The organism is Veillonella sp. LMAG:90 (assembly GCF_008679445.1).
In the GTDB taxonomy this organism is placed as follows: Bacteria; Bacillota; Negativicutes; order Veillonellales; family Veillonellaceae; genus Veillonella_A.
The window spans coordinates 1,736,543-1,794,213 of the sequence record NZ_NAND01000001.1; the positions used below are offsets into that span (position 1 = coordinate 1,736,543).

Sequence of the window (57,671 nt, forward strand, 5' to 3'; positions counted from 1 at the left end):
CTAACACTTCACGAATAAGGCCAAACTGAGGACGCAAATCATCCGGTGCATTTGGGCGATTGCCTTTGTAGTCCGCATAAAGCTCCGTACGGAATGTTTCTTTCCCCTTATCAAAAGCTACCGCCACATAATCAGGATGTAAATCATTATATAGTTTAACAAGCATGGTTAAAAAACCGTACACCGCATTGGTCGGCACGCCCAGCGCATTACTGAGCGGCGGTAGCGCAAAAAAAGCACGGTACAACAAACTGCTGCCATCTATAATCATTAATTTTTTCATAAAGCACCTCTTTACCATCAATATCGACTTTATAGGTTATATATTACATACCTTATAGGTCATACGTATTCAAAGGCCATACCTTCTTTGGCTATAGCTTTTCAAAGGTTATACCTTCCTATTCTATACGTTTTCAAAATTTAGCTGTATAATATATAGTCTAAACTAATGTTCAACATATCTGAAACTATTATATCATAAATATAAGGCAAAACTAATCTTTATAAGGTATTGCACAACAATACGCACTGTGCTATAATTATTCAGGTATATTATTGTAATCATAAGGAGGTGACTCAATTGCCAAATATCAAATCCAGTATTAGAAGCGTAAAAACGGACGCTGAACGTCGTGCGAAAAACTCCGCTGTGAAATCTCAAATTCGTACAGCTACACGCAAAACGGTTGAAGCTGTAGAAGCAGGCGCAGTAGAAGATGCTAAAAAAGCACTTGTTCAAGCTACTAGCGTAATTGATAAAGCAGCCTCCAAAGGCGTTCTTCATAAAAACACAGCAGCTCGCAAGAAATCTAACTTAACGGCTAAAGTGAATGCTTTATAATTAAAGCACAAAAGCGTTGTAACCTAGTTACGGCGCTTTTTTTATTGTACGCCGAATAGGCATGACAAAACCCCCAGTTAAACTGGGGGTCGGTAAAAAATTCTTATAGAAAAGGAAAGAACCTCCTAATGATACAATGAAGTTGGTCTGGCAACCACAACATTTCAACTTAGGAGGTTCAATGTCAATGAATGACGTAAAAAGCTTATCACATAGTAAATGGAGATGTAAATACCATATTGTCTTTGCACCTAAGTATAGACGACAAGTTATATATGGGCGAATAAAAGTTGATATAGGGAAAATATTAAGAGATTTATGTACAAGAAAGAATGTGGAGATTATAGAGGCGGAGTGCTGCCCCGATCATATACATATGCTCGTTACTATACCTCCACATTTAAGTGTATCAAGTTTTATGGGGTATTTAAAGAGTAAAAGTAGCCTCATGATATTCGATAAACATGCTAATTTAAAATATAAGTATGGGAATCGACATTTTTGGTGTAGAGGATATTATGTGGATACGGTAGGCAGATACGAAGGAGCGATAAAGGAGTATATTCGCAATCAATTACAAGAAGATATAGCTCAAGATACGTTAAATTTTAAAGAATATATGGACCCGTTCACGGGTGAGCAGGTAAAGTAGGCAAAAATAAAAGCCCCCGAGTAGGGGGCAGCCAGTGGTAATAGAGTGGTTGTCAGATTACTCAAAGCCCTCTTTAGAGGGCAACCACTAGAGAAAGACCCTTATAGGGTCAGAGCAAACCACCCGTTCTACGGGTGGTTATGATTTGTCAAAACCCCTCTCCCCCCTAAAGTCGCACTATCATGCAGGGCGTCTTTGAAGGAAAACTATTTCTACCTAAATATGCACACCGTTCTTGCGTATATTATAAAAAACATCCCCTCTTCGTAGAGCCTTTTTGCGAATGCAAAACCAGCCTGCGGAGAGGGGATGTTTTTTATTTTTTACCTAGAAGATATGTTTTTCTATTTAAGATCGCCGTGCATGATAGTGCGGAACAAATTCAATGCCACGGCCACCGGCTTTCCTTCATCCAAAGCAGTCGTAGCCTGACCGATAGCGCGACGGAAGGTTTCATACGTTTCTTCCGTACCGGATTTTTCTACCGCATCGATATCCATGTCCATGATGTATTTAAATAAGTCATGGATTTCATCGTTGCTCATCCCCTGCTCCTGCGCTACGGCAGTCTGTCTTTTAGCCCAATAATAACGGGCTTTTTCAGCCGGATCCGTTGGAACCGGATGTTTTGCATGTGTACAACTCATAGTATTTCCTCAATTCTTTTTAAAATTAATACCATCACAATATCTGAATTTAAATCTTATACTTTAGATTTATTATTTTGCATCTTTAATTACACTTAAGAAACTTGTGCCTACATCGCCTTTAAGACCGAAATTATCGAGTATGGTCTGCCCCACATCGGCAAAGGTATCGCGGTCGCCCAAAGCTATCGGTTTATTTAAACCTTGCCAATAGCCTAATAAAGGTACCAATTCGCGAGTATGGTCGGTCCCGTGCCAAGTAGGATCATTGCCGTGGTCGGCGGTGATTAGTAACAAATCATCTTCAGTGAGAAGATCCAAGAGTCCTCCCAGCTGGTAGTCAAAGTCTTCCAAGGCTCTTTTGTAACCCGGTACATTGCGGCGATGACCGTACATGCTGTCAAATTCCACAAGATTAATCATCATGAGGCCTTCTTTAAAGGTGCCGCCTAAGAGACGAGCCGCTTCGTTCATACCGTGACTGTTCGATTTAGTCGGATAGGATTCACTGATACCGACACGGGCATAAATATCGCCGATTTTGCCCACACCAATAGTCTGTAAATTATGCTGTTGTAGGATTTCCCAGTATAAAGTTTTTTCAGGCATACGACTGTAATCATGACGATTGGCAGTCCGCTTGAAATGGCCTAATTCACCCACAAAAGGTCTTGCAATGATACGCCCCACATAATAATCGCCGACACAGACTTTTTCACGGGTAATCTTGCAAATACGATACAGCTCTTCAAGAGGAATTACATCTTCATGAGCGGCAATCTGAAAAACGGAATCGGCCGACGTATAGACAATCGGTTTGCCCGTTTTCATATGTTCTTCGCCGAGGCGTTCAATAATTTCCGTGCCGGATGCTACTTCATTACCTAAATAGCCATAGCCCGTTTCACGGGTAAAGGCGTCCATAACTTCTTTCGGAAAGCCTTCATAAAAAGTCGGAAACGGCACATCCACAGGATGACCTAAAAGTTCCCAATGGCCGCTCGTCGTGTCCTTACCGCGACTGATTTCATGGAGTCGGCCGAAAAGACCGGTTACCGGTTCGTCATCGGCTTTAATATTCGCAATATTGGCCAATCCTAAGCGTTTTAAATTAGGACAACGTAAGGTTCCGCCGACCGATTCAATATGGCCCACAGTATTAGCCCCTTCGTCGCCAAAGGCACCAGCATCAGTCGCATGACCGATACCCACGCTATCCATAACCAATAATATAACTCGTTTAAACATAATACGCCTCTATTCTTTTCTTAAGTTAACTTAAGATACTGTTTATTTTATGTATGGCATAGCCAAAGCTAATGCCGCTAATGTTTTAGCGTCTTTAATTTCTTCCTTACGAATCGCTTCCATCAACTCGTCGAACGTGTAATATTCGAGTTCCACATATTCATCATCATCCCAATTAGTTTCACCCTTGCTAAGGCCTTTAGCCACATAGAGATGAATCACTTCATTACAAAAACCGGGACTTGTGGCAATAGCGCCTAAGGAAATCCATTCGGAAGCTTTATAACCCGTTTCTTCTTCCAATTCACGTTTGGCACAATGTAACGGGTCTTCCGCGCCGTCCAGTTTGCCCGCCGGGATTTCCAGTAAACCGCGATCCAAGGCATAACGGAATTGGCGTTCCATAACGATACGGCCTTGATCGTCAATCACAACGATGGCACTGGCACCTGGATGATGAACCACTTCACGCCAAGCTTCCTTGCCGTTTACATCGGCTACGTCAAAAGTAACTTTAATCAAACGACCGTCAAATTTCATTTCCGATGATATCTGTTTTTCTCTGTGCAAGCTCATAGGTATCTCCTCTTTGCTGATTTCACTAATTCTAAAATACGATTACCGGCGACTCTAACGCCCAACGCGCTCTGCCGGCTAAACAGTTTATATTGAAATATATTCTCTATTTATTGTATCACACAAAATCCAAAGGTAAAGCGATGAAAAGTTTATGCCCGCCTATTAACTAATTTCTATGGTTCTATAATTTATTTTGGGGCGCTAAAGAGAAACGCTAGTTGCGTGTCCTCTTGGCGCCTACTTTTTTTGCATAAAAAAGACATATTGAATAAAATCCGATACAATAAAGGTGCTAACAATTAACGAAAGGATGTTTATTCAATATGTCTAGTCTTAATTATATAGGAAAAATGCTCGGAATAAAAGATTCACATATCCAAAATATGAGAGAAACTACAGAAGAATATGTATTACATGTGATGGTGCCGGTAAAACCTCATGTTTGTCCTAATTGCCATAAGGAAACAACTCGTATAAAAGGCTACACACATCGTACAATCCGCCACACTACAACCAATGAAAAGCCGATTCGCCTTATCTATCGTCAACGTCGGTATAGCCGCACTTGCGGACGCACGTTTAATGAAAAAACAGAATTCTCTACGCGCTATCTTAGGACTACACCCCGACTACGAGAAGTGGTCATTACTGAATTGTCAGAGGTAAAATCTCTAACAGCAGTTGCTAAACATTGTCATATTAGCGTAACTCAAGTTATTCGCATTTTTAAGGAAATTAACTATAGCCGACCCAAGACATTACCTGCGGTAATATCTATTGACGAATTTAAAGGCAATGCAGCCGGCCAAAAATACCAGGTCATCCTTACCGATCCTAATGACCATAAAATACTGGATATTCTGCCTAAACGAGATACGGTCAAGCTAATACAGTACTTTTTGCAATTCCCAAGACACGTACGAAACAACGTAAAATACATCACAATGGACATGTCCCTCCAATTCCGCTCCGTCATGAAGCAATGCTTCCCTAAAGCTCGTATTATTGCCGACAGATTCCACTTAATCCGGCTGGTGACCTTTACCCTTGAGCGAGTGCGTAAAGCTGAGCAAAACACCTTAACTAATGCAAGCCGAACCTTCAAAACGAATAAGCGAATATTGACTAAACATTTTAAGGATTTAACTGACAATGAATATGCAAAACTGATGGATATGTTTCACTATTCATCGAGATTACACCGTGCCTATATGCTAAAATATGCCTTCCATACAGTGTTGAAATTTAAACGGAGGCGCGATATTCTAAGGTCCATAAATGAATGGCTTTCATTAGTTTTTGACTCTGAACTACCTGAATTTCAATCCCTCTTAAAAACGTTCTCCTCTTGGAGCGACGAAATTATTAATGCCTTAACCTTACCATATTCAAACGGCTTTACCGAGGGTTGCAATAACAAAATTAAAGTTTTAAAACCTTGCTCTTTTGGGATACGGAACTTCCACTACTTCCGTAACCGGATTTTATTCATCAATGCAAGAAAAGGACACGCAACAGTTATGTCGCATGTCCTTCCTCAAAGTGCATAGACTCTTTAGCGCCCCAAAATTTGACAAAGAGCCATTTCTATGGCTGAACTCAAAATATAACAAAAAACTCCACGGCAACCACACTCAGCAAGCTGAGCGTAGTGTCATGGAGTTTTATTACCTAATTATTACCGGTACTGCCGATACCGCCTTTACGGATACCGGTGGCATCGTCATCGGTAGCGATTAAATATTTGGAGAAAATGCCCTGGGCCACGCGTTCGCCTTTTTCAAGCTGAACTTCTTCTTTCCCCATATTAATAAGGGCAATCAGAATATGACCTTCGTTTTCTTCATTATTATAATAATCACTGTCAATGATGCCGGTACTATTCACGAGCATAAGGTGCCGTTTAATAGCCATGCTGGAACGAATATGAATCGCCAAATATTCATCGTAATTCATAAACGCTTTGAGGCCTGTAGCCACCAACTTCATTTCGCCGGGCGCAATTGTTACGGCTTCCGCACATTCAATATCGTAGCCCGCGCTTTCCGTTGTTTTCCGTCTTGGTAAAGCTATATCTTTATCTTCAAACTGTGATACAACTTCAAATCCACGTATATCCATCTAAGGACTCCTCTTTCAAGTGATAGTTATTTTAAGCAATCTTTGCGGGACAAGTTAATACGACCCTGTTTATCAATTTCGATAACTTTAACCATAATTTCGTCGCCCACATTGACAACATCTTCCACATTTTCAACACGTTCTTTAGCTAATTTGGAAATATGTACCAAACCTTCTTTGCCCGGTAATACTTCAACAAAGGCACCAAAGTTCATAAGACGGGTTACTTTACCGAGGTAAACTTCACCCACTTCAACTTCTTTCGTCAAGTTGGTAATAATTTCAATCGCTTTATTAGCCGCCGCTTCTTCAACAGCAGCAATGAAGATAGTGCCATCATCTTCAATATCGATTTTAGCACCGGTTTCTTCGATGATACCGCGAATTACTTTGCCGCCTTGACCGATTACGTCACGAATCTTGTCAGGGTCGATGTTCATGGTAATAATGCGCGGAGCCCATGGGGACATATTATCACGCGGTGCATCGATAACAGCAAGCATTTTGCCCATAATGTGCATACGGCCTTTATGAGCCTGTTCCAATGCTTCTTTTAAGATTTCACGGGATAAACCGGAAATTTTAATATCCATCTGAATAGCGGTAACGCCTTTCGCCGTACCGGCTACTTTGAAGTCCATATCGCCCAAAGCATCTTCCATGCCTTGAATATCCGTTAAAATCGTGTAATGTTCACCCTGAGTTACAAGACCCATAGCAATACCGGCTACCGGTGCTTTAATAGGCACACCGGCGTCCATTAAGGACAAGGTGCTACCGCACACGCTGGCCATGGAGCTGGAGCCGTTGGATTCCAATACTTCGGATACCAAACGCATAGCGTATGGGAATTCTTCTTCTGTTGGCAAAACGGCCAATAAAGCACGTTCAGCCAAGGCACCGTGACCGATTTCACGACGTCCAGGACCGCGGGAGGAACGAGCTTCCCCTACGGAATAGGATGGGAAATTGTAGTGGTGAATATAACGTTTTTCCGTTTCAATACCGATACCGTCGATAGTCTGTTTTTCAGACAATGGAGCTAAAGTACAGATATTAAGAACCTGAGTTTGACCACGAGTGAATAAGCCGGAACCGTGAGTGCGAGGCAATACACCTACACGTACGCTGATTGGACGAACTTCATCCAACTGACGGCCGTCCGGACGGATTTTTTCAACCGTAATCATATGACGAACGATTTCTTTCGTCATTTTTTCAAGCGCCATATTTACATCATCCATATTTTCAGGATAGATTTCTTCAAAATGAGCGCGTGTATCAGCATATACTTCATCCTGCTGCGCATCGCGTTGTTGTTTATCGGCACAACGTACGGCTTTATCGAGGGCATCATGAGCGTATTCTTTAATGGCTGCCAAAATATCTTCGTCTAAAGCATGCGTTGGCAATACGCGTTTTTCTTTGCCTGCCACGGCTACCATTTCTTCCTGGAAAGAAACGATGCGTTTAATTTCTTCATGAGCCGCCATGATAGCGTCTAAGAGTACGTCTTCCGCTACTTCCTGCGCACCGCCTTCTACCATCAAGATAGCATCTTTTGTGCCCGCTACGACTACATTTAAGTCAGTAGCTTCAAGTTGTGCTACGGTTGGGTTAATTACAAAAGAACCGTTTACACGGCCGATGCGTACACCGGCGATTGGACCTGCCCAAGGAATGTCGGACAAAGCCAAAGCTGCGGACGCACCAATCATACCGCAAATTTCAGGTGCATTATCCTGGTCTACGGACAATACGGTAGCACATACATGCACTTCATTACGGCAACCTTTGTCGAATAATGGGCGAATCGGACGGTCAATCAAACGGCTGTGCAAAATAGCTGTTTCCGGCGGACGACCTTCACGTTTAACGAAGCCCCCCGGAATGCGGCCTACCGCATACATTTTTTCTTCATAATCTACAGTCAATGGGAAGAAGTCAATGTCTTTGGCTTCTTTGGATGCCGTAGCCGTTACCAATACGACCGTATCACCATAACGTACTAAGGCTGCACCGCCTGCTTGTTTTGCCAATTCCCCTGTTTCAATAGTTAGGGTACGACCGGCAAGATCCATTTGGAATTGTTCCATTCCGATTCCTCCTCTGAGTTACTCTTCTACAATTTTTACATTCTCTATTATTGTAAATGATTATCTCATAAAATAAAAGTGTTTTATTAGTTATTATATAAAAAAAGCGGCCAAGGCCGCTTTTTAAGTTACGCAAACTAACGCGTGAAACGCAATTATTTACGTAAGTTTAATTTTTCAAGAATTGCACGGTAACGTTCAATGTCTTTACGACGAAGGTAGTCAAGCATGTTACGGCGTTGACCAACCAATTTCAAAAGACCACGACGGGAGTGATGATCCTTTTTGTGTTCTTTCAAATGTTCAGTAAGGTATACAATGCGGTTAGTCAAAATCGCGATTTGTACTTCCGGAGATCCGGTGTCGCCTTCATGAACAGCAAATTCTTTGATGATAGCTTGTTTAGCTTCTGTAGTTAACATTATTATGTCCTCCTGTACTACGAATAAAATCTCGACAAGCCAAAGTAAACGTTGGAGATTCGAATACTTCGCTTGCGTTAACAGTGCGTATAGCACCTTAATGAGTATACTATATGCCCCTATAATTGTAAAGAGGGATTTTACAAAAATCCCTCTTTACATACGTCGTTATAAGTACAACGATATTCATTTTATGTAAATACCATATAATGGCATCCACTGTTCATTACGATTGAATTTTAGGTTCCCAACATCATACGGTCACTAATAGTATCGCCGGCCACTTCAAAGCGTTCCAATAAGTCTTGAACCGTTAATTTCTTCTTCTCTTCGCCGCGCACGTCAAAGATAATGCGTCCGTTATTCATCATAATCAGACGATTGCCGAAACGCAAGGCATCACGCATGTTATGCGTAATCATAAGGGTTGTCAGATTATGCTCTTTAACGAGTTTATCCGTCAACGTTAACACGTTTTCAGCCGTCTTAGGATCAAGGGCTGCCGTATGTTCATCGAGCAATAGCAGCTCAGGACGAAGCATGGTGGCCATTAACAAGGTAATGGACTGGCGCTGACCGCCGCTCAATAAGCCCATACGAGCCGTCAAACGGTCTTCGAGACCAAGGCCTAAGAGGGATAAACGTTCACGGAACAATTCCCGTTCTTTCGGTACGAACGCCCATTTAAGGCCCATCCGTTTACCACGGCGCAAAGCGAGAAGAAGATTTTCTTCAATTTGCATGTTCCCCGCCGTACCAAGCATAGGGTCCTGGAATACACGGCCGATAAACGCCGCTCGTTTGTATTCCGGCATTTTCGTAATATCCGTATCATTAATATGAATGGATCCGGAATCAATGGGAAATACACCGGCAATGGAATTCAACAAGGTACTCTTACCGGCCCCGTTACCGCCGATAACGGTAGCAAAATCACCGGACTCCAAGCGTAAATCAACGCCATGAAGAGCCACTTTTTCATTGACCGTACCTTTAAAGAATGTTTTGACAATCTGTTTAACTTCTAACATAGGTAGCCCTCCTTAGCGACTCTGCCATTTCGCCTTCAATGTCGGTAAGGACAAGGCGATGGCAACCAATACGGCCGTAAATAATTTCAAATCATTTGGCGGCATACCTAAGTATAATACAATGGCAATAACGATACGGTACACAACGGAACCGAGCACTACGGCCGTTAAACTTTTCACAAAAGAACGGGTGCCGAAGAGAACTTCCCCGATGATAACCGAAGCCAAACCGATAACGATGGTGCCTACGCCCATGCCTACGTCGGCATAACCGTTTCCTTGTGCTACGAGGGCACCGGCTACAGCTACAAACGCATTAGATAAAAGCAAGCCCAATACAATCATCGTATCCGTATTCACGCCCTGGGCACGAATCATTTGCGGATTCACGCCGGTGGCACGAATGGCGGCCCCGATTTCCGTCCCGAAGAACCAGAATAAAAATAGACCGGATAAAAAAGCTACCAATAAGCCTACGATGGCCAAAGCCCAGGTAGCGGAAATATTCATGGCTTCCAAATAGGTATATACTGTGTCCATGCGCAATAAGGACACATTCGCTTTCCCCATGACATGAAGATTCACCGAGTATAATGCAATCATGGTTAGAATCCCGGCTAAGAGGGCCGGAATTTTAAGCTTAGTATGAACCAAGCCCGTAACCACACCGGCGAGCATACCGCCCACGGCGGCTGCTAAAATCGATACAACCGGATTCACGCCGGCCACAACGAGTGTAACGGAAATAGCTGCGCCTAATGGGAAGCTCCCTTCAACGGTTAAATCGGCAATATCCAATACACGGAACGTAATAAATACGCCGATAGCCAACAGTGACCATAACAGGCCTTGGCCTAATGTAGAAATAATCAGGTTTTCCATGTTTCCTCCATCTATAAAAAGAAAAAGGCCGAAGCCCTTTTCTTTTATGTATTAGGTTAATTATTTACCCTTTAGTTTAAAATCGGGCTATTCCCTTTTTTAATCAGGATATTTATTTACCGGCTTCTTGCAAAACGTCGGCCGGAATAGTAATGCCTAAACGATTAGCCACATCTTGGTTAATAACCAATTTGAATTCTTTTTGACTTTCAACCGGCATATCTTCGATTTTAGCTTCACCGGATAGGATTTTAGCCCCCATTACACCGGTTTGGAAGCCCAATTGGTAGTAATCAACGGAGTAAGTCGCTAAACCGCCCATTTTTACCACATTGTCTTCACCCGGGAATACCGGAATTTTAGCGGCATCGGTAATTTTAACCAAGTTAGGCATAGCCGATACAACTACATTATCGGTAGGTACATAAATAGCTTCAACACCCTGTGTTACCAAGTTTTGTGCGACCTGCTGAATATCGTTCACATTTTGAACCGTCATTTCCACAACTTCAAGGCCTTTTTCCTGAGCATGTTTCTTCATGCGTTCTGCCTGTAATTGGGAATTCACTTCGCTGGCACTGTAGATAATGCCGACTTTCTTAGCATTCGGTAAAATACGAGTAATTAAGTCCACCTGTTTTTCTACCGGATTCATATCAGTCGTACCACTCACATTAGTGCCCGGTTTTTCATCACTTTTTACTAATTTAGCTTGGACATAATCGGTAATGGCTGTACCCAAGATTGGAATATCTTTGGTTGCATTTGCCATAGCTTGAGCAGCCGGCGTTGCAATAGCCAACACCAAATCATCTCTATCTGCCACAAAACGCTGGGCAATACTGTTCAAATTCGACTGGTCCGCCTGAGCGTTCTGCTGATCGATTTTTACATTATCTTTAAACCCTTTAGACGCCAAGCCGTCAACAAATCCCTTGTTGGCCGCATCAAGCGCCGGATGTTCAACGAGTTGAACGACCCCTACTTTGTACGTTTTGTTCGCACCGCTATCATTGCTACTGTCACTACCACAGCCGGCGAGTAAACCTACAGCCATCAAAGCTGCCGCCGCTGCCACTACTACACGTTTCTTCCACATAATAAAATGCTCCCTTCTACCATACTACACATATCCATCTACACGGGATATTGCAACCATTATAGCCTGTTTCTTTGCCTATTTCAATAGGAAAATGAAAGAAAATTCATCAAAGAGGCCTATAAATGACGCCCACAGGATTGTCAACTACTTCAAATAGCCATTCCGTTTAAGTGCCGCTTCCCATTCTGCTTCTTTAAAACCTACCAGCACTTCATCATCAAGGATTAATAACGGACGTTTTACGAGCATGCCATTCGTAGCAAGTAAAGCCAATTTTTCTTCATCACTCATAGTGGGCAATTTATCTTTAATATTTTCACTGCGATAAACCTGACCGGACGTATTGAAAAAAGCCTTAACGTCTTTACCGCTCTTCGGTTGCCAAAGACCAAGTTCTTCAGCTGTCGGATTTTCTTCCTTAATATTGCGGTCATCAAAACTGATATTATGACTTTCCAAATATTTTTTTGCTTTTTTACAAGTTGTGCAAGTCGGATATTGTACCAATAACATTAGTTTTCGTCCTCCTTAGCCAGCTGTTCGAGCATTTCATGAGTCAAACTGTTGGCCGCCAAAATATACTCTTCCAATTTACCGCGGCCGATGGCTACTTTCATAACCGGAATTTCAAACGGATCAAGCAAAACTTGCATGAGGATTTCACCCGTTTTATAATAGCCTACTACGCCTTGGCCTTCCGTCGGATCAAGGGTTTCACGCTTAACAGTCTGACAATACTTCGCCATTACCGCTTCCGCGGCAGTAGCGCATTCTTCACGGTCCTTCAAATATTGTTGCGCCTTGTCTTCTTCAATGTCAAAAATATCAATGCGCACCGTCGGTTTACTGGTCTTACCTTGACTGATATTACCCATTATAGATTTCCTTCCACGCCGTCGGCTTTTAAAAAGGCTACATAACATTTCTTAGCTTCATATACGTCCGCTTTGCTCGTTACTTCCCAAGGTGCATGCATGCTGAGCACAGCCACGCCGCAGTCGATAACGTTCATGCCGTAAAGCGCCATGATGTACGCAATGGTACCGCCGCCACCAAGGTCTACTTTACCGAGTTCAGCCGTTTGGAAATTAACATTATTATCATCTATAATACGGCGAATAAAGCCCATGTATTCCGCATTGGCGTCATTGGAACCGGATTTACCGCGAGCACCGGTGAATTTGTTAAATACAACACCTTTGCCAAGGAATGCGGCGTTTTTAGCTTCAAAGGCGGATGCATACAATGGATCGAAACCGGCACTTACGTCGGAAGACAACATGCGGCTCCGTTCCAAGCTGCGACGCACGGCCAATGGCGACTTATTACCGGCCATGGCCAATAATTCAGCTACCACATTTTCAAACCAACGGGATTGCATGCCCGTAGCACCGACAGAACCGATTTCTTCTTTATCTACCAATAAAGTACAGGTAGTGCGTTTTACTTTATCTACTTCCAGCATAGCCGCTAAGGAAGTGTAAGCACAAACGCGGTCGTCCTGGCCGTAAGCCAAAATCATGCTGCGGTCAAAGCCCATTTCACGAGCACGACCGGCCGGTACGATTTCAAGTTCGGCGGACAATAAATCTTCTTCGGTGAAGCCGTATTCTTTTTCAAAAATATCATTCAAGAACTTGGTTACGCCGTCTTTAAGTTCACCTTTAACAGGTTGGCTGCCGATGAGTAAATCAAGGTTTTCCCCTTCAATCACTTTGGCCGCTTTTTTCTCCATCTGTTCCTGGCCCAAATGAGGCAATAAGTCGGTTACGCAGAATACCGGATCCGTATCTTTCTCACCGATGGAAAGAGTTACTTTCGTGCCGTCTTTTTTCACAACGACGCCATGTAAAGCAAGGGGCATAGCCACCCACTGGTACTTTTTGATACCGCCGTAATAGTGCGTATCAAAGAAGGCCAAGTTCTTATCTTCATAGAACGGATTCTGTTTAACATCAAGGCGCGGCGAATCGATATGAGCACCTAAGATATTGAAACCTTGTTCCAAAGAGTCGGTACCGATATTGAATAAAGCAATGATTTTATTCATGTGTACGGCGTATACTTTATCGCCCGCTTTAATCGGTTGACCATCGTTCTGGAAATCCTTTAAATTTTTATAACCAACGGCTTCCGCTTTCGCAATTGTTTGTTCAATGCATTCCCGTTCCGTTTTGCCGTTATCCAAAAAGTCACGATACTCTTTGCATAAAGCTTCCATAGCCTGAGTGTCGGCTTCGGTATATTCATGCCAAGCATATTTTCGTTCCATAGTATCATCCTTCCTAAGTGAAATTACGAATCGGCCTGTAGCGGCCGATTCAGCTGTATATATTATACATCAATTGAAAAATTTCTACATCTCAACTGTAAATTATTTTCATTTAAATTTTATCCGGCTATTAATAAACTATTATTTTTTATCCGTAGTATTAATAAACTGCTGCTTTGCGTCTTCTTCTGCCTGTTTAGCCGCCATGCGGGCCAAATAAGCTTCCTCTTTTTGACGATTTAACTCAGCCCGTTCTTCATATAAATTTTGAAGTTCAGGTGGTGCCGCCGTTAATGTCTTAGTTACATAATAGCTAAGCTCACGATTGCGTTTCATATATTTACCGATGCGCCAATGGACACCGAATAACCCGTGGTAAGGACATCGGCCGATACTCAAAAATTTATCGCCGCTTAAGCGTTGAATTTTATTGGTTGTCAACAAGGACTGACATTCCGGACAATGAGCGCGACGCACTTTATTATCGTGCAACACTTTGCGTTTATCACCGAAGTTTTCATAAATAAAAAAACTGATAGGTTCCGGAAAGTAGGCCTGCGAATAGGTATTTTTGGAAATTTGTTCGTACTGAGCAATCCCCTGGTCTAGCGCAATCGCTTTACAAATATAGCCTGTGAAAATGGAGTCATTCAAGGCATCATGAGCATTCAACTCATCCTGTTTGATATCAAGCTCTTCCATGGCTTTGCTTAGTGCCACTTGCTGGGTATTGCCATGTTGCAAATACGCAAAAATAAGCTGCGCATCATACCAGGTATGTTTAATCGTACCGGGCAGACCGAATAACTTGAGGTTTTCACGAAGCATCACAATATCATCGGAGCCCCAGGTCAAAAGCACGGCATCGTCACCGCACCAGTGTTCAAAATCCTTGTAAGCCTGCACGAAAGAAACACCCATGGCCAAATCAGCGGCCGATATATGGGTCAACTTCTCCACATGTTTATGCATGCGCGTTAAATACTGCGGTTTCACAAACGTATTGAAGGTATCAACCAACTCCAAGTTTTCATCAAGCTTTATCGCTCCGATTTGAATAATTTCTCCCGATACGGGTAAACCGGTACGCTTCATAAAGCTAATATCATTGGCAAAGGGCTGATTCCATTCCAAATCAAATATTATATAGGTCATCAGGATTGCTCGCTTCCCGGTTCGACAAGAAGCGATTGAGCCGCCGCAATAACGGCTTCGGTAGATATAACAGATACGCCTTTGTAATTGCCTTCCTTGATGATCTGTTTCATGCTTTTGCCTACTTCATACTCTTCCATTGATTCCAAGACTACGCAGTTCTGCGTGTAGGGGCCGTAAAATTTAGGATTAGACGGGCCATACAAGGCTACGAGCGGCACATGTTGGCTGACGGCCACGTGCATCGGTCCGGAATCATTGGTTATAAATAAACTGCAACGATGAATGGCCGCCGCCAATTCACCCAAACTGAATTTACCGGTTGCCACGATTGGCGTATGTTTCATTTGTGTCACTACATCGGCCACCATGTCTTCATCCATGGGGCCGCCGAAAAATACAATCTTATAGCCGTGGTCGGCAAAATAATCAGCCACCGCCGCAAATCGTTCTTTCGGCCAACGTTTCTCCGGAACAGCACTGCCTACATTAAAACCGATAACCGTATCCACATCACAGACGCCATGGGATTCATAAAACTCAGTTACCTTCTTATCCCATTCGGGACTAGTATATATTTCAAGGCCTTTATTGGACGTATCCTTTACGCCCAACTGTTCCAACACATTAATGTACATATCCGCTGCATGCCGTGTTTTACGATCAAGGCGCGTATACTTCGTCATAAACGGACGGAACAGAAAATGGCTCATGCCCACCGTGATTTTGCCATGTAAAGCCCATGCAAAAAAACTGGTTCGTTCGTTGGGGTGAATATTGATTACCACATCCGGACGGCCTTCTTTATCACGTAATTCATGAGCTATCCGCCTTAGCGCACTAATGCTGTTGTCGCGGCCTTTTTTATCAATCGTTACTATACTGTCTATATTCGGATTATATTGCATAACCTCTTTTAATTTTTCATCCATTACAAATGTAATATGGCTTTGAGGTGCCGCCTGTCGCAACACATGTAAAAAAGGCGTTGTTAAGATAACGTCCCCTAAATGCATCAAAAAGGTGACTACAATTCGTTTATGATTGAGGTTCATAAAATACTAACTCCTTTTTTAAAGCAGTGTTTGCACCGTTTCCCATACGGTATCCACCGTAATTTGCGCCATACATTCCGGATCATCCACGAGCGGTGCCTCCGGCGTGGCCTTCGATGTTGGCGAAACAATAATATGCACATAATCGCCGCCATAAGGACCGGTTCGTTCCGGCGATGTGGTGCCATATAAACCGATTAACGGGCGTTTTAGCGCGTTGGCAATGTGTAACGGGCCCGTATCGGCACTGACATACAGTTTACAGCGACGTATTAATTCAATTAATTCTTCCAATGAAGTTTGCCCCGTCATATTTATGACATACGGACTATCTACGCCGTTTTGAATTTCATCCGCCTTTTCCTTATCCGAAGGGGCCCCTACGAGTACCACATATTGCTTTTGGGCGGCTAAGCGCTTACAAAGGTCGGTAAAGTGCGGGATTGGCCATTCTTTAACAATCCACCGGGCACCCGGCACTACAACTACATAATCGGCACCTTGCGGCATGCCCTGAGCCCGTAATTTAGCCTCACAGGAATTAGCCGCTTCTTCCGATTCATTCATGGGAAATTCAATAGTATCCACAGTGCCGCCTAAAGCCCGTACCGTATCTAAATAACGCTCAATGACATGGCCGTATTTATTGGGCCCTACCAAGGCTTTATTAACAAGATTACTGCCTTCACGCAGCTCCCAATAGCCGTACTTCTCTTTGGCACCGGATAAAAACGAAACGATGGCGCTTTTTGCCAAACACTGCAAATCCAGGCACATATCAAAATTTCGTTCGTGTAAGATACGGCGCAAAGTCCATAAATATGAAATTGATTTCAATTTCTTTTTATCGATAAACAAAACTTCATCAAGCCATGGTTTGCCCGGCAAAGGGCCGCTGAACTGTTCATGCACTGCCCAGGTAATATGCGCATTCGGCCAATTCTTACGAATCGCATATAAGGTGGGCAACGCATGAATCACATCGCCAAGCGAGCTCATTTTGACAATCAGTATCCGTTTATACTCCTTCATGGGTCTGTCCTTTCTGCTTGGCTTCTAAAATAGGGGCTAAAAATTCATACAAATCGGTGCCTTCAAAAAGGTACCCTTCTATACCGGCCGCTTCAGCCGCCGTCACATCGGACGGTTTATCGCCCACTAAAAAACTGTTTTCCTTATCAATATCATAGTCCTTCATGGCTTGCAATAACATGCCCGGTTTTGGTTTACGACAATCACAGTCTTTAGTGAATGCCGCTACCGTTCCCTTTACATGATGAGGACAATAATAAAATGCAAGGATGGGCGCCTTTACCTTGGTCAACTCTTCGTTGATATAGGCATGTAGGCGCTCCATATCTTCTACTGTGTAGTAACCCCTGGCAATACCGCTTTGATTGGTGACGACGATTAAATCATAACCGGCCTGCACGGCCGCAGCTAACGCTTTTGGTGCGCCCGGTACAAAGGCAAAATCATCAATGCGATATAAATAGTTCACATCTACATTGATAACGCCGTCCCTGTCTAAAAACAATACTTTGCGCATGGGCTTCTCCTTAACAAACACAATTAACGGATATAATTAACGAACATAACCTTCGTTATGATCTAACAATTCACAATATTCGGCAACGGCATCTTCCAATTTAGTAAAGCCTTTATCGTAACCGGCCGCCATCAATTTAGTGGTGTCCGCTTCCGTAAAGCTCTGATATTTACCTTTTAACACTTCAGGGAACGGAATATAGCGTAAGTTGCCGGAGCCGTTATAATCGATAACAGCCTGCATGAAGCGATTGAAGCTTTTCGCTTCGCCCGTACCGCAGTTAAAAATACCGCTGATTTCCGGATGTTCCCAGAAGAAGAAGTTTACATTCACTACATCTTTGACATAGATAAAGTCGCGTAACTGCCCGCCGTTTTCATAACCGTCAGTACCTTCGAACAAAGTAATTTCACCGGTTTCACGAAGTTTGTAGAACATCTGCCGTACTAAAGACGCCATATTGCCCTTGTGGTTTTCATTCGGACCGAATACGTTGAAATAACGAAGACCTACTACTTGGGACTGTAAGTCTTTTTCAAAACGACGTACATAACGGTCGAAGAATAATTTAGAATAGGCATATGGATTCAATGCTTCTTCGCATTCCGGTTTTTCTGTAAAACCTTTTTTACCATGACCATAGGTAGACGCGGACGATGCATAAATGAACGGCACACGACGTTCCTGGCAATAGTGGAACAAGTTTTTGGTGCCTTCAAAGTTATTGTGCATCATGTAACGTCCGTCATAATTCATCGTGTCCGCACAAGCCCCTTCATGGAACACCACTTCAATCGGTCCCACATCAAAGGTATTCGTAGCTACCGCATCATCAAAGTCGATGCAATCTACATAATCATAATAATCGAGCATCTGCAAATTACGGATTTTGCTGCCGTCTGTTAAATCGTCAACGATTAAAATATCGTTGCGACCGCGTTCGTTAAGTTGTTTAACGATATTACTGCCGATAAAACCGGCACCGCCTGTAACTATAATCATAATAATCCCTCCTGCACTAAGGACTTAATCTTTTCTATAATCCCTGTCGTGGAATAACCATTTTTAAACGGTAAAATCATCACTTTATCCACGTATTCACGACCGATAACATCTTCCGGCTTATAATCGCCGCCTTTAACCAAAATATTGGGACGCAACGCACTTAATAATTCAGCGGGCGTGTCTTCTTCAAAGACAACGACGCCATCCACAAACCCCAAGGCCCCCATAAGTTCGGCGCGGGAACTTTCAGAGTTAATGGGACGCGCCACCCCTTTAAGGCGTTTCACCGATGCATCGGAATTAAGGCCCACAATCAAATGGTCCCCCAAGCGAGCCGCATCGCGCAAATAGGATAAATGACCGCTGTGAAGAATGTCAAAACAACCATTCGTAAATACAACGGTATGACCTTCATTCTGCCACTGACGAATTTTAGCCGCCATTTCCTCACGACTGTAACCGATAATCGGATCCGCCTGGCGTTGGCGTTGACGAATGGTAGCCCACAAATCCAAGAGTTCCTGCCGATGAATCGGATAGGTTCCGACTTTGGACACAACGACCCCGGCTGCCGCATTGGCAACATGTAAAGTGCCGCGTACCGTAAGGCCCGCCGCCATAGCCGTAATAATCATGGCCACTACCGTATCACCGGCACCGCTCACATCAAATACATCTTGCTGCGTCGCCGGATTATGCCAAATCTGACCCTGACGACTCACAATCGTAATCCCTTTAGCGGAACGTGTAGCCACCACATAATCAAAATCAACGGCATCCAGTGTTTCTTTCGCCGCTTCAACGATGGCTTCATCCGTATTCGGCAAGTTTCGCCCGATATATTCACTAAGCTCTTTTACATTCGGTGTAATAAACGTGGCACCACTATATTTAGACCAATCATTGCCCTTTGGATCAACGATGGTTTTTATACCTTTGGCTTTGGCGATTTTTAAAACTTCCCCCAGAACGGCCGTCGTACATACGCCCTTGCCGTAGTCAGAAATAACAATGCCGTCAAGACCATGTTCAGCCAACTCTTTAATCCAAGCCAACAAGAATTCTGTTTCTTTCGCATTCACCGGTTCCGGTTCTTCGAAATCGAGGCGCATCATTTGCTGACGACCGCCGAGGATTCGCATTTTAGTCGTGGTCTGACGGGATGGCTCACGCATAATACCGGAATGATTGATATTTTCTACTTCCAATAAATCGGTCAATAACTTACCATGCGTATCTTCACCGGCTACACCGCCCAAGAACACCTGACAATCAAGATTTGCCAAATTAGATGCCACATTGGCAGCCCCGCCCAAGACTTCACGCACATCGGTGACGCGGTTAACCGGCACCGGTGCTTCCGGCGAAATACGGCTCACATCGCCGAATACATAGCGATCTACCATTATATCGCCGATAACGGCAATGCGTAACTTAGGCAATTTATTATTCAAAAACTCGGTAATTGTTTTACTTATCATATTCTTCTTCCACCAGCTCACAAATAATATGGCCTACCATAATATGCATTTCCTGGATACGTGCCGTTACTTTTGAAGGTACGGCAAAGGTAATGTCGCAAATATCTTTAAGTTTGCCACCGCCTTCACCGGTAAACGCAATCGTGTGCATACCCGTATCACGTGCTTTTAACGCCGCTTTTACCACATTGGCACTGTTACCTGAAGTAGAGATACCTATTAAAACATCACCGGAACGACCAAGCCCCTCAACCTGACGGGCAAATACTTCGTCATAGCCGTAATCATTGGCTACGGCCGTCAAAATCGATGTATCGGTTGTTAAGGCGATACTCGCCAACGAACGACGTTCTTTTTGAAAACGACCGATTAATTCAGCCGCCAAATGCTGAGCATCCGCAGCGGAACCGCCATTGCCGCAAAATAAAACTTTATTGCCCGCTTTTAACGCCTCTTTGCAGCGCTCTGCCATTAACTGAATTACATCCATTTGTTCCATCGTCTTGCCGAACACATCCAAATGGTCTGTAAAACGCTCCGCAATAATAGGATTCAACTCTCCTTGAAATTCCATATAGCCTCCTAAAAACTATGTTAATAATGCGCTGTCCATTTTTAAAATGCATACTGCATTTATATTAAACGGCTTCATAGAGCCATATAAATTACAATATAGTCTGTAATAAACGTTCCGCATTGTCGTTAAATATTTTATGCGTATCGCGCTCACTGAGGCCCGCTTTACGGAAAGCATCATATAAGCGCATCATGTCACCGGCATCTTCAATTTCCGTATCCGGTCTGATGCCGTCAAAATCCGTACCTAACGCTACTACATCACTGCCCCCTACATTACGAATATAAAGGCTGTGGCGCACAATATCTTCGATTAAGCTGATGCGGGATGTGCCTAAAAAGGACTGTGCAAAGTTAAGACCGATTACCCCGCCCTTATTGGCAATGAGACGAATTTGATCATCCGTTAAATTACGTCGATGATTAGTCAAAGCCCTGGCATTGGAATGAGATGCAATAAATGGTTTCGTTAAGATTTCACCAAGCTGATACGTACCCGTATCGTTTAAATGGGAACAATCCACAATCATCCCTAATTCTTCCATATATTGTACAAACTCAATCCCCTTCGGAGTCAAACCTTTACCTTCATACTTTTCGCCGTTAGGATAGGATAAACCGTTCGGGAAATTCCAGCTAATCGTAATGAGGCGCACACCGTCATCATAGGCTTTTTTCAAACGCTGTAAGTCGCCTTCAAAAACGCCCCCTTCTTCAACGGATAATAAGGCGCTGATTTTTCCGGCTGCTCGCGCCGCCTTGAACTCTTCATAGGACCGTACATGAACAATATCGTTCTTATACTTTTCCATTTCCGCCATAAACAATTGGCGCATAGCTTCATAGCGGGCATAGGGATCTTTTTCCTGATCGAGCTCTACAAAGAGAGCAAAATCTTGTAAATGATAACCGCCCTTTTTTAATTTTGCTATATCTATTTTCCATGGATTCTGCCCCAAGTCGCCCTTATCGGGTTCATCGATGAGCATCATTATGGTATCACAATGTAAATCTATCATTTAGTATCCTCATGTTCGCGCAAATCCTTCAATACGGCCACAAAGGCTTGTACGTCTTCAAAATTACGATATACGGAGGCGAAGCGAACATAGGCTACTTCGTCGATATTTTTCAATTCTGCCAACACCAAATCACCGATTTCAGAAGATTTAATTTCCTGCTGCGAGCGATTGCGAATCGTGTCTTCTACATTTTTTACAACATTTTCCAATATTTCGCGTGGAATATTACGCTTGTTACAGGAGCGCAAAATACCATTCAACAATTTGCTGCGGTCAAACATTTCATAACTGCCGCTCGATTTGATGACCATAATCGGCACATCTTCAATAACTTCATACGTCGTAAAACGGCGTCCGCAAGCCAAACATTCACGGCGCCGACGGATGCTGTTATCATCATCGGTAGCGCGCGAATCGGTTACTTTATTTTCAGTATGTTTACAGTAAGGACATCTCATGAGTTCACCTCATTCCCAATTAATGTATTAAATATTATAGTTATTATTGCTTCAAATACTGCTTACTGTTTTCAGCAATTTCTTCAATAAATTGATCCAGCATTTCATAACGTTTGCGATACATGTTGCGTTTATGCGTCTTGGCCGTTTCGTAAGTCTTACGTTCTTCCTCTAAAGGAATACGATAGAACTTTTTATCTTCAGCACAAGGTGTACCGCCCAATTCATTCCAGAACGGATCAAACTGCACTTTTTTAGAGCGATTGATACGAATCAAATGACTGTTGGTATAAAAACCTTCGTCGGAAATAGCGTATAAGGAGTTAATCCCCATTTGTGTTGCCAATTGACGCATTAAGAAGAACATAAAATTCTTAGGTCGATAACTGAACATTTTCTTCGTAATCTGTTTTGCCTTATCAAGACCGTTTTTGTGACCCTGAATGGTACCGATCCAAATACATGGTTCACCGTTAAAACCATGACCCAAGCGGAAGTTAATATGGTAAATACTTTCCCCTTCATACATGAGGAATAAACTTAAAAAGCCTTCCTTACGCTGGCCCGTATGGAACCAAAGCTGTGCTTTTAAATCGAGCTCTTCGTTCTGCCAAATCACTATCGCATGGCTTTCATCGGGATTATACATCTCCGTAATGGCTTCTTGTGTGAAATACTTAGGGAGCATATCAAAATGATCTTTAATCGCTGCCAAACGCTCTTTAGCCGATGAATTTTTAAATAAAAACACGCGATTAATTACTTCGTAAATGCCTTCGTGTTTGTCGAGCAAATTAGGTAACGGCTGATAGTTGTCAAAATACTCGATGAGTTCTTTCAACTGCTTGCGATTCTTATAAGAGCGACCTACAAACAAAGTAATGCGCCGCTTCTCGCGCCAAGATCTATAACCGTAAATAGAGCGTCCCAACGCCCATTGTTTCTTCCCATATGAAAACATACCTTCACTCCTTAATCGTTTAAGATGAATTCTCTTGCATTAATTACCGTTGAGGTATCAACTTTATTAATATCTGAAATTTATCTTGTAGTTAATCCTATTTGAACTTTCAACATATTGTATCTGAATGTCATATAAAAACTCTCCATATGCTAAAGGGTTTCTAATCTATTGTAACACGAAATGACGAAAAGGACTATCAAAGTCAATGTATAGGGACTTAATTTGTGAAAATAATCTCCGCAATCGACCCAATTTTTGCCATTGTTTGATAGTTTATTTAATAAATACAAAAAACCGACCTTCTCAAATGAGAAGGTCGGCTTAAAGTCATGCACTTTTAACAAGCAGTATGTTATTAAGAGTTGGAACGGTCCTGAATCTTGAGCAAGCAGTCGCCACTTTCGATTCGGCTGCCTTCACGAACATATACTTCCCCAACGATACCGTCGATTGGCGATGTAATAGTCGTTTCCATCTTCATTGCTTCGGTTACGATGAGCGGTTCGCCCTTCAAGACGCTTTGACCTGTCTTAACGATAACTTTAACAACGGAACCGGACAAGGTTGCACCAACTTCACCAGGTTGAGTTTTGTCAACTTTATGACGAACAACACCGGTAGTTTTAACGTGTTTGTCGCGAATCTTAATATCACGAGGCTGACCGTTGAATTCAAAGCTTACAATACGATTACCGTCTTCATCCACTTCGCTCACATGAATTAATTTGATAATGAGCATTTTACCTTTTTCAATGGTAACGTGGATGGATTCACCACGACGCATGCCGAAGAAGAAGGTTGGCGTATCCAATACGGAAATATCGTCATAATCGCTGTTGAATTTTACATAGTCGCTGTAAACTTTAGGATATAAGCAGTATGCGATAACGTCTTCATCGGTTGCCGGCGAACCTAAATCAACCAAGTGTTTACGTACATCTTCAAAATCAACCGGTTCTAAATATGCCCCCGGACGACCTTTAAGCTGCTGTTTGCCCTTCAAAATAATCTTCTGTAATTTCTTAGGGAAACCTTGGTATGGAACACCCAAATAACCTTGGAAGAATTCTACTACGGATTGAGGGAAATCAAGGGTTTCGCCTTTATCGTAGATGTCTTGTTCCGTAAGGTCATTTTGAACCATGAATAAAGTCATATCACCGACTACTTTAGAGGATGGCGTAACTTTGATGATATCGCCAAACATCATGCTTACTTGATGATATACTTTTTTAACTTCATCCCAACGTTCACCGAGACCTACACTCTTAGCCTGTTGCTGCAAGTTGGAGAACTGGCCGCCCGGCATTTCATGCTGGTATACTTCGGTGCTTGGATATGGATTAGTTTTATCCACGCCTTTGTAGTATGGGCGAATGGATGCAAAGTAATGAGACATCTGTTCCATGTAATCTGCATTCAATTCAGGCTGACGGTCATGACCGGACAAACCATAATACAAGGAGTTCATGCTTGGCTGGCTGGTACCGTTGGCAAATGCCGAGTAGGCTACGTCAACTACGTCAACGCCTGCATCAATAGCACGGCCATAGGTATAAATAGCATTGCCAGCCCCTTCATGTGTATGCAAGTGGATTGGCAAATCAACAGCATCTTTCAAAGCAGATACCAAGTTGTAAGCAGCTTGTGGTTTCAAAAGACCGGCCATATCTTTGATGGCGATAATGTTGGCACCGGCTTTTTCTACTTCTTTAGCCATGCTTACATAGTAATCTAAGTTGTATTTTGTACGGCTTGCATCGAGAATATCGCCTGTGTAGCACAAGGATACTTCGGCAATCTTATTCTGATTGCGAACTTCATCGATAGCTACATGCATATTATCAAGGCTGTTCAAGCTGTCGAATACGCGGAATACATCGACACCGTTATCGGCCGCCAATTTAATGAACTGACGTACTACATTGTCAGGGTAGCTGGTATAACCTACCGCATTGGCACCGCGAAGTAACATCTGTAACAATACATTCGGAACTTGTTTGCGGAACATGCGTAAGCGTTCCCATGGATCTTCATGCAAGAAACGATAAGCTACGTCGAAGGTAGCACCGCCCCAGCATTCCAAGGAGAACAAATTGGATACACCGCGAGCCGCTTCGCCGGCTACACGCGCCATATCAACGGTACGCAAGCGAGTGGCAAACAAGGACTGATGTGCATCACGCCAAGTTGTATCGGTGAAAAATACCTGTTTTTGTTCACTTAACCATTTGGAGAACCCTTCAGGTCCCAATTCGTCAAATTTCTGTTTGGTACCTGCCGGTGGTTGACCCGGAAGCAAAGCCGGCATCTGAATCGGTTCAAAATCAGGTACTTCCTGATGACCAAGACCCTGGTAACCGTTAACGGTTACATCGGCGATGTAACGCAACATTTTAGTACCACGGTCACGAACTTGTTTAAAAATAAACAATTCAGGATGTTCATCAATGAAGTTAACATTGCAAGTACCGGACATGAATTCAGGACTTTCCAATACGTTAATTAAGAAGTGAATGTTCGTTTTGACACCGCGAATACGGAATTCGCGCAAACAACGAAGCATTTTCATGATGGATTCTTCAGGAGTTAGCGCCCAGGAAGAAGCTTTTACCAATAAAGAATCATAGTATGGCGTAATTACGGAACCGGTGAAAGCGTTGCCGCCGTCAAGACGAATACCGAAACCGCCACTGGAACGATAGGCTACCAATTTACCGGTATCAGGCATGAAGTTGTTGCTTGGATCTTCGGTGGTAATACGGCACTGAATAGCTTGACCGTTACATTCAATATCTTCTTGTGCAGGGATGCCTACTTCTTTATCGAATAAAGAATAGCCTTCCGCTACACGAATTTGAGTTTTTACAATATCAATACCGGTGATTAATTCGGTAATAGTATGTTCTACCTGAATACGAGGGTTTACTTCGATGAAGTAGAAATTGCCGTCATTGGTAACTAGGAATTCGACGGTACCGGCCCCTATGTATTTAACATTTTTCATAATTTGAACGGCTGCATCACAGATGCGTTGACGTGTTTCCATAGGCAATGCGAAAGCAGGTGCCATTTCAACAACTTTCTGGTGACGACGCTGTACGGAGCAGTCACGTTCATATAAATGAACTACATTACCATGAGCATCACCCATGATCTGTACTTCAATATGTTTAGGTTCAACGATTAATTTTTCAACATATACATCATCATCGCCAAAGGCCATTTTCGCTTCGGATTTGGCGCGATCATAGGCTTCACGAAGTTCGCCCATGGATTCAACGGCACGCATACCGCGACCACCGCCGCCGTTAACGGCTTTAATCATCAATGGGAAACCGTGAGTTTTGGCAAACTCTTCAAGTTCTTCAAAATTGTTAAGAGGTCCGTCACTCCCCGGAATCATAGGAATGCCGGCTAATTTAGCCTGAATACGGGCGTTTACCTTGTCCCCGAACATTTCCAAATGTTCCAGACGAGGTCCGATGAATGTGATACCTTCTTCTTCGCATCGTTTGGCAAAACGGGCATTCTCTGCCAAGAAGCCGTAGCCCGGATGGATGGCATCTACATCATGTTCATGAGCGATACGAATGATATCTTCGATATCCAAATACGCATCGACCGGTTTTTTACCGCGTCCTACTAAGTACGCTTCATCCGCTTGATTACGATGTAAAGAAAGCGAATCTTCTTTTGAGTAAATTGCTATTGTGCGAATTCCCATTTCGTTACACGCACGGAAAACACGGATAGCAATCTCACCTCGGTTGGCAACCAACACAGATTTAATTTCTTTCATGAGACTTCCTCCTCAACTTGTTACCTCTCTACATTGTAGGAGCATTCCCAAAGGAATACAACCTTTATTTACCATGTATACACAATACATACATGAGATAACCATAATTAGTATGTCACCAAAAGCCCGATAAAATATAACGCTTCCAGCCACATAACTACGCCCATAAGACGTTTGAACCAAAAAATACCTGTCCGATAATTTGGCTGTGTCACCAATTTAGCCAGTCGTTCCAAACGATTGGTGAGCCAAAATACAGGAATTAAATAGCCTATAATAAATGAAATAATCATCACCGATGCCAGTTTCCAGCCCGCTACGGCAATGGTAGCAACGAGCCAGATGTAAATCGGCAACCGATCATAACGCCACGAGAGACCAACCAAGAGACCCTGTTTTACAATAGCCAGAGTACGGCCTATCGGCGTGCGGGCTCTTTCAATGCGTCGTTCATCGCGCCCTTTAAGCGGCGCCGGATGAATAAAGGCAATCCACTCAAACGCTTGCAGCGACATGGCTACGAGCAAGACGCCCCAAATCACATAGGAACTGCCGCCAATACTGGTAGGGCCTAAAATACGCGAACCGATGACACCGACCACAATGATAGATGCGGTCATGCCAATGGCAAAATAAATACGCTTATATATATGTCCCGCCAAGCGTGGCAAAATCGCGGCCACCGTTTCCGGCACCAGCGACATGCCAAAGCCGGCCAAGAAAATTAATACGATTAACGTGAGCTTACCATAGGAAGTGCCTAGAACGTCCGTGATAAGCATTGTATACTCAGTCAGCATAAATACCTACCTTAAAAACGCCTTCATTAAATTATCCAACGCTTCCTGGTCATCAGCCCCCATGGTTTCGCGCGCCGAATGCATAGCCAGAATCGGTACGCCCACATCCATAGTACGCATAGCCAACATGGCGGACGTAATGGATCCTACCGTAGAACCGCCCGGAATATTCGAGCGATTTACATATATCTGATACGGAATAGAATCGTTTTCACACAAAGCCTTTACCGTGGCAATAGCCCACGCATCACCGGCATAGGATTGACTGGATGCCATTTTTAAAACAACACCCTTATTCAATATAGGATAATTGGTAATATCATTTTTTTCAGGATAGTTCGGATGATAACCGTGTGCCACATCGGCGGAAATCATGAAGCCCGCCGCTATATCGGCATAGCATTCCGCTTTTGTATGACCGGTCGCCATATAAATACGCTCAACCAATTGTGACAAAATTGTAGAAGCCCCGCCTTGTTTAGTGCGACTGCCTACTTCTTCATTGTCGAATAACACAACCATCCGAAGCCCTTCAGCGTCCATTGCTTTAGCTTCAAAAATACCTTCCAGGCAAGCTACACAGGACGTAAGATTATCGATACGTGGCGAACTGATAAATTCATCATAACGGCCAAAGGTTGTACCGCCTTCCACCGGATAAAGCGTCAATTCATAGGATAAAATATCCTCAGCCGGTCGTTTTACAAGCTCGCTCAAAAATTCACGCCACTCACTGTCGGTATTAATTTTATCATTACACATCATGAAAAGCGGCAACATATGCTTTTGCTTATCAAGCGCTACCCCTTCATTAATTTGACGATTCATATGAATAGCCAAATTAGGAATTGTCAAAAGCGGCCTTGCCACATCCACATAGTGAACGTCGGGCCGGAAGGGATCGTCCGTACGTGTCACTACCGCACCGGCCATAGACAAAGGGCGATCAAGCCAAGTGTTTAAAATCAGTCCCCCGTAAGTCTCCACATTAAGCTCACCATAGCCTTTGGCATCTACCAACGGATTTGGCTTAATACGAATAGCCGGAAAATCCGTATGGGCCGAAGCAATGCGCATAGAATGGCGAAGATTCAATCCGATATGAAAAGCTACCAACGCGGAGTCGTAGACCTTTACAAAGTAGTCCCCTTCACCGAGAGCCCAAACATCTTCAAGGAATAATTCCGTAAAACCTTTAGCCTTCAGCTCATTGGCACCGGTCTTCACCGTGTGATACGGGGAGGTACTATTATCTATAAAATCTAACAATCGTGCTACTGTATCCATAGTACACCTCATTTTGTTTAATTACACTGAATATTATAACACAATTGAAGCTAAAACAATCATAACCACCCGTAGAACGGGTGGTTTGCTCTGACCCTATAAGGGTCTTTCTCTAGTGGTTGCCCTCTAAAGAGGGCTTTGAGTAATCTGACAACCACTCTATTACCACTGGCTGCCCCCTACTCGGGGGCTTTTATTTTAGCCTACTTTACCTGCTCACCCGTGAACGGGTCCATATACTCTTTAAAATTTAACGTATCTTGAGCTATATCTTCTTGTAATTGATTGCGAATATACTCCTTTATCGCTCCTTCGTATCTGCCTACAGTATCCACATAATATCCTCTAAACCAAAAATGTCGATTTCCATACTTATATTTTAAATTAGCATGTTTATCGAATATCATGAGGCTACTTTTACTCTTTAAATACCCCATAAAACTTGATACACTTAAATGTGTCGGTATAGTAACAAGCATATGTATATGATCGGGGCAGCACTCCGCCTCTATAATCTCCACATTCTTTCTTGTACATAAATCTCTTAATATTTTCCCTATATCAACTTTTATTCGGTCATATATAACTTGTCGTCTATACTTAGGCGCAAAGACAATATGGTATTTACATCTCCATTTACTATGTGATAAGCTTTTTACGTCATTCATTGACATTGAACCTCCTAAGTTGAAATGTTGTGGTTGCCAGACCAACTTCATTGTACCATTAGGAGGTTCTTTCCTTTTCTATAAGAGTTTTTTACCGACCCCCAGTTTAACTGGGGGTTTAGTCATGCCTATTCGGCGTACAAAAAAGAGAAAGCCTGCCGCGCAAAGGGCAGTGCTTTCTCTTTTTAGGTTGGATATTATTCTATGAAATATATTAAAAATTTATTACCAAAGGCCCAAGACTTTCCACCACATGGAACCGACACCGAGCCAAATAACAAGGTTGACTACAGAAGCAATGAAACCTAAGCGCCACCAAGTATTCTGCGGAACATAGCCCGAGTTAAACAAGATTGGTGAAGGACCGGCTGCATAGTGAGTAAGGGACATACATAAGTTGGAGAAGAATGCGAACGCAAGCATTGCCAAGTACGGAGGTGTGCCGGCGCTGATAGCAACCGCTACGAACACTACATACATAGCCGTAATATGTACGGTAAGACTTGCGAACAAGTAATGGGAATAGGTGTAAATCAAAATCAAAATCATGAATGCCATGATCCATTCAATACCGGCTACTTGGTCACCGACGATTTTGGCAAACCAAGGAATAAAACCTAATTTATTCAATTGAGATGCCAAGGCCATCATAGTACCCATCCAGATTAAAGTATCCCAGCCGCCTTTTTCTTCCGTTACATCGGACCAGGTTAACACTTTAGTAACGAGGAGGATACTTACGCCCAATAATGCAACCGTAGTTGCGTTAAGGCCGGTAAACTGACCGGTAGCCCACAAAACTAGAGATAAAATAAATACGCCGAGCATTACCTTTTCAGCAAAACTCATAGAGCCGAGTTCTTTTAATTCCTTAGCAATATGAGCTTGAATTTCACGGGTATCTTTTAATTCCGGCGGATAAATAAAGTATAAAATCAGCGGCATAACAATCAAGGCCACTAAGCCCGGAACGATGGCGGCAATAGCCCAATCGCCCCAAGTAATGGTGTAACCGAAAGAAGCAGCGATTAAAGAAGCCACCAAGGTATTACCGGCCATGGAAGTCATAAACATAGCGGATGTAATGGTATTGCCTTGATAAATTGTTTGAATCAAATAGGCACCGATTTTACGAGCTGTATCGCCCGGTTCGGAACCGAAAGCAGATGCTAACGATTTAGTAATCAGATAAATAACCCCGCCCGCACGAGCCGTATTGGATGGTGTGGCCGGCGATCAAATTAAATCACTGACAACAAGAGCATACGATAATTTCAAAGAGTTACTGCCTACCGCTGTAATCATAGTGTAAGCAATACGTTTACCCAAACCGGTTTTGATAAAACCGCGGGAGAATAAGAAAGCAGCTACGATTAACCAAATAGCTGTATTGGCAAAACCGGCTAAGCCTTCGCCGATTTTTAAAGTGTTGGTTACAGCCGAAATGACAATACTGATAATCGATAAGGCCCCGATTGGCAGTGGCTGTAAAATGAATCCTAAAATAGTACCGGCAAAAATAGCGAATAAGTGCCACGCTTGCGGTTTAAGACCTTCCGGTACCGGCATAAACCAGATGATGACACCTACTAAGATGGGAGTAATCCATGACATATACTTTTTCACGTAATGTTCCTCCCTTTCCCTTTTAACAACTTTGTTACTTGAATAATATCCTACATATAAAAAACACAGGCTACTCCCCTTTTCTATAAAGAAAATAAGCAGCCTGAGTTTAATACCTTATGTAATGCTATTGAGGTAATTCTACAGATTCTAAGTTCGTTTGTTCAATGTCTTCTAACTTGCCGGCATCACAAAGAGCTGCTACGTTTGGATCAATTGGTAAACGACCTAACAACAATAAATTATAACGTTCAAGTACATCATCAATATGACTGTCACCGAAAATCTTGTAATCTTTGCCGTTATCCGGGCAATGGAAATACGAGAAGTTTTCTACAACCCCGATAATCGGAATTTGCATGAGTTCAGCCATCTTAACGGCCTTCTCAACAATCATAGATACCAAGTCCTGCGGTGATGTTACAACTACAATACCGTCTAAGGACAAAGACTGGAATACGGTAATGGCTACGTCGCCGGTTCCCGGTGGCATATCCACGAATAAATAATCCAAATCCTTCCAAATTACATCCGTGTAAAACTGCTTAACTACATTGCCTACGATAGGACCACGCCATAACACAGGGTCACTTTCGTTCTCGAGTAAAAGGTTAACCGACATTACGTCGATGCCGCCTTTAGATTGAATCGGGTACATACCTAATTCATCTACATGGGCTTTACCGTTAATACCAAATACTTTAGGGATGGAAGGACCGGTAATATCACCATCAAGAATCCCTACTTTAAAACCACGACGTGCCATCGTAATAGCTAATAAAGATGTAACGAGGGATTTACCTACGCCACCCTTACCGCTGACTACGCCGATAACATGTTTTACACTGCTTAAATCATTAAGCTTTGCCGTCAAATCCGGCGGCGTTTGTTGGGCACTGCCGCAAGAGGATGCCGAAGAGCAACCGCTGCAGCCGCCTGAACTACCACATGCCATAAAATACACCTACTTTCAATCGGCCTTGCCGATATATTCATTTAATTATTTGAAGAATTCTTTCTTCATTTAAAGTGTAGCATATAAAACAGCTTTTATCAATATAAGAGAGTGCATGGCAAACATGATAATCTGTTATGCCCATGCACTCTGATGATTTGTAATTATACGAAATTATGAAGTAATTGTAAAGTCTAATCAATCAAAAAATATGACTATTTGATAAATGATTTCGTCAATTGACCTACAATCGTCATACCTGCCACGATTTGTTCCTTACTTGGGAAGGTAAAACTGAAGCGGAACGACTGACCGGCCGGTACACCGTCGGCCGCAAAGGCTGCCCCCGGTACGATACCTACCTTATGCTCCATACAGGCTTCGAAGAAAGCGTCACAATCGACACCGTCCGGCATGGTAAGCCATAAGAACATACCGCCTGTGGGTTCCACAAAATGAACTTTATCGCTACCATGCGTGCGAAGAGTTTGCATCATCAAGTCTGCTTTCTCTTTGTACACTGTTGATACGTGTTTAATCTGAGCGTCATAGTCAATAACATCGAGTAAACGGGATACAACGCGCTGTGTAACGAGCGGCATTTGACCGTCCTGATTATTTTTAAGCGCCTGAATGGCGTCAATCGCCTGTTTCGGGCCATATAGGAAACCAACACGTAACCCGGCGGATAATGTTTTAGAATAAGAACCGGCATAGATGACGCGATTATCCGTGTCCATTTCTTTAAACGTCGGCACAATGTTGTCGGTAAAACGAATTTCACCGTATGGATCATCTTCGTAGATAAACAGATTATATTTAGCGGCAATCGCATAAATCGCTTTGCGGCGTTCCAATGGCATAGTAATACCGGTCGGATTTTGGAAGTTAGGAATTAAGTAGATGTATTTCCCCTTGCCTTTTTTTGCCTGTTCTTCGAGGGCTTCCGGAATCATACCGAAATCGTCCATAGCGATGCCCACGGCTTTAGCCCCCACATTGCGAACCGCATTGATACCGCTGGTAAAAGAATAAGCATCCATAAACACTTCGTCACCCGGTTCACACAAAGTACGCGGAACAAGCCCCAAATCTTGACCGGCACCGATGGAAATCAAAATTTGTTGACCTTCCGTCGGCATATGACGAACTTTAACAAGGCGTTCAACAGTTTGTTCCGCTAAACGGGCATCACCGGCCATTGGGCCGTACTGTAATATTTCAATCGGATTCGTATGTACCACATGATCGAAGGCTTCCTGAATGGCTTCTACAGGAATAGCTTCCGAAGCGGGATTTCCGATGCCAAAACTGATAAAACCGGGAATACCGGCACCGCGTTCAAATACTTTACGGATAAAATTAGGGCCTTTCATTACGGCTCTGTCCGGAATTTGAAATGTAAAACTCATAACTCTCTCTCCTTTTACTACTATACTGCCAAGCTACATGTTGGATAAACGATAAGCGTACCCAAGTAGGTACGCTTACATTTAACTTGTTATTTATTTTACTATGAAACTTTGAATTTGACCACTGTTTATATTAAGCGACGACCGGATAATTCACTTTCCGTTTTTGAAAAACACATTTCGTTTAACTTAAATCAGCCTTAATGAGCGGATACTTATTCCGGCGTTTGCTCGCGCTTTTTCATCCAACGCTTATAACCATACCAAGCTATGGCATACACAACAGTTGCGACCACCACAATAATCGTCAAACGATCCAAATGCTGATGCAACATGACTGCATCGTGACCTACCACTACTTCAAGGGCAGTGGACGGAAACTTACCGATTAAGTTGGCAATGGCATAATCACGCAAGCTGATACGACTGATAGCCCCTAAAGCGGTAATGATACCGGATGGAAAATAAGGAATCGTACGGGCAAACAGCATAACGGCGAGCCCGTTTTTACTGCTGAAATCATCAACTTTAAGTAAAAACTTATTTTTCTGAATGAGCTTTTCAGCAGAGTCACGCAAAATATAACGCATGAGTAAGAAGCTGATGATAACGCCCACCGTTTCAGCGAGCCAGGAAATAATAATCCCCGGAATCAAACCGAAGATTAGACCGTTCGCGGTTGAAAAGAAAATGGACGGCAAAAAGCCCGCAATATTTATAATTACATCGAGCACAAAGCTGATAACCCATGCCCAGGCACCATAACTTTGGAGGACTTCCGCAATGTGATGTACATCACCGGTGCCCATCAAGTCAATCATATCACCGTAAAAGCCCGGCACAATGAGCTCCAAGCTAGCCAATAAAACGACTGCTAATACAACAACAAATACTTTAACCTTTGTTTCTGCTTTCATTCAGTACCCTCATACTAATTAACTCTATATAAAACATATACTCACATGTTTTAAAATCACAAATAAAACAAAAATGACCTTACCATTATTTCGAAATATTTCGAAATCTATTGTTCACTTGTATTTTACCATAAATAAGAGGCATAGAGGTACCCTTTACGTTTAAATTTATCTATTGTTTAGATTTATAAGTTTGATGAAATAAGAAAAGGGCTTGTCAAATTCCTCTGACAAGCCACTCCCTCTATTTATTATATAATTGTAAAAACAATTATATAACAAATAATGTAACGATTAATTGTAATGATTAAACCTCAATAGTTCTTTTGTTAAAACCACAGATGCCCATTCTGATGATTTTAATGTAATACTGCCGGAAATTATAAGCCTACTTTGGCTACCAACTGTTCAATCAATTGACGCTGTGCCGCTAATTCAGCTTCTTGCTGAGCCAAACGATCTTGCTGCGTTGCTACCGTATTTTCAAGGCTTGTATTCTTAGCCTGCAAAGTCGCTACTTCGGAAGTAAGTGCACGAACAGCTTTCGGACCGCTTGGACGGTCGCCTTCACCTTTGGAACCAAAACGTAAGGACACGCCTAGGTTTACCATGTTTTCATCACCAAGCGTACCACCTACACTAAACAAAGTATCTTCGTTAGCTTGGTAAAAGGCACCGAGAGCCATAGCCTGTTCACCTTTGTAATTACCGATACCGGCAGCTACGGTGAATTTATCTTCTTCATCGAATTGAAGCGGATGTAAAGCTGCCAACGCTGCCGCGGATGCCCCTACCTTATCAAGACGTTGGTCGAGTTTACCTACACGATTATTAATAGCCGAAACATCACTTGCGATTGCACCTACATTTTCAGAAAGTGTATTCACGTCATTTGTAAGATTGCCCAAATCTGTTGTCAACGTGTTCACATTCGTAGTGAGCGTATCTACATTGGTGTTTAAAGTACTTACATTGGCGGAAATGTTGTTTACATCAGTTCTTAATATGCTTACATTGCCTTCGATAGTCGTTACTTTACCATCAATGGTCTGAACTTTGGTGTCAATGTCATTTACTCGAGTGTTAGTATCTGTGATGCGATCATGTGCTTCAGTGGCCAAGGTATTGGTTGCATCAATACGACTGTTTACATCTTTAAGACCTTGTTGCGCATCGTTAACACCTAATCGATCTTTTAATGTATCTACCAATGTATCTTTCAAATTAGAGCCGTCTGAATTTAACTTCTTATCAAGCTCCGGTTGAACGGCATTTTTGATTGCATCGTTAGATACGTTAACTGCAAAGGTTTTAGCACCATTTTCACCAACACCTTCTGTAACAGTTGTATTGACACCATCTATAACCTTGATGGAATCTTTAGCAATATCTTTTACATCCGCTTCTTTCAACTGACTATCTGTTAAACTCTTAATTTGATTTTGTACAACTTCACTGAGCCCTGTTACGTCAGCTTTGGTAGCTAGGCTCTTATCACCGGCAGTTAAACCGGCTTTAAGACTATCTAAATTAAGACCAACTTTGTAAGTCGTTTTGTTAGCATCAGAATTGTCCGGTGTTACCGAAATATATTGCGCATCGTCAGCTTGAGTTACAATTACTGAAGCTTTTGCTAAGTCTCGAACAACTGTTTTGCCATCATCAGAAAGATTAGATAAATCTTGCTTTGCTGCGCTATTAATCTTCGAAGTTAAATCATCACTTAAGCCAACAGTGTAAGTAGTAACACCTTCAGTTACTGCTTTAGATGAATCAGTAGTTAATTTCAATGTTCCGTCCACAGCCACATCAGTGCGTAAGGCGTTTACTTTGTATACCATACCAGTGGACTTATCTTCAGCCACGTCTAAAAGTGTTACATTGTTGCCTGCAACCAAGGTTACGCGACTACGTTTTAACTGTGCCACGTTAACCGCATCGGTATCTTGGGTACCGGCAGCTACACCGGTGATTTGACGAGTAAGGCCGAGGTCGCTGTTACCGATAGCAAAGGCACTATTAGTAGATTCCCAAGCACCGGCTGCTTTACCGTAATCATTCGCCTCATCCCCTTCATCAGTAGCAAAGACCCATAATGTACTTTGATTATATAAATTGGCTAGTCTTCCTTTTTCTGTATAAAGAGCTTGTAGTTCAGATTGTTTTTGAGTATCCGTTTTGGTCCCATCATTCATAATAGCCGTCACCTTACTTTGGTAAGTACTATCAAAAGCTTTATATGCTTTTTCTGCATTTTCCATAGCAGTTCGGTATCCGGCAACTGCATCTTTATTTTTTTCATAAGTTGCTAAATTATCACCGGTCAAAACTGTGTTCATTTCTGAAACAACTGCATTATTTAATGGATCGTAGCCTTTTACACCATAGGATACAGTGGCTTTGGAATTATTACCGATGGCTACACCACCAATGACAGATGCGTTACTACTGCTGGTAGAGCCTACAGTCGCAGCATTGCCAATGGCAACTGCATCACCAACGGCACGTGTATTTTCACCAATTGCTATACTCTTATAACCGATGGCATTAGCTCTGCTACCTACACCAATCGCGTAATCGCCACGAGCTTTTGAATAACTGCCTACAGCAATACCACTTTGGCCGTTTGTAACGGAATTACTACCCACAGCTAAAGCAATTCTATTAAAAGCTTTAGCACTGGTACCAAGAGCAATGGACTGAATACTTCCCGGTGCATCCGTAGCCTCGGAACCAATTGCTATCGTTGTTTGGCTATTGGCTTTTGCCTTCGATCCTAATGCTAATGCCGAAGCACCTGTCGTTTTTGCCAAATAACCAACCGCTAAGCCGGCACCACCAGCAGCAGTGCCAACAGGAGTTACCGCCGCACTATTTACATAACTACCCACGCCAATGGCAATATCGCCGTCATATTCAGCTTGTGCCGCGCCACCGATGGCAGTAGACGAAATACCGCTTGTTCTGGCAAATGCACCAATAGCAGTACTGGAAATCGCACTGGATTGAGCATTACCACCAATCGCGAGGCTCAGATTCTCATTAGCGCGTGATCCCAAGCCGATAGCAATGGCACCATCACCACTGGAGGAATCAATACCACTGGTATTACCGGCCTGAGCATCAGTACCGATGGCAATAGTACTGGAACCAGAGCTTATGGCTTGCGTACCAAACGCTAGCGATGCATCACCGTTAGCTTGAGATTTTACACCATTGGCATTGGCCAATAAACCTGTATCTGACGCACCATACCCCGTAGCCATAGCACCGGTTACTTTATTATTAACATTGTCAACATTAATCGCTAATGTTTCATCCGTAGCAGACTTATCTTCCGAATACCCTACCTCTACCGAATATGTTTGAGTTCCATTATCAACGTTCCCCACAGTGCTATTAGTAGCCGTACCTACACTAATAGCATTCGTAACATATACATAATTGCCGGCTTGAAGTTCATTAGCTTTTGAAGGTGTTGCCACTTCCGCAGCTAATGACTGTGTTGTTAAAGCTGTGCCGCCTAATACTGCTAAAGATACTGCCAACGCCAATTGTTTTTTATTTTTCATCTACAAACTCCTCTTGCTCTCAAAACACCTACACTAACTAAACACTAACATCAAATAAAAAGATGTTAGATTTAACGGAATATATTCTGCAGTAAAATACACATTTCCAAAAATAATTTTTCCTATTTTATTTTTATCTTAATTTCATTAATCACTTAAATGTAATTTAATGAATAAGCTTTCCCTTAAAAAATAAATAATCATTAAGTCTATTTTGAAAAAATCAACAAATAACTTTTTAAGATATTATATTGTATACTCTTTGTAAAATAATAGTTTACAAGCAATTTCTAATCAACATATTAAATGCAAATAATTTTATATAAAATTAAATTATTTTTTAATTAACTATAATATCTCATAAAGTTATATCTTGTTGAATAACTACATCTCATATTCATTTTGTAAAAATCATATCATAAAGTTTTCATGAAAGCAATTAATTTTTTTGACAGTAATCTTATTTTTTTATATATAAATTTTGAAATATAATTTAATATATTATTTAAAAATCCTTCTATTTTCTAAAGTCAATGTCTTTTACTCATTTGAAATATTACATTAGTGGTACTTAAAAAATTTCAATAAATAATACAAAAACAGTATAGAAAAAAGAAGTCAAAGTAAAATTTAGGTAAATTACCAAAATTACTTTGACTTCTTCTTTTTTTCTTACATTTTATTGTGATTTCATAGTAAAACTATATTAAATCAAATAAATAGTATTAAAACTGTTACCTCATATTATAGGTTCGATATTACATACCTACTTTAGCCATCAACTGCTGAATCAAGGCACGTTGTTGTTCTAATTCAGTTTGCTGTTGAGCTACGGTATCTGCCAAGCCTTTATTCTGAGCTTTAAGGTCGGATACTTCATTTTGTAAACCGCTTACGTCAACAGTTGTACCTGTTCTGTAAATAGCATCACCTTTTTGACCGAATTTCAAGGATACGCCAACATTAAACATTGTTTCATCACCAAGTGTGCTGGCTACGCTGAACATAGTATCAGCATTTGGACGATAGAATGCACCGATAGCAGCAGCGGAATCGCCTTTATAGCTACCTAAGGAAGCAGCGGCGGAGAATTTATCTTGTGGATTGAATTCCAATGGATGTAAACCTGCTAATGCAGCAGCACCGGCACCAACTTTATCTACACGATCATTCAAACTGTTTACACGACCGTTTAAGTTGCTTACACTGTCATTTAAGTTAGATACATTAGTTTCCAAAGAATCTACACGGTTAGTAACTTCCGTAACACTCTGATTTACATTAGTAACACCTAATGTATTTTTCCAGTTATTGATGTTTTCAGTACTTAAGTTGGAACCGTCAATATTAGCTTTCTGATCCAATTCAGGTTTAACTGCATTTTTAATAGCGTCATCGGAAACATCTACGGCATAAGTAATTGCACCATCTTTAACATCACTTACTGTTCTAACTGTAGTGTTATTACCATCGGCTAATTTAATGTTTTCTTTAGCAACATTTGTGATATGAGTATCACTAGCCTGACCAGTCACAACAGAATTAATAGCTTGGTTCAAAGTATCCCCGGTAATGAGGTTCTTGTCCCCGGCTGTATTAGTACCTGTACCTAATGCATCACGCAAAGCGTCTTTGTCTAAGGATACGTCATATTGGTTTACACCGGATTTCTGTTGTTCTTCATTTAAGCCAACTTTAATGAAGTTGTCACCATTCTTAACGGTAACGGCTTTCTGTGCTGCATCAGTAATTACTTTTTTACCTGCTTCGTTAAGATTATCCAAGTTGGTATTGGCTTTTTGAGACAAGCTACCATTTTCTCCAGCAATATCATTAATCTGTTTCTGAACATCATACAACTGACCGCCGTTAACGGCATCAGTGGATCCTTCTACTACACTGCCATTGCCAACATTTTTAATTATATTACCACCCATATTTACATTACCGGATTGGATTATAATGTTGGATGTTTTGCTTCCGGATGGTGCACCAATAGTTAAACCGGAGTTATTTAAAGTAGTACCGTTTTCACCAAATGTGATGCTACCGGCATCGGATAAATCCAAAGTATTGCTCAAACCAACCTGAATTAAACGTTTATCTGCATCAACGGAAGTCGTAATATTATCGTTAGCACCAACAATATCGATACGGGTTTTATCCGCATCACTAGTAATGGCTAAACCGTCAGCTGTGCTAGCTTTATCGGCACCTACTGTAATATTAGAAATAGTAGCGTTAGCTACACGTTTTAACTGAGCTACGTTGACTGCATCAGTATCAGTAGTACCTGCAGCTACATTTGTAATTTGACGAGTCAATATAGAAGTTACACGACCATCACTGCTATATGTTGTAGCACCAACACTGACTGCACCACCGGTAGATTTGAAAACACCAAGTTCAGTACGTTGTTGACCTAAAGCTGCTGTAAAATCTTGGTTAGCTTTCGTCCATGCGTTTAAAGCATTCGTGGCGGCAACGGCATCAGCCTGAGCTTTGGCTTTAGCAGTTACTGCAGCTGCGTAAGCTTCTTGTTCAGATGCAATAGTACTGCCTTTAGTATTCCTAATAATTTCATCTTGTTTATCAACTTCATCTGCGGCCGCATAATAAGCTGCATTTAATTCATTAAATTTTGTAATTTGGCTTGCATAAGTGGTAGCAAAGTCTTTAGAAACATCACTGGCACTGATAGCCCCTGCCAAAGCTTCTGCACTGGCAGGTACATAACTACCATTACCGTCATCGGCAAACGGAACATAGCCGATCGTGTTAGAGCGACGATCAGCGATAGATGACGTGCCTAAAGCAACGCCGGTCGAAACTTTAACGTTAGCATCTGTACCTAAAGCAACACCGCTATAAGCAACCTTGGCACTCTTGCCAAGCGCTACACCATACACGCTACTAGTCGAGGAGTTAGCACCGATAGCAATGCCACCGACGGCTGTGGCATCGTTACCAATAGCCATACTATAATTAATTACGTTATAGTTTTGAGATCCATCGCTTTGTAAGTATTTATAAAATAGACCCGCCGAAGCACCAGAGCCAATAGCAACGCCTTGTGAAGAACGTGCCCCGTTACCTAAAGAAACAGCGTTCGTCTTCGCATAAGTATTTTTACCAAAAGACGAGCTTTTATCGCCAGCATAAGCACCAGAACCTACAGCTGTAGAACCAGTAATGGCTTCAGCATAAGTACCAATGGCCGTACTGTAGTTACGAGCCGAATAAGCACCAATACCGATAGCTGTGTTGCCTGTGCTATTTGTATCATTTTTATTACCTGCCGATTGACCATCAACGCCTTCCCCGTTTTTTTTGTTGTTAGTTGGTGTTCTAGAAAAAACAGCACCTTGAGCATTGGTCGTTTGACGATAATCGATAATACTATCTGTAGCCGTATTCACTTCAGTACCCTTATCAAGGACATCCGTACTTGTTGGTTCTTTACCAATCCCTACATAAGACCCGGTCAAACCCGCTGCATCAACCGTATACACACTCAAAGACGTTACACCAACCAAAGCCGCTAACGCTAATTTAGTTGCCAACTTAATGTTTTTCCCTTTTTTCATAGTCATACCTCTTTCAAAACTGCAACACACTTGTCTAGTTTTTGTCCCCAAGTCTCCCTATCCAAATTCTCGCTACACTACAATCCCACAGTAAAAGTCCGATTACCCCCCCCGATGAATTTTAATTATTTTTTCATGTTGAGTCTAATCAAACCATTATTCACATCAAATATATTTTTTATTGTATGCATCTTCTTTCACTCACAACTAACATAAATAAATATATAGGAGTAAATAATATTACTTGATTTCTAATCTATCATATACCTAATGATTAGATGAAGTAAATGTTATTTAACTCTTCATAATTTACCAAATGACTCTTCATTTATATGAAATCAAAATTACCGATAGTAAAGCATATAGTCCAAAAAGCGGACTATTTCAATAATTATGTATTTTTAAACAAGATTACATTAAAATTTCACGCACGAGCTTTTTTATGAATAAACCATGATTCATGCCTTATTTATGATTTTCGATTAACTTAAAACAAAGAATAATTTTAACTTAAAAATAATAATTATTTTTCATATTTTTCTATAAAATTAACACTGATTCATCTTTTTTATATAAAAGTCATCTATTTTATCACGTTTTTTATACACGAATCGTTAAATATATTTATCAACTAAATAAACACTTCATTTTAATTTTAATAAATTTATAAATCAAAAAAGCAGTTATAAAATAAAAATTTTATAACTGCTTTAGCATATACCTATTAAATTTTATCTATAAAAATATTAGAGTCCTTTAACAAATTCTCGGCACTTGATCCTCGCCCAACTGATCAAGCAAGCGAACCCCGCCAAGCGCTGTTTTAAGACCAACCTTACCGGCGTTACTGCTAAGCACCTCACCGATACAAGCAGCCTCACGGCCATATTCATTAGCACGCAAGATTTCAAGCACTGTATCGGCCACATCCGCTTCCACAACAAATACGGCTTTACCTTCATTAGCTAAATACAATGGATCGTAACCCAAAATACTGCACACTGACTGTACTTCATCATGAATCGGCAAGGCATGTTCATCTACACGAATCCCCACATTCGCCTGACCGGCAATTTCATACAGCGTTGTAGCGAGACCACCGCGCGTAGGGTCGCGCATAACAGCCACTTTATTTCCCACTGCCTCAAGTACGGCCATAACCATATGATTAAGCGGTGCACAGTCGGTTTTAATCGTCGGTGGCAGAGCCAATTCGTAGCGACTGCCCATTACAGCAATGGCATGATCACCCAGCGAACCGGATACGATAATCTTCATGCCCGGCTTAACACGTTCGGGGTCAATATTAATTCCTTCAGGAATCATACCCACGCCGGCGGTATTAATATAAAGACCGTCTACAGCGCCTTTTTCAACAACCTTTGTATCGCCGGTCACAATGGAAACGCCCGCTTCTTTGGCCATATCGGCCATAGTCGCCAAAACGGAATCCAAGGTTTTCACCGACAACCCTTCTTCCAGAATAAGACCGCAGCTGAGATATAGCGGTTTAGCCCCATTCATGGCCAAATCGTTAACAGTACCGCATACAGCTAATTTACCGATGTTGCCACCGGGAAAAAACTGTGGTGTAACCACGTAGGAATCGGTGGTAAACGCCATGCGCCCGGCGGGCACTTCAAATTGAGCACCGTCATGTAATTTTGCCAATGCTTCATTTTTAAAATGAGGCATAATATATTTTTCCATCAGTTCATGGCTGAATCGGCCGCCATTACCATGAACCAAACGTATTGTTTCATCCATAAATTACTCCTTAGTCGGCTTTTATTCTTCCCAAGTCATACCGCCGCTGGCACGACCGTATTTATACCAAGCCGCGCAGCTGCCTTCTACGGATACCATGCAGGCACCTACGGGATGGTCGGCCGTACATAACTTACCGAATAAACCGCATTCATCGGGACGAATTAAGCCCTGCAACACACGGCCGCATTGACAGCTTTTCGGCACACCGCCACTTTCAATCGGGCCCAGTGGAATCATGCGTTCCGCATCAAAGGCGGCATATTCACCTTTTAAGCGCAAACCGGACTTAGGAATCACACCGATACCGCGCCAGGTATCATCAATCACTTCATAGAGTTCATCCATAAGCTTCACCGCTACGGGATTCCCTTTTTTAGCGACCACCGACTTATATTGATTGCCCACATAGTACTGACCGCTCTTGCGCTGCGCCAATAAATCGCGCACCGCCGCCAAGATTTCGAGACCATCAAAACCGGCAATACAGGACGGCATATGGCATTCCGTTGGAATAAAGCTATATGGTTCTTCACCGATAATAACACTCACATGACCGGGTAAAATAAAGCCGTCCAGGTGGCCTTCTTTTTGATTAGCTAAAGCCCGCAGAGCCGGCGGCACCAACTTATGGGATACCAAGAAGAACACATTCTTAAGACCGGACATAGCCACTGCCTTAACGGCCGCCGCAATGACGGCAATAGTCGTTTCAAAACCGATAGCCAAGAATACGATTTTTTTATCCGGATTGGCTTTACCGAGTTCAATAATTTCCAAAGGACTGTAGATAATGTGGATATGGGCACCGGCACTCTTCGCTTCCCACAGATTGCTGTGCGTGCCCGGTACTTTTAACATATCACCAAACGTAGCCACAATGACATCATCCATGGCCGCATAGGCCAACGCTTTATCCATATATACCTGGTCGGTTACACATACGGGACAGCCCGGGCCGCTGACGAGCTCGATACCGTCCGGCAACAACTGACGAATCCCTTCGCGGAAAATTGCCACCGTATGCGTACCGCACACTTCCATGAACCGAACTTGTTCGCCCGGCGTATGGAGTGCTTTTATTTCTTCCAACAGTTCATTAGCGACCTGCGTTTTTTCCTGCAAAGTAATTTTCTTCAAGTTCTTCCAACTCCTTAAAGGCTTCCATTGTTGCATTAGCCTCTTCTTCATCTACGATTTGGACAGCGCAACCGGCATGAACCAGTACGTAATCGCCAACCTTGGCTTCCGGTACCAACATGAGATTGACATCCCTAGTTACTCCCGTAAGCTCAATCGTGCCGATGAATTCATTTACTTTTATTAATTGAGCAGGTACTGCTAAACACATAGTATTTCCCCCTAACTTTCAAACGGAGTTTTAATAACTTCTTTGATCAAAACTGCTTGCTGCCGACAAAATATATGACTCTATATATCTCACGGTTTTATTCACGATTTTATTCACGTTTTTCAGAACAAGCTTATAGGTCAGCCAACTTTTGGTGACCCAGCCATAATTGTCCCAACGCCAAACCACCGTCATTAGGCGGCACTTGACGCGGCAACAGCATAACTTGATCGTGATTTATACTCATCATTTCTTCGATAAGGCGTCTATTTTGAAAAACACCGCCGCAAAGAATAACTTGCTTAATATTATATTGGGTGCACAAATGCTCCATCGTTTCCGTAATGCCATAGGCTAAGGTGCGATGGAATGACGCCGCCAAGACGCGTTTAGAAATACCGTCGCCCAAATGACCGATAATATCCTGAACCAGCGGTTTAAAATCAAGGATTTTGCCGTCAAAAATAAATTCCTTAATTTTGCCACGCTCACCATAGGCTAATTGTTCGAGGCTCATGGCAATTTGCCCGTCAAAGGTATGCTCGTTACCAAGGCCTAACAAGCAACCCACGGCATCGAATAAACGGCCTGCACTGCTGGCGTCAACCATAGGCATATTGTTTTTCATCATAAAATCCAACAATTCCCAATTATCCGGCAATTGATTAAACCATGGCTCAAGCCAAGCCGGTGTATCATCGCCGAATTTATCGCGTACATACCAAAGCGCCTGACGCCACGGTTCTTTGACGGCCGCTTCACCGCCCGGTAACGGGGCCGTATGTATATGAGCCAAACGCTGCATGGAATGACCTTGGCAGAGTAAAAACTCACCGCCCCATATAGTGCCATCAAGACCATAGCCGGTGCCATCGAAACAGATACCCAACACGGGCTCCGAATCCAGCCCGTATTCAGCCATAACCGCCGCTACATGAGCATGGTGATGTTGCACCTGAATATACGGAACATTATGCTCTTCACTATAAGTTTTACCATATTGCGAAGAGAAATACTGCGGATGATAATCGGCCACTACCGCTTCCGGCGTAAGGCCGAATAAATCTTTATACCGGTCAATCGTCCAGACAAGACTGTCATTCATCGCCATATTCGCCAAATCACCGATATGAGGTCCCATAAGTACCGCTTCATCACGGTTCATGGCAAAGGCATTTTTTAAATCGCCCCCCATGGCGAGAATCGTCTTTTTGCCTTCATTCGGCAAGCGAACTTTAAACGATGTCGGTACGTAACCGCGACTGCGTCGTACTTGTAAGGTTTCACCCTTAACAACCTGTACCACGGAATCATCCACGGAGGCCACAATACGTCGATTATGGACGAGAAAATAATCCGCCACATGTTTTAACTGACTGATTGCTTCCTCATCTTTAAAAATCACCGGCTCACCGCTACGATTGCCGCTGGTCATAACCCAAACAGCACCGGCCGGAAGCCAAACTTCATGGACCGGCGCATAAGGAAGCATAATCCCCACATAGTGATTATTAGGCGCTACCGCCTGCCACGCCACTTTAGCATCGCTTCGTTGCGGCACTAATACAATAGGTCGCGCCGGCGATTGTAAGAGTGCTTCTTCTTCCGGCGTAATATGGGCAATTTCTTTCGCCGTTGCCAACGAATCCACCATAACCGCTAAGGGTTTATGCGGCCGTTGTTTGCGCTCTCGAAGAGTCATAATGGCCTTCTCATTCGTGGCGTCACATACCAAGTGATAACCGCCTACCCCTTTAAAGGCAATGATGTGACCGGTCATGACGTAGTCACGGCCCAAAGTGAGTGGATCCAAATCCTTTGAGGTGGGCTCCAATTTCTCAATATTTACCTCATACAAAGTGTACTGCGGCCCGCATACGGGGCACGCATTCGGTTCCGCATGATAACGGCGATTGTCTTCCGACTCATATTCGTTCTTACAAGCCGGACAAAGGGCAAACTCCTTCATTGATGTAAACTTACGGTCATAAGGCACTGTTTCCACAATGGTGTACCGAGGTCCGCAATGAGTACAGTTAATAAAGCCGTAGTGAAAACGGCGGTTCATCGGATCATGCAATTCCCTTCGGCACGCTTTGCACGGCGCCGTATCAGCGCCGATAAACGTAGCCGGTTGTTTACCCGCCGGCGAAGGGGCAATGACAAATAAGCTGTCCTCTTTTAAAGGAATCTCATATGCCTTAACCGAGTCAATCCGTGCTATAGGTCCTTTGCGCTCTTTTACAGCATCAACAAATTTTGCCAACGCTTTCTCCGTGCCCTGCACTTCTACATAAACACCGGCATCGTCATTATAAACAAAACCCGTTAATCCCAATTCTCGTGCTACAACCGCAATCAGGGGCCGAAAACCGACCCCCTGTACTATCCCTGTAAATCGTATACCTTGTCGCTTCATAAATAGTTCCTTTATTATATACTATTTGCTTACTTGTTATACGGTATTTAGTTTTACATCCAATTGTGCTGTTTGCGTTCCTGGAAGGCCGGATCCTCCTTCGGCACAATTCCTTGTTCTCGCAATTCATCAAGCTCAGCCTGGATCATAATGGCGCATTCAATGCGTTTTTTCTGCAATTCACAACCTAAAGCATATGGTTCGTGAATAGTCCCTGTAAAGGTTTCATTATTGGCATGGCAACCGCCGGAGCAGAAGAATTTAGCCCAACAAGCGGCACATGTCGGCTTCGTAAATACATGAGTATTGCGGAATTCACGAGGAATATCAAAGTTCTTAAGACCTTCGTACACATTCCCCAATACATAGCCGTCACGACCGACAAACTGATGGCATGGGTAAATATCACCGTTCGGTACGATGGCCATGTATTCATGACCGGCACCGCAACCGCGCAAGCGTTTAGCCATACATGGGCCGCGATATAAGTCCATACGGAAGTGGAAGAAATTGAACTTCTCACCCCAACCTTCCTTTTGACGTTCCAAATACAAATCGGCAAGCTTTTCGTATTCTTTCATCAAAGCCGGTAAATCTTCTTCACGAAGTACATAGTCCCCTTCTTTACCGACTACCGGTTCCATGGATAAATGTTCAAAACCGAGGTCGGACATGGCAATAACGTCTTTCGTGAAATCGAGATTATTATGCGTATAGGTACCGCGTGCATAGTATTCAAGACCATGACGCTGTTTAACCGCGTTAATCAAGTTTTTGGCAACGGTTTTATATGTATCCGTACCGCCGGCGCTCGGACGCATGTGATTATGCACTTCTTCACGGCCGTCGATGGATAACACCATGCTCAATTTATGTTCGTTGAGGTAATCGATTTTCTCCTGAGTCAACAACACACCGTTAGTGGTCATGGTCATTTTGAAAATCTTATTGTGCTCAGCGCCTACTTTTTCAGCATACTCGATGGTTTGTTTAACGACTTCCCAGTTCATCAATGGTTCGCCGCCAAAGAAATCTATTTCCAAATGTTGACGAGGCCCACTCATAGAGATTAAGAAATCAACGGCACGTTTGGCCACATCAAAACTCATGAGTTCACGTTTTACCCCGCCGTAATCGCCCTGACTGGCAAAGCAGTAACGGCAAGCCAAGTTGCAGTCGTGAGCAATGTTAAGGCATAAGGCTTTAACGATTGGTTTTTCAGCTGCCACCAATTTGAAATCTTCAGACATTGGTGCATAGAGCATTTCATCTTTAATCAAAGAGTCCAATTCGTCTAATAATTCATTGATTTCTTCCGGTGATTCAACCCCGTCAAAAGCCTGATGAACCGCTTCACGATTCGTGCCGTCATAAATATCGAGCACTTTATCGGTAAATTCGTCAATCACGTGAATAATACCGCTATTAACATCAAGACAGAAATACTTATCCTTCATCTTGAATTTGTGAATCATTGGTTTTAATTCTAACATGGTACCTCCATATATTTAATAGTTACTACTACCTTTATATTATACATCATTTATCTACTTTTAGCTTAAAAAAAAGGTTCTACCATATATGAAATAATGACATACAAGACCTTTCAAAAATTCTGATTTATTAATTTTGGGCTTATAGGACAAAAAGTGTGTGTGGCTTTTTTAAATTAATCCCAATAAATTGGAAATTCCGTGGACATATGGAACTCATTCCAGACAATGGCATCGCCCCATTGGGGTAAGATATTATCAGGACGGTTATTCCGCATTATCCTACGGTAAGTAGCAGCGATTGTTTTATCTGTAGGCATACATTTTAATATTTCAGCAACAGGAAGCGGTCTAGGTGAGTGCTCGTAACACCACCAATAGACCGCTTTTAATCGTCTTTCTAAGGATAATCCTCTGTGGTCTCGTAACATCCCCCTAAGTTGCGCATTAACGCCTCCTTCCAGTCGATTGTTCGTTGTAGGTACGGTAATATCTACAAACGTCAGGTAGGTAAATAGAGTCTCATCTCTAATTAATCGTAAAAGTCCTGCCTCAGCTTTTAAGAGGCGTTCATGAGTAGCCCTTTTATTCCCATTTTCGTCAACTGTCATTTCACGTAAGAAGTCATCAAACTCTTCTCTCCAAGCTAATAATCCATCAATCCAAGTATAGGCATCATCTATCGATTGAATCTTAAATAAACGCTTTGCCAGTTCATATAAAGCCTTGCCGGCTATTGTTTTTGGTGCAGAAGTTGTATACCTTCTTACTTGCGCAAAAACGTGAAATAAACAACGTTGATGGTTACTTGTCGGCCACCTCTTTGCCAAGGCCTTAGCAAATCCGGATCCGCCATCTGAGATAACAACACGCGGAGGAGCAATACGGTCCATTAATGCTTGCCAAGCTCTAGAGTTCTCATATCTACATACATACCAGCCTAACACATGGTCCTTACTACAACAAATAAGTACACAGAGCTTACGCGTTAGGTATATGCCGTCAAAGTAAAGCACATCATATACTTCCTCAATCTTTGGTGGAAGGCACCATATGGACCAAAATTTAGCGGTTTTACGTCTAAATGTACGCCCGCCTCCAGGCATATCCTGCTGCATCTGTTTACTAAATAACCATTTCAAAAACAGCTTTAGATTATGACTATCGGTGTTAATATTGTTAGTGAAAGCGACTTTACAGTGCTTACAAAACCATCGCTGAGAACCGGATTTCAATATACCGTGTTTTATACATTTTCGACCACAATCAGGGCAAACTACTTGTTTAATATTAATCATCCTCCTATTTATGTTTTTATTTAGGAAGATATAATACCATTTTAGTCAGTAGTTATGTGGGTTCACGCATGTTTTTACACACACTTTTTGTCCACCCTTTATCTTTGTCAAAAAAAGATAAAAGTGCTATAAACCCAGTATCTATCTAGGTTTACAGCACTTTTTACACACACTTTTTGTCCTATAACTCTAATTTTGCATACCTTGGGTTATTTTGAATATAGCTTGGGGTATTTTAATATTTCTTGAATTGTTTTAAATATAACTTAAGTTGTTTTAATACAGCTTGAATTACTTTAAATTATGAAAATAAAATAAGACCCAATCACTAATACATAATGATTGGATCTTATTGGGTCATTGACGTATCAAAACAGATAAAAAATCTTATTTCTGTTTGCAAACCTGGTTGCCTACAGTGCAGCTTGTTTTGCAAGCGGACTGGCAAGAAGTCTGACATTCGCCGCAGCCACCGGTTTTAGCAGTTTTCTGTAAAGATTCAGTGTTGATTGTACGAATTCGTTTTGCCATGGTGTTCAACCTCCTCAAAATACTACTATACGTTACATTTATTTTAACATAGTAACGCGATAATCGGCAATAGTTCTCTTAATGCGAAATATCAATATCCCCTATGTGATTGAGAAATACGTTGATAATTCTCTTTCCTTTTCAGCCTCAAAAAAGTATTATAAACTGCCTCAAGCTGCCTTTAACATTCTTATAAAATGCATATTATTGGGCGCCTAACGCGGTTTTCAATACCTTCAAATTATCTTCCATGATGGATAAATAGGTGGCCCCTGCTTTCATTTGTTCTTCCGTTAAGCCTTCTACCGGATTTAACATATACACCTTAGCGCCCGTTTCCTTGGCAATAGCTTCCGCTAATTTCGGATTAACCAGTTCCTCACTGAAGATAGCCTTTACTTTATGAGCTTTTACAAAACTGATAATCGACGCCATCCGTTCCGGTGTCGGTTCCGCATCCGGCGCTACCCCCATGATGCCCAATTGGGTAAAACCATAACGATTGGCCAAATAACCGAATGCCTCATGAGTTACGACCAACTCTTTACTTGGAACAGTTTGAGCAAATGCCTCATACTGTGCATCCAAAGCTGTCAATTTTTCTTTATAGGCTTTGCCGTTAGCTTCATAATAATCTTTGTTGGCCGGATCAGCTTCACTAAAAGCGGCCACTACAGCGTCCACTTCTTTTACCACATTCATTAGATTGAGCCAGATATGAGGATCCACCGTACCATGATGATGGTCATGGCCGTCATTGTCATGATGCGCTGCATCGGTATGATGGTCGTGATCATGGTCAGCTTCCGCTTCCTTGTCAAGGTCTACGGTTTTAATCGGCATAACGTCAACCGACTTAGCCAGTTCCACCGGTTTAGCCTCTTTTAGGATATCAGGAGCCAATAATTTTTCACTCGGTTCCAAACCGGCGCCGTTGTAAATAAATACTTTTGCCTGACCGACTGCTTTCAGATCTTTCACGGTCGGTTCCCAATCATGAGGTTCTGTTCCCGGCGGCACCAATAAAGTTACCTTCACTTTATCCCCGCCTACTTGTTTCGCTATATCATAGGCCGGATATACCGTTGCCACTACGGGTAAGCCCCCTTTACCGTCATTACCGGTGCTATCTCCCAAACTACAGCCTCCCAGTATGGCGGCGCCCGCTACCAAAATGATAGTCAACACAGCTGTGAGACGCCATTTGCGCCAATTCATTTGAATATTCATTTCATCGCCTCTCTTTCATCAATATCTATTCATATATCAATATATACATTCAAAAAGCCCCGACATGACGTCGGGGCTAATGGTTTAACATATTATTTATCTGTTTTAAGTTTAGCCCTGAGCGCCATGACTACCGGCGTACCTACTACCACAGCCGCCAATGCTTCAAGCGGTCCGTGGAATACGGCTACCCCGATTACAATATTTGCCACATGGTCTACAGGAATCCCTTTAGCTGCTGCATAAGGTTCTGCATAGATAAGGTAAATCAAGCCCATTACCATTACGGTATGCACGATTGTGCCTACGAATAAGGCAAGCATAACACGCCACACCGGTCTTTGAATCGGCAAATAGCGATACACATAATACGCAATAGGTCCGATTAACATACGTGGTAATATGGAAATTATCGGGTTTAAAAATACGAAAGACATAATGTTTGGCTGTACCATGTTTTGAACCAAACTGTAAGACCCGAAAATGAAACCGATAACCATACCGATTTTTGGGCCTTCTAAAAGTGCGCCGATTAAAGTCGGAATATGCAAAATAGTCGCATAAATCGGTGGAATCGGAATAAATCCTAACCCGCTGACACCCAGTACTACGGTTAACGCGGACAACAAACCGATAACAGTCAATTGTCGCAAGCTAAATCGCTGACGCGGATACGGACTTTTCGTATCCATATTATCTTTTTCCATGTAAAAAATCCTCCGTTCTCATTCCTATTCGGATATAAGTCGAATACATATTTAATTCTAAAACCTCATTTTTCAAAAAAGCAGTTGCTTAAAATTGCACAAAAACTATTATACCATATAGTACATAGTACGACATATTACATGATGTGCCGTAAAGGCTATTTTGCCTGTCTTTTCAAAATAAAATCTTCTAAAAGTATGCCTAAACCAACAGACATACCAAGTACAATGAATTCAAGCAAGCCCGGGGTGATGTACACCAACCAATTGCCTTGGAATACCGGCATCAGGAAGTATAACAATTCCATAAAGAAGTCCGGCTTCCAACCATACATCAAGTGGCCGTTGATGGCGAGCCATACCAAGGCGGTTACCATAATACGAGCCAAACGAAGGCCTTGTTTTTGCCCCATTCGCGGATGCAAATAAATGGCAATAACACCCATGGTCCAAATAACAAAACCATAGAGCCAAAGTTGTAAAAAGGTAAATACTTGCGGACTGAGTTGCGCTGCCAATATTGGATCGGGCACATTTAAAAATAACACATCCCCTAATAAAAGCATCGGTACCGGCAAGGAATAGACCGCCATATCCAAGGAATCATCGAACCAGCGATTAAACCGTGGCCGGTCCGCAAAAAGTGTCAAAATAACGGCCACAATAGTCATGGCCAATAGACAAACCGTAAATACCACAATCCAGCCAAGCATAATCATACCCATGCTGCCGGAAGCAATAGCATAAGGAATGACACTGTCACCTAGGAAGAAAAAGGTTAAGCACCAAATCCAACTATACGCATACAAACTGTTACGCCACGGATAGGTCAAAAATTGTTGCAACTTATCTTGACGGCGCAGCACCATAGGCGTCAAGAATGAAAGTACCAAGAAAGCTACCATACCCAATGAAACACCTTGCAACGCCAATATAATCATTGTCACCGGCAATACGATGGCAAGATTTAAAACAAACATGCGCAAAACATTTTTTATCATTTAGCGGCCCTCCCTCTTACGAGTGAATTTAGTATATAACCGGCCGTCAATGAAAGCGAAACCTGAATATACATAACAATTACAAAGGCTATATCACGACCAAAGCTTGGCAAGCCCCAAAGGAATGAAAAATCGCCTACAAAAAAGGTCTGATACGTGGCCAGTTGAACGATGACCCAACCCAATATATAGAAAATACGGCCCACGCGCTTTTCTTCCGGACCGAAACCACTTCGCTTCGAAGATAAATACGCCACCGGCACCAATAATGACAACACCAAATAACTGACAAGTGCCACCATAGCACTGGACCCGTTATGAATAGTGTAGGCACCTAAGGGTACTAATATGATGAAAAAACTCATATATAGCGTGCGTCCCAAAATATCCGCAAGGACTTTCATACTAAAAACCTCCTACATCCTTATCTTAACAGTATAATTTTACTATAGGACGCCTTAAAACTCAACCGCAAAAGGCGGTGCTCCGAAGAACACCGCCTTAATACTGTTTATAAATACCTTAGTTCCGCTTACGCTACAACACGAGCCGTCGTTTCAATTACCGAATCATCCTCTTCAGATTTAGCCGGTAACAATGGCGTCATACTGCGTAAACCAATACCTAACGTAAACAGATTATGCATCCATGCCGTCGTGCTTGGTGTCAATACCTGGAATAAACCAAGACCTACCAAAGCGCCGTTAACACCGACAATGGAGTTGTAATTAAATTGAATACGATCCATCAATTGCATAGCAATGCGACGTAAGTCTACAAGACTGGAAAGATTATCGGAGGAAACCGTAACATTGGCGATTTTCTGGGCAATCGGTGCCCCTTCATTCATCGCAACGCCTACATGGGCTTCCGACAAGGCCGGCGAATCATTGATGCCGTCGCCAACCATCATAACCGTATACCCTTCTTCTTTAGCTTTCTTCACATAAGCCGCTTTATCGCCCGGCAATACTTCCGCATGCACTTCGTCGATGCCGATTTCACGTGCAACCCGTTCTGCATTGCGTTTGCTGTCACCGGTCATCATAACGACTTTCTTAATACCCAATTCGTGAAGTTCTTTAACAACTTGTTTTGCTTCTTCACGCACCGGATCTTTAATGCAAAGAACGGCAGCCAAACGACCACTGATGGCTAAGTATAAATGAGAGGAGGAATCCGGCAAATTGTCGAATTTTTCCTGTTCCCCTTCCGGAATAACAACTTTTTCATCGTCAAAAATAAAGTGCGCACTACCGATTCGGCATTTGCGATTGCCCACTTTGGAGGCAATGCCGTGAGCTACGATATATTCAACCTTAGAGGAGTGTTTTTCCTTATGAGGCAAATTATGCTGTTCCGCTGCATTAACCACGGCTTTTGCCATAGAATGAGGAAAATGTTCTTCCAAGCAAGCAGCAAGCATGAGCATATCATCCGGATCATGATCTTCAAAGGTAATAATCTGTTCAAATACCGGTTCTGCTTTAGTCAATGTACCTGTTTTATCAAAAACAACCACATCAGCAGCGGCAATTTGTTCCAAATATTTACCGCCTTTAACGGTGATACCACGCTTCGACGCTTCTTCCATGGCCGATAATACCGCCAACGGAATGCTTAATTTTAAAGCGCAAGAGAAGTCAACCATCAAGAACGATAAGGCCTTCATCGTATTACGGGTCAACAAATACGTTAAGATAGTGCCGGCAAAACTGATTGGCACTAATTTATCGGCCATGTGGAACGCCTTCTGTTCCATACCGGATTTCATCTGTTCCGATTCTTCGATAAGAGCCACAATTTGTTCATAACGCGATGATTTGGAATTACCGCGAACTTCGATTACACAATGGCCTTCTTCTACGACAGTACCTGCATATACCGAAGTATTTTCATCACGGCGAACCGGTTCCGGTTCACCGGTCATGGAACTTTCGTTCACAAGGACAACGCCTTCTACTACTACACCGTCCAATGGCACCACTTCACCTTGACGAAGTACCACGAGGTCGCCTTCGACAACTTCGGATACAGGCCGACTCACTTCAACGCCATCCACTTTAACCCAAACTTTATCCACATTGAGGGACATACTTTCGGCCAAATTGAGGACGGACTTACGGAGTGTCCATTCTTCCAAGGTTTCGCCAATACCCAAGAGGTACATTACGGCGCCTGCCGTGGATACGTCACCGCGTAACAAGGATACGGTAATCGCTACGCCATCCAATACTTCTACAGTTAATTTGCGATGCCATAACATAGTTACCGCTTTTTTCGCAAATTTTAAAGCATTAAACCAAGACCATACCATATTGATTGGTGCCGGTAACAATAACTTTTTACCTAAATACATAAGAGTCTGACTGATCATGGACTCTTTGTATTGTTTATTGACAAGTCGCGGTGAGTATTCCGTCAATGCCGGTGCATCTTCGAAATTCAAATCGTTAAGTGCCAGTAATGCATCACGAACAGCTATTTCATCCCCTGTATGGTGGATAATAAGGTCACGTGAACGCGTAAAAAACTGAGCTTTTTCAATCGCCGGATTCTGCATTAAAGTCGTTTCAACATAAGCGGCTTCGGCATCATCGAATAAGTGACCGGAAATAGTAACATGAAGACGTTTCGATAATCTTTGAATAACCGAAAACTTCAACATATTAATTATTCACCCTTTTCTTCGCCTTGTTCTTCTTCAAACAAAGCTTCTTCTTTACGGCGATTTTCGTTGATTTCCTGAGCATCAGCCAAAATGCTGCCGCTGGAAGCCTGTACTTTTTCAGCAGTCTGCATTACGCTTTCTTTAGCGCGAAGACCTGCAGCTACAACATTGGCATACACTTTCTTAGCATCTTTGCTGGTCAACATTTTAAGACCTACAGTACCAAGAGCCAAACCGGCTGCGAATAAATTAGCGGATTTTACTTTTTCTTTGTTTACGTTGAACATATAAATCTCACCTTTCCTCTACAAGATGTAAGGCACCAAAGTGTTCCTTACAAGAATAGAATAAGCGCCTATTGCTTTATCATAACCACCCGTAGAACGGGTGGTTTGCTCTGACCCTATAAGGGTCTTTCTCTAGTGGTTGCCCTCTAAAGAGGGCTTTGAGTAATCTGACAACCACTCTATTACCACTGGCTGCCCCCTACTCGGGGGCTTTTATTTTTGCCTACTTTACCTGCTCACCCGTGAACGGGTCCATATATTCTTTAAAATTTAACGTATCTTGAGCTATATCTTCTTGTAATTGATTGCGAATATACTCCTTTATCGCTCCTTCGTATCTGCCTACCGTATCCACATAATATCCTCTACACCAAAAATGTCGATTCCCATACTTATATTTTAAATTAGCATGTTTATCGAATATCATGAGGCTACTTTTACTCTTTAAATACCCCATAAAACTTGATACACTTAAATGTGGAGGTATAGTAACGAGCATATGTATATGATCGGGGCAGCACTCCGCCTCTATAATCTCCACATTCTTTCTTGTACATAAATCTCTTAATATTTTCCCTATATCAACTTTTATTCGCCCATATATAACTTGTCGTCTATACTTAGGTGCAAAGACAATATGGTATTTACATCTCCATTTACTATGTGATAAGCTTTTTACGTCATTCATTGACATTGAACCTCCTAAGTTGAAATGTTGTGGTTGCCAGACCAACTTCATTGTATCATTAGGAGGTTCTTTCCTTTTCTATAAGAATTTTTTACCGACCCCCAGTTTAACTGGGGGTTTTGTCATGCCTATTCGGCGTACAATAAAAATAGCCAAGGTCTACCCGAACCTTGGCTACTTTTGCCGTAAATCCATCGAATACACTGTATTCGTCAGTCATTACCCTTATGAAATCCTATTTGTTGCCCCCACAACCGCAGCCACAACCAGAGGAAGAAATTTCTTTCTTCTTGCCGTTACCGCTACCACCGCAACCGCAACTGCAGCCGCTCTTGCCGCTTAAGGTCTTATACGCCTTGCGAGCAACAAATAATACAGCGATTAATCCGATAAGATATACTATTAGGTTCTCCATTATCATACACCATCCTTAATCAATAA

General features: G+C 42.4%; 50 protein-coding genes and 1 pseudogene (1 of these 51 cut by a window edge). 3 read left to right on the forward strand and 48 right to left on the reverse strand.

Going from position 1 to position 57,671, the window contains the following annotated elements:
- On the reverse strand, positions 1–283 hold the 5' portion of the coding sequence (gene polA / locus CCC71_RS07700) for a DNA polymerase I (RefSeq protein ID WP_021841413.1). The gene continues 2,360 nt to the left of window position 1, outside the view; 283 of the gene's 2,643 nt are visible here — the first part of the coding sequence; it begins with the start codon at positions 281–283; the stop codon falls past the left edge of the window.
- Positions 284–583: 300 nt separating this feature from the next.
- Between polA and rpsT the strand changes: the two genes are divergently transcribed.
- Both rpsT and tnpA (CCC71_RS07710) read left to right on the forward strand, forming a co-directional pair.
- Positions 584–844: a 30S ribosomal protein S20 gene (gene rpsT, locus CCC71_RS07705; protein WP_006556889.1), complete on the forward strand. Its 261-nt coding sequence runs from the start codon at positions 584–586 to the stop codon at positions 842–844.
- Positions 845–1,031: 187 nt separating this feature from the next.
- Positions 1,032–1,496 carry an IS200/IS605 family transposase gene (gene tnpA, locus CCC71_RS07710; RefSeq protein WP_156703932.1) on the forward strand — a complete coding sequence of 155 codons (465 nt, stop codon included), beginning with the start codon at positions 1,032–1,034 and terminating at the stop codon, positions 1,494–1,496.
- Between the two features lie 344 nt (positions 1,497–1,840).
- Here tnpA (CCC71_RS07710) and CCC71_RS07715 read toward each other — a convergent pair whose 3' ends face one another.
- The 3 genes from CCC71_RS07715 to CCC71_RS07725 form a co-directional block, all read right to left on the reverse strand.
- Positions 1,841–2,143 (reverse strand): hypothetical protein, encoded by a 303-nt coding sequence (locus tag CCC71_RS07715; protein WP_021840215.1) that lies wholly within the window; start codon positions 2,141–2,143, stop codon positions 1,841–1,843.
- Positions 2,144–2,215: 72 nt separating this feature from the next.
- The gene (locus CCC71_RS07720; RefSeq protein ID WP_021840216.1) at positions 2,216–3,391 is read right to left on the reverse strand and encodes a phosphopentomutase; all 1,176 of its coding nucleotides are present in this window, start codon (positions 3,389–3,391) and stop codon (positions 2,216–2,218) included.
- Between the two features lie 42 nt (positions 3,392–3,433).
- The gene (locus CCC71_RS07725) at positions 3,434–3,967 is read right to left on the reverse strand and encodes an NUDIX domain-containing protein (RefSeq protein WP_021840217.1); all 534 of its coding nucleotides are present in this window, start codon (positions 3,965–3,967) and stop codon (positions 3,434–3,436) included.
- A 386-nt stretch (positions 3,968–4,353) separates the two neighbouring features.
- On the opposite strand from CCC71_RS07725, the gene CCC71_RS07730 reads away from it, so the two are divergent.
- Positions 4,354–5,520 (forward strand): ISL3 family transposase, encoded by a 1,167-nt coding sequence (locus tag CCC71_RS07730; RefSeq protein ID WP_296333404.1) that lies wholly within the window; start codon positions 4,354–4,356, stop codon positions 5,518–5,520.
- Between the two features lie 121 nt (positions 5,521–5,641).
- Here CCC71_RS07730 and dut read toward each other — a convergent pair whose 3' ends face one another.
- The 44 genes and pseudogenes from dut to CCC71_RS07950 form a co-directional block, all read right to left on the reverse strand.
- A complete protein-coding gene (gene dut, locus CCC71_RS07735; protein WP_021842439.1) occupies positions 5,642–6,091 on the reverse strand; it encodes a dUTP diphosphatase in 450 nt (149 codons plus the stop codon).
- A gap of 26 nt (positions 6,092–6,117) precedes the next feature.
- Positions 6,118–8,187: a polyribonucleotide nucleotidyltransferase gene (locus CCC71_RS07740; protein WP_296333405.1), complete on the reverse strand. Its 2,070-nt coding sequence runs from the start codon at positions 8,185–8,187 to the stop codon at positions 6,118–6,120.
- A 155-nt stretch (positions 8,188–8,342) separates the two neighbouring features.
- Positions 8,343–8,609 carry a 30S ribosomal protein S15 gene (gene rpsO, locus CCC71_RS07745; RefSeq protein WP_006556895.1) on the reverse strand — a complete coding sequence of 89 codons (267 nt, stop codon included), beginning with the start codon at positions 8,607–8,609 and terminating at the stop codon, positions 8,343–8,345.
- Positions 8,610–8,848: 239 nt separating this feature from the next.
- The gene (locus tag CCC71_RS07750; protein WP_021842437.1) at positions 8,849–9,640 is read right to left on the reverse strand and encodes an ABC transporter ATP-binding protein; all 792 of its coding nucleotides are present in this window, start codon (positions 9,638–9,640) and stop codon (positions 8,849–8,851) included.
- Between the two features lie 12 nt (positions 9,641–9,652).
- Positions 9,653–10,522 carry an ABC transporter permease gene (locus CCC71_RS07755; RefSeq protein ID WP_021842436.1) on the reverse strand — a complete coding sequence of 290 codons (870 nt, stop codon included), beginning with the start codon at positions 10,520–10,522 and terminating at the stop codon, positions 9,653–9,655.
- 112 nt (positions 10,523–10,634) lie between these two features.
- On the reverse strand, positions 10,635–11,621 hold the full coding sequence (locus CCC71_RS07760; RefSeq protein WP_021842435.1) for an ABC transporter substrate-binding protein: 987 nt from the start codon (positions 11,619–11,621) through the stop codon (positions 10,635–10,637).
- A gap of 147 nt (positions 11,622–11,768) precedes the next feature.
- Positions 11,769–12,137: an arsenate reductase family protein gene (locus CCC71_RS07765; protein ID WP_021842434.1), complete on the reverse strand. Its 369-nt coding sequence runs from the start codon at positions 12,135–12,137 to the stop codon at positions 11,769–11,771.
- The gene (locus CCC71_RS07770) at positions 12,137–12,499 is read right to left on the reverse strand and encodes a hypothetical protein (protein WP_021842433.1); all 363 of its coding nucleotides are present in this window, start codon (positions 12,497–12,499) and stop codon (positions 12,137–12,139) included. Before CCC71_RS07770 ends, CCC71_RS07765 begins: the two co-directional genes overlap by 1 nt.
- Positions 12,499–13,896 (reverse strand): aminopeptidase, encoded by a 1,398-nt coding sequence (locus tag CCC71_RS07775; protein ID WP_296333406.1) that lies wholly within the window; start codon positions 13,894–13,896, stop codon positions 12,499–12,501. Before CCC71_RS07775 ends, CCC71_RS07770 begins: the two co-directional genes overlap by 1 nt.
- 141 nt (positions 13,897–14,037) lie before the next feature.
- Positions 14,038–15,051 carry a 3'-5' exonuclease gene (locus CCC71_RS07780; RefSeq protein ID WP_295785800.1) on the reverse strand — a complete coding sequence of 338 codons (1,014 nt, stop codon included), beginning with the start codon at positions 15,049–15,051 and terminating at the stop codon, positions 14,038–14,040.
- Positions 15,051–16,106 carry a glycosyltransferase family 9 protein gene (locus CCC71_RS07785; protein WP_296333408.1) on the reverse strand — a complete coding sequence of 352 codons (1,056 nt, stop codon included), beginning with the start codon at positions 16,104–16,106 and terminating at the stop codon, positions 15,051–15,053. The genes CCC71_RS07780 and CCC71_RS07785 overlap by 1 nt, the downstream gene beginning before the upstream one ends.
- A gap of 18 nt (positions 16,107–16,124) precedes the next feature.
- Entirely contained in the window at positions 16,125–17,138 is a 1,014-nt protein-coding gene (locus CCC71_RS07790) for a glycosyltransferase family 9 protein (protein ID WP_295243547.1), read from the reverse strand.
- The gene (locus CCC71_RS07795; protein ID WP_021842428.1) at positions 17,125–17,655 is read right to left on the reverse strand and encodes a D-glycero-alpha-D-manno-heptose-1,7-bisphosphate 7-phosphatase; all 531 of its coding nucleotides are present in this window, start codon (positions 17,653–17,655) and stop codon (positions 17,125–17,127) included. The genes CCC71_RS07790 and CCC71_RS07795 overlap by 14 nt, the downstream gene beginning before the upstream one ends.
- Before the next feature lie 36 nt (positions 17,656–17,691).
- Positions 17,692–18,657: an ADP-glyceromanno-heptose 6-epimerase gene (gene rfaD / locus CCC71_RS07800; RefSeq protein WP_021842427.1), complete on the reverse strand. Its 966-nt coding sequence runs from the start codon at positions 18,655–18,657 to the stop codon at positions 17,692–17,694.
- Positions 18,654–20,141: a D-glycero-beta-D-manno-heptose-7-phosphate kinase gene (gene rfaE1 / locus CCC71_RS07805; protein WP_021842426.1), complete on the reverse strand. Its 1,488-nt coding sequence runs from the start codon at positions 20,139–20,141 to the stop codon at positions 18,654–18,656. Before rfaE1 ends, rfaD begins: the two co-directional genes overlap by 4 nt.
- Positions 20,131–20,715, reverse strand: coding sequence for a D-sedoheptulose 7-phosphate isomerase (gmhA, locus tag CCC71_RS07810; protein WP_021842425.1), 585 nt, complete (start codon positions 20,713–20,715; stop codon positions 20,131–20,133). Before gmhA ends, rfaE1 begins: the two co-directional genes overlap by 11 nt.
- 91 nt (positions 20,716–20,806) lie before the next feature.
- Positions 20,807–21,736, reverse strand: a complete 930-nt coding sequence (locus CCC71_RS07815; RefSeq protein ID WP_021842424.1) for a dipeptidase — start codon at positions 21,734–21,736, stop codon at positions 20,807–20,809.
- A complete protein-coding gene (gene nrdR, locus CCC71_RS07820) occupies positions 21,733–22,197 on the reverse strand; it encodes a transcriptional regulator NrdR (RefSeq protein WP_021842423.1) in 465 nt (154 codons plus the stop codon). The genes CCC71_RS07815 and nrdR overlap by 4 nt, the downstream gene beginning before the upstream one ends.
- Positions 22,198–22,240: 43 nt before the next feature.
- On the reverse strand, positions 22,241–23,158 hold the full coding sequence (locus CCC71_RS07825; protein ID WP_021842422.1) for a VirK/YbjX family protein: 918 nt from the start codon (positions 23,156–23,158) through the stop codon (positions 22,241–22,243).
- A 358-nt stretch (positions 23,159–23,516) separates the two neighbouring features.
- Complete coding sequence (locus CCC71_RS07830; protein WP_021842421.1) at positions 23,517–26,963, reverse strand: pyruvate carboxylase; 3,447 nt, start codon at positions 26,961–26,963, stop codon at positions 23,517–23,519.
- A 107-nt stretch (positions 26,964–27,070) separates the two neighbouring features.
- On the reverse strand, positions 27,071–27,763 hold the full coding sequence (locus tag CCC71_RS07835; protein WP_021842420.1) for a hypothetical protein: 693 nt from the start codon (positions 27,761–27,763) through the stop codon (positions 27,071–27,073).
- A gap of 6 nt (positions 27,764–27,769) precedes the next feature.
- Positions 27,770–29,050 (reverse strand): M18 family aminopeptidase, encoded by a 1,281-nt coding sequence (locus CCC71_RS07840; protein ID WP_021842419.1) that lies wholly within the window; start codon positions 29,048–29,050, stop codon positions 27,770–27,772.
- Positions 29,051–29,253: 203 nt separating this feature from the next.
- Positions 29,254–29,718, reverse strand: coding sequence for an IS200/IS605 family transposase (tnpA, locus tag CCC71_RS07845; protein ID WP_296333612.1), 465 nt, complete (start codon positions 29,716–29,718; stop codon positions 29,254–29,256).
- A gap of 225 nt (positions 29,719–29,943) precedes the next feature.
- A pseudogene (locus CCC71_RS07850) lies at positions 29,944–31,332 on the reverse strand (anion permease).
- 139 nt (positions 31,333–31,471) lie between these two features.
- Complete coding sequence (locus CCC71_RS07855; RefSeq protein WP_021842416.1) at positions 31,472–32,299, reverse strand: Mrp/NBP35 family ATP-binding protein; 828 nt, start codon at positions 32,297–32,299, stop codon at positions 31,472–31,474.
- A gap of 215 nt (positions 32,300–32,514) precedes the next feature.
- The gene (locus CCC71_RS07860) at positions 32,515–33,711 is read right to left on the reverse strand and encodes an aminotransferase-like domain-containing protein (RefSeq protein ID WP_021842415.1); all 1,197 of its coding nucleotides are present in this window, start codon (positions 33,709–33,711) and stop codon (positions 32,515–32,517) included.
- Positions 33,712–33,926: 215 nt separating this feature from the next.
- Positions 33,927–34,628 (reverse strand): TVP38/TMEM64 family protein, encoded by a 702-nt coding sequence (locus tag CCC71_RS07865; protein ID WP_021842414.1) that lies wholly within the window; start codon positions 34,626–34,628, stop codon positions 33,927–33,929.
- A gap of 380 nt (positions 34,629–35,008) precedes the next feature.
- Positions 35,009–38,200, reverse strand: coding sequence for a YadA-like family protein (locus CCC71_RS07870; protein WP_295268984.1), 3,192 nt, complete (start codon positions 38,198–38,200; stop codon positions 35,009–35,011).
- Positions 38,201–38,958: 758 nt separating this feature from the next.
- The gene (locus CCC71_RS07875) at positions 38,959–41,787 is read right to left on the reverse strand and encodes a beta strand repeat-containing protein (RefSeq protein ID WP_296333412.1); all 2,829 of its coding nucleotides are present in this window, start codon (positions 41,785–41,787) and stop codon (positions 38,959–38,961) included.
- A gap of 756 nt (positions 41,788–42,543) precedes the next feature.
- Positions 42,544–43,554 carry a hydrogenase expression/formation protein HypE gene (hypE, locus tag CCC71_RS07880; RefSeq protein ID WP_021842411.1) on the reverse strand — a complete coding sequence of 337 codons (1,011 nt, stop codon included), beginning with the start codon at positions 43,552–43,554 and terminating at the stop codon, positions 42,544–42,546.
- A gap of 21 nt (positions 43,555–43,575) precedes the next feature.
- Entirely contained in the window at positions 43,576–44,694 is a 1,119-nt protein-coding gene (gene hypD / locus CCC71_RS07885; RefSeq protein ID WP_156704886.1) for a hydrogenase formation protein HypD, read from the reverse strand.
- Positions 44,654–44,905, reverse strand: a complete 252-nt coding sequence (locus CCC71_RS07890) for a HypC/HybG/HupF family hydrogenase formation chaperone (protein ID WP_021842409.1) — start codon at positions 44,903–44,905, stop codon at positions 44,654–44,656. Before CCC71_RS07890 ends, hypD begins: the two co-directional genes overlap by 41 nt.
- A gap of 133 nt (positions 44,906–45,038) precedes the next feature.
- Positions 45,039–47,324 (reverse strand): carbamoyltransferase HypF, encoded by a 2,286-nt coding sequence (gene hypF, locus CCC71_RS07895; RefSeq protein ID WP_295243343.1) that lies wholly within the window; start codon positions 47,322–47,324, stop codon positions 45,039–45,041.
- Between the two features lie 53 nt (positions 47,325–47,377).
- Complete coding sequence (scfB, locus tag CCC71_RS07900) at positions 47,378–48,817, reverse strand: thioether cross-link-forming SCIFF peptide maturase (protein ID WP_021842407.1); 1,440 nt, start codon at positions 48,815–48,817, stop codon at positions 47,378–47,380.
- Between the two features lie 176 nt (positions 48,818–48,993).
- Positions 48,994–50,106, reverse strand: coding sequence for an IS1249 family transposase (locus tag CCC71_RS07905; protein ID WP_296333593.1), 1,113 nt, complete (start codon positions 50,104–50,106; stop codon positions 48,994–48,996).
- A 396-nt stretch (positions 50,107–50,502) separates the two neighbouring features.
- Positions 50,503–50,646, reverse strand: a complete 144-nt coding sequence (gene scfA / locus CCC71_RS07910) for a six-cysteine ranthipeptide SCIFF (protein ID WP_004693318.1) — start codon at positions 50,644–50,646, stop codon at positions 50,503–50,505.
- A 204-nt stretch (positions 50,647–50,850) separates the two neighbouring features.
- Positions 50,851–51,876 (reverse strand): metal ABC transporter solute-binding protein, Zn/Mn family, encoded by a 1,026-nt coding sequence (locus CCC71_RS07915; protein WP_021842406.1) that lies wholly within the window; start codon positions 51,874–51,876, stop codon positions 50,851–50,853.
- Between the two features lie 92 nt (positions 51,877–51,968).
- Positions 51,969–52,583: an ECF transporter S component gene (locus tag CCC71_RS07920; protein ID WP_021842405.1), complete on the reverse strand. Its 615-nt coding sequence runs from the start codon at positions 52,581–52,583 to the stop codon at positions 51,969–51,971.
- Between the two features lie 158 nt (positions 52,584–52,741).
- Positions 52,742–53,584: a hypothetical protein gene (locus CCC71_RS07925; protein ID WP_021842404.1), complete on the reverse strand. Its 843-nt coding sequence runs from the start codon at positions 53,582–53,584 to the stop codon at positions 52,742–52,744.
- Positions 53,581–53,988, reverse strand: coding sequence for a hypothetical protein (locus CCC71_RS07930; protein ID WP_021842403.1), 408 nt, complete (start codon positions 53,986–53,988; stop codon positions 53,581–53,583). The genes CCC71_RS07925 and CCC71_RS07930 overlap by 4 nt, the downstream gene beginning before the upstream one ends.
- Before the next feature lie 128 nt (positions 53,989–54,116).
- Positions 54,117–56,252 (reverse strand): heavy metal translocating P-type ATPase, encoded by a 2,136-nt coding sequence (locus CCC71_RS07935; RefSeq protein ID WP_156704883.1) that lies wholly within the window; start codon positions 56,250–56,252, stop codon positions 54,117–54,119.
- A 5-nt stretch (positions 56,253–56,257) separates the two neighbouring features.
- On the reverse strand, positions 56,258–56,542 hold the full coding sequence (locus tag CCC71_RS07940) for a DUF6110 family protein (protein WP_021842401.1): 285 nt from the start codon (positions 56,540–56,542) through the stop codon (positions 56,258–56,260).
- A gap of 223 nt (positions 56,543–56,765) precedes the next feature.
- Positions 56,766–57,230 (reverse strand): IS200/IS605 family transposase, encoded by a 465-nt coding sequence (gene tnpA, locus CCC71_RS07945; protein WP_156703932.1) that lies wholly within the window; start codon positions 57,228–57,230, stop codon positions 56,766–56,768.
- Positions 57,231–57,465: 235 nt separating this feature from the next.
- Entirely contained in the window at positions 57,466–57,645 is a 180-nt protein-coding gene (locus CCC71_RS07950; protein ID WP_127059017.1) for a FeoB-associated Cys-rich membrane protein, read from the reverse strand.
- Between the last annotated feature and the right edge of the window lie 26 nt (positions 57,646–57,671).

Coding starts and splice junctions, on each gene's coding strand:
- CCC71_RS07925 (WP_021842404.1), bottom strand. CDS start 53,584: ATGATAAAAAATGTTTTGCGCATGTTTGTTTTAAATCTTGCCATCGTA.
- CCC71_RS07840 (WP_021842419.1), bottom strand. CDS start 29,050: ATGGATACAGTAGCACGATTGTTAGATTTTATAGATAATAGTACCTCC.
- rfaD (WP_021842427.1), bottom strand. CDS start 18,657: ATGATTATAGTTACAGGCGGTGCCGGTTTTATCGGCAGTAATATCGTT.
- CCC71_RS07795 (WP_021842428.1), bottom strand. CDS start 17,655: ATGCGCAAAGTATTGTTTTTAGACAGGGACGGCGTTATCAATGTAGAT.
- CCC71_RS07835 (WP_021842420.1), bottom strand. CDS start 27,763: ATGCTGACTGAGTATACAATGCTTATCACGGACGTTCTAGGCACTTCC.
- CCC71_RS07765 (WP_021842434.1), bottom strand. CDS start 12,137: ATGTTATTGGTACAATATCCGACTTGCACAACTTGTAAAAAAGCAAAA.
- CCC71_RS07875 (WP_296333412.1), bottom strand. CDS start 41,787: ATGAAAAAAGGGAAAAACATTAAGTTGGCAACTAAATTAGCGTTAGCG.
- CCC71_RS07715 (WP_021840215.1), bottom strand. CDS start 2,143: ATGAGTTGTACACATGCAAAACATCCGGTTCCAACGGATCCGGCTGAA.
- CCC71_RS07865 (WP_021842414.1), bottom strand. CDS start 34,628: ATGAAAGCAGAAACAAAGGTTAAAGTATTTGTTGTTGTATTAGCAGTC.
- CCC71_RS07830 (WP_021842421.1), bottom strand. CDS start 26,963: ATGAAAGAAATTAAATCTGTGTTGGTTGCCAACCGAGGTGAGATTGCT.
- CCC71_RS07860 (WP_021842415.1), bottom strand. CDS start 33,711: ATGAGTTTTACATTTCAAATTCCGGACAGAGCCGTAATGAAAGGCCCT.
- rfaE1 (WP_021842426.1), bottom strand. CDS start 20,141: ATGATAAGTAAAACAATTACCGAGTTTTTGAATAATAAATTGCCTAAG.
- CCC71_RS07930 (WP_021842403.1), bottom strand. CDS start 53,988: ATGAAAGTCCTTGCGGATATTTTGGGACGCACGCTATATATGAGTTTT.
- rpsO (WP_006556895.1), bottom strand. CDS start 8,609: ATGTTAACTACAGAAGCTAAACAAGCTATCATCAAAGAATTTGCTGTT.
- CCC71_RS07725 (WP_021840217.1), bottom strand. CDS start 3,967: ATGAGCTTGCACAGAGAAAAACAGATATCATCGGAAATGAAATTTGAC.
- hypF (WP_295243343.1), bottom strand. CDS start 47,324: ATGAAGCGACAAGGTATACGATTTACAGGGATAGTACAGGGGGTCGGT.
- CCC71_RS07750 (WP_021842437.1), bottom strand. CDS start 9,640: ATGTTAGAAGTTAAACAGATTGTCAAAACATTCTTTAAAGGTACGGTC.
- CCC71_RS07915 (WP_021842406.1), bottom strand. CDS start 51,876: ATGAATATTCAAATGAATTGGCGCAAATGGCGTCTCACAGCTGTGTTG.
- CCC71_RS07755 (WP_021842436.1), bottom strand. CDS start 10,522: ATGGAAAACCTGATTATTTCTACATTAGGCCAAGGCCTGTTATGGTCA.
- CCC71_RS07770 (WP_021842433.1), bottom strand. CDS start 12,499: ATGGGTAATATCAGTCAAGGTAAGACCAGTAAACCGACGGTGCGCATT.
- CCC71_RS07730 (WP_296333404.1), top strand. CDS start 4,354: ATGAGAGAAACTACAGAAGAATATGTATTACATGTGATGGTGCCGGTA.
- CCC71_RS07740 (WP_296333405.1), bottom strand. CDS start 8,187: ATGGAACAATTCCAAATGGATCTTGCCGGTCGTACCCTAACTATTGAA.
- CCC71_RS07760 (WP_021842435.1), bottom strand. CDS start 11,621: ATGTGGAAGAAACGTGTAGTAGTGGCAGCGGCGGCAGCTTTGATGGCT.
- hypE (WP_021842411.1), bottom strand. CDS start 43,554: ATGGATGAAACAATACGTTTGGTTCATGGTAATGGCGGCCGATTCAGC.
- CCC71_RS07855 (WP_021842416.1), bottom strand. CDS start 32,299: ATGGCATGTGGTAGTTCAGGCGGCTGCAGCGGTTGCTCTTCGGCATCC.
- CCC71_RS07825 (WP_021842422.1), bottom strand. CDS start 23,158: ATGTTTTCATATGGGAAGAAACAATGGGCGTTGGGACGCTCTATTTAC.
- scfA (WP_004693318.1), bottom strand. CDS start 50,646: ATGGCAAAACGAATTCGTACAATCAACACTGAATCTTTACAGAAAACT.
- CCC71_RS07950 (WP_127059017.1), bottom strand. CDS start 57,645: ATGGAGAACCTAATAGTATATCTTATCGGATTAATCGCTGTATTATTT.
- CCC71_RS07935 (WP_156704883.1), bottom strand. CDS start 56,252: ATGTTGAAGTTTTCGGTTATTCAAAGATTATCGAAACGTCTTCATGTT.
- CCC71_RS07870 (WP_295268984.1), bottom strand. CDS start 38,200: ATGAAAAATAAAAAACAATTGGCGTTGGCAGTATCTTTAGCAGTATTA.
- CCC71_RS07890 (WP_021842409.1), bottom strand. CDS start 44,905: ATGTGTTTAGCAGTACCTGCTCAATTAATAAAAGTAAATGAATTCATC.
- CCC71_RS07775 (WP_296333406.1), bottom strand. CDS start 13,896: ATGGAACGAAAATATGCTTGGCATGAATATACCGAAGCCGACACTCAG.
- tnpA (WP_156703932.1), bottom strand. CDS start 57,230: ATGAATGACGTAAAAAGCTTATCACATAGTAAATGGAGATGTAAATAC.
- scfB (WP_021842407.1), bottom strand. CDS start 48,817: ATGTTAGAATTAAAACCAATGATTCACAAATTCAAGATGAAGGATAAG.
- CCC71_RS07720 (WP_021840216.1), bottom strand. CDS start 3,391: ATGTTTAAACGAGTTATATTATTGGTTATGGATAGCGTGGGTATCGGT.
- CCC71_RS07780 (WP_295785800.1), bottom strand. CDS start 15,051: ATGACCTATATAATATTTGATTTGGAATGGAATCAGCCCTTTGCCAAT.
- nrdR (WP_021842423.1), bottom strand. CDS start 22,197: ATGAGATGTCCTTACTGTAAACATACTGAAAATAAAGTAACCGATTCG.
- dut (WP_021842439.1), bottom strand. CDS start 6,091: ATGGATATACGTGGATTTGAAGTTGTATCACAGTTTGAAGATAAAGAT.
- gmhA (WP_021842425.1), bottom strand. CDS start 20,715: ATGGAATTTCAAGGAGAGTTGAATCCTATTATTGCGGAGCGTTTTACA.
- CCC71_RS07785 (WP_296333408.1), bottom strand. CDS start 16,106: ATGAACCTCAATCATAAACGAATTGTAGTCACCTTTTTGATGCATTTA.
- CCC71_RS07815 (WP_021842424.1), bottom strand. CDS start 21,736: ATGATAGATTTACATTGTGATACCATAATGATGCTCATCGATGAACCC.
- CCC71_RS07920 (WP_021842405.1), bottom strand. CDS start 52,583: ATGGAAAAAGATAATATGGATACGAAAAGTCCGTATCCGCGTCAGCGA.
- CCC71_RS07790 (WP_295243547.1), bottom strand. CDS start 17,138: ATGAAGGAGTATAAACGGATACTGATTGTCAAAATGAGCTCGCTTGGC.
- tnpA (WP_296333612.1), bottom strand. CDS start 29,718: ATGAATGACGTAAAAAGCTTATCACATAGTAAATGGAGATGTAAATAC.
- CCC71_RS07940 (WP_021842401.1), bottom strand. CDS start 56,542: ATGTTCAACGTAAACAAAGAAAAAGTAAAATCCGCTAATTTATTCGCA.
- tnpA (WP_156703932.1), top strand. CDS start 1,032: ATGAATGACGTAAAAAGCTTATCACATAGTAAATGGAGATGTAAATAC.